Origin of the sequence: Rhizobium tumorigenes, from assembly GCF_003240565.2 — a bacterium.
Lineage (GTDB): Bacteria > Pseudomonadota > Alphaproteobacteria > Rhizobiales > Rhizobiaceae > Rhizobium > Rhizobium tumorigenes.
On sequence record NZ_CP117255.1, the window covers coordinates 395,135 to 452,524 of the forward strand.

52 protein-coding genes (2 of these 52 only partly in view) are annotated in these 57,390 nt (G+C 61.3%); 33 read left to right on the forward strand and 19 right to left on the reverse strand.

What is annotated here, in order from left to right:
• The 4 genes in view from PR017_RS01945 to PR017_RS01960 are tightly spaced (at most 6 nt apart) and all read right to left on the reverse strand, a layout consistent with a single transcriptional unit that may run on beyond the window.
• Positions 1–180: the 5' end (the start) of an SMP-30/gluconolactonase/LRE family protein gene (locus tag PR017_RS01945; protein ID WP_111217615.1), read on the reverse strand. 708 nt of this gene lie to the left of the window's left edge; 180 of the gene's 888 nt are visible here — the first part of the coding sequence; its start codon is at positions 178–180; its stop codon lies beyond the left edge, outside the window.
• Between the two features lie 6 nt (positions 181–186).
• Positions 187–819, reverse strand: coding sequence for a 2-dehydro-3-deoxy-6-phosphogalactonate aldolase (locus tag PR017_RS01950; RefSeq protein WP_111217617.1), 633 nt, complete (start codon positions 817–819; stop codon positions 187–189).
• Positions 816–1,745, reverse strand: coding sequence for a 2-dehydro-3-deoxygalactonokinase (locus tag PR017_RS01955; protein ID WP_111217619.1), 930 nt, complete (start codon positions 1,743–1,745; stop codon positions 816–818). Before PR017_RS01955 ends, PR017_RS01950 begins: the two co-directional genes overlap by 4 nt.
• Positions 1,745–2,533, reverse strand: coding sequence for an SDR family NAD(P)-dependent oxidoreductase (locus PR017_RS01960; RefSeq protein ID WP_111217621.1), 789 nt, complete (start codon positions 2,531–2,533; stop codon positions 1,745–1,747). Before PR017_RS01960 ends, PR017_RS01955 begins: the two co-directional genes overlap by 1 nt.
• A gap of 110 nt (positions 2,534–2,643) precedes the next feature.
• Here PR017_RS01960 and PR017_RS01965 point away from each other — a divergent pair, with 110 nt between their 5' ends.
• The 11 genes from PR017_RS01965 to PR017_RS02015 all read left to right on the forward strand — a co-directional run bounded on the left by PR017_RS01965 (position 2,644) and on the right by PR017_RS02015 (position 13,407).
• Positions 2,644–3,441 (forward strand): IclR family transcriptional regulator, encoded by a 798-nt coding sequence (locus PR017_RS01965; protein ID WP_206423126.1) that lies wholly within the window; start codon positions 2,644–2,646, stop codon positions 3,439–3,441.
• A gap of 206 nt (positions 3,442–3,647) precedes the next feature.
• A complete protein-coding gene (locus PR017_RS01970) occupies positions 3,648–4,382 on the forward strand; it encodes a helix-turn-helix transcriptional regulator (RefSeq protein ID WP_111217623.1) in 735 nt (244 codons plus the stop codon).
• A gap of 378 nt (positions 4,383–4,760) precedes the next feature.
• The gene (locus PR017_RS01975; protein ID WP_111217909.1) at positions 4,761–5,933 is read left to right on the forward strand and encodes an Mrp/NBP35 family ATP-binding protein; all 1,173 of its coding nucleotides are present in this window, start codon (positions 4,761–4,763) and stop codon (positions 5,931–5,933) included.
• A gap of 411 nt (positions 5,934–6,344) precedes the next feature.
• A complete protein-coding gene (locus tag PR017_RS01980; protein ID WP_111217625.1) occupies positions 6,345–7,322 on the forward strand; it encodes a magnesium transporter CorA family protein in 978 nt (325 codons plus the stop codon).
• 17 nt (positions 7,323–7,339) lie between these two features.
• The gene (locus tag PR017_RS01985; protein ID WP_111217627.1) at positions 7,340–9,241 is read left to right on the forward strand and encodes a potassium transporter Kup; all 1,902 of its coding nucleotides are present in this window, start codon (positions 7,340–7,342) and stop codon (positions 9,239–9,241) included.
• A gap of 93 nt (positions 9,242–9,334) precedes the next feature.
• A complete protein-coding gene (locus PR017_RS01990; RefSeq protein WP_111217629.1) occupies positions 9,335–10,516 on the forward strand; it encodes a cell wall hydrolase in 1,182 nt (393 codons plus the stop codon).
• Between the two features lie 265 nt (positions 10,517–10,781).
• Entirely contained in the window at positions 10,782–11,126 is a 345-nt protein-coding gene (locus PR017_RS01995; RefSeq protein ID WP_111217632.1) for an AtpZ/AtpI family protein, read from the forward strand.
• Positions 11,127–11,206: 80 nt separating this feature from the next.
• Entirely contained in the window at positions 11,207–11,959 is a 753-nt protein-coding gene (locus PR017_RS02000; protein WP_111217911.1) for a F0F1 ATP synthase subunit A, read from the forward strand.
• Between the two features lie 68 nt (positions 11,960–12,027).
• The gene (locus PR017_RS02005; protein WP_111217634.1) at positions 12,028–12,255 is read left to right on the forward strand and encodes a F0F1 ATP synthase subunit C; all 228 of its coding nucleotides are present in this window, start codon (positions 12,028–12,030) and stop codon (positions 12,253–12,255) included.
• A 75-nt stretch (positions 12,256–12,330) separates the two neighbouring features.
• A complete protein-coding gene (locus PR017_RS02010; protein WP_111217636.1) occupies positions 12,331–12,912 on the forward strand; it encodes a F0F1 ATP synthase subunit B in 582 nt (193 codons plus the stop codon).
• A 3-nt stretch (positions 12,913–12,915) separates the two neighbouring features.
• Entirely contained in the window at positions 12,916–13,407 is a 492-nt protein-coding gene (locus PR017_RS02015) for a F0F1 ATP synthase subunit B (RefSeq protein ID WP_111217638.1), read from the forward strand.
• 52 nt (positions 13,408–13,459) lie between these two features.
• Here PR017_RS02015 and PR017_RS02020 read toward each other — a convergent pair whose 3' ends face one another.
• Together PR017_RS02020 and PR017_RS02025 are read right to left on the reverse strand one after the other, a co-directional pair.
• Positions 13,460–14,134: a ribonuclease HII gene (locus PR017_RS02020; protein WP_111217640.1), complete on the reverse strand. Its 675-nt coding sequence runs from the start codon at positions 14,132–14,134 to the stop codon at positions 13,460–13,462.
• Between the two features lie 113 nt (positions 14,135–14,247).
• Complete coding sequence (locus tag PR017_RS02025) at positions 14,248–15,405, reverse strand: PA0069 family radical SAM protein (protein WP_111217913.1); 1,158 nt, start codon at positions 15,403–15,405, stop codon at positions 14,248–14,250.
• A gap of 143 nt (positions 15,406–15,548) precedes the next feature.
• Here PR017_RS02025 and PR017_RS02030 point away from each other — a divergent pair, with 143 nt between their 5' ends.
• Positions 15,549–16,070 carry a glycosyltransferase family 2 protein gene (locus PR017_RS02030; RefSeq protein ID WP_111217915.1) on the forward strand — a complete coding sequence of 174 codons (522 nt, stop codon included), beginning with the start codon at positions 15,549–15,551 and terminating at the stop codon, positions 16,068–16,070.
• Between the two features lie 17 nt (positions 16,071–16,087).
• Here PR017_RS02030 and moaB read toward each other — a convergent pair whose 3' ends face one another.
• The 4 genes from moaB to PR017_RS02050 all read right to left on the reverse strand — a co-directional run bounded on the left by moaB (position 16,088) and on the right by PR017_RS02050 (position 20,525).
• Positions 16,088–16,642 (reverse strand): molybdenum cofactor biosynthesis protein B, encoded by a 555-nt coding sequence (moaB, locus tag PR017_RS02035; protein ID WP_111217642.1) that lies wholly within the window; start codon positions 16,640–16,642, stop codon positions 16,088–16,090.
• Entirely contained in the window at positions 16,639–17,547 is a 909-nt protein-coding gene (locus PR017_RS02040) for a 4-(cytidine 5'-diphospho)-2-C-methyl-D-erythritol kinase (RefSeq protein ID WP_111217644.1), read from the reverse strand. The genes moaB and PR017_RS02040 overlap by 4 nt, the downstream gene beginning before the upstream one ends.
• A gap of 6 nt (positions 17,548–17,553) precedes the next feature.
• Positions 17,554–19,389: a tetratricopeptide repeat protein gene (locus PR017_RS02045; protein WP_111217646.1), complete on the reverse strand. Its 1,836-nt coding sequence runs from the start codon at positions 19,387–19,389 to the stop codon at positions 17,554–17,556.
• A gap of 119 nt (positions 19,390–19,508) precedes the next feature.
• Positions 19,509–20,525: a polyprenyl synthetase family protein gene (locus tag PR017_RS02050; protein ID WP_111217648.1), complete on the reverse strand. Its 1,017-nt coding sequence runs from the start codon at positions 20,523–20,525 to the stop codon at positions 19,509–19,511.
• Positions 20,526–20,633: 108 nt separating this feature from the next.
• Here PR017_RS02050 and PR017_RS02055 point away from each other — a divergent pair, with 108 nt between their 5' ends.
• Positions 20,634–20,864, forward strand: a complete 231-nt coding sequence (locus PR017_RS02055; RefSeq protein WP_111217650.1) for a putative signal transducing protein — start codon at positions 20,634–20,636, stop codon at positions 20,862–20,864.
• A complete protein-coding gene (locus PR017_RS02060; RefSeq protein WP_111217652.1) occupies positions 20,861–21,634 on the forward strand; it encodes a tRNA1(Val) (adenine(37)-N6)-methyltransferase in 774 nt (257 codons plus the stop codon). The genes PR017_RS02055 and PR017_RS02060 overlap by 4 nt, the downstream gene beginning before the upstream one ends.
• 66 nt (positions 21,635–21,700) lie before the next feature.
• On the opposite strand, the gene PR017_RS02065 is transcribed toward PR017_RS02060, so the two are convergent.
• Positions 21,701–23,038, reverse strand: coding sequence for an Nramp family divalent metal transporter (locus tag PR017_RS02065; protein WP_111217654.1), 1,338 nt, complete (start codon positions 23,036–23,038; stop codon positions 21,701–21,703).
• 456 nt (positions 23,039–23,494) lie between these two features.
• Here PR017_RS02065 and PR017_RS02070 point away from each other — a divergent pair, with 456 nt between their 5' ends.
• The 12 genes from PR017_RS02070 to glyS all read left to right on the forward strand — a co-directional run bounded on the left by PR017_RS02070 (position 23,495) and on the right by glyS (position 36,151).
• On the forward strand, positions 23,495–24,106 hold the full coding sequence (locus PR017_RS02070) for a P-loop NTPase family protein (RefSeq protein WP_133255555.1): 612 nt from the start codon (positions 23,495–23,497) through the stop codon (positions 24,104–24,106).
• A gap of 303 nt (positions 24,107–24,409) precedes the next feature.
• Positions 24,410–26,215: a DUF3857 domain-containing protein gene (locus PR017_RS02075; RefSeq protein WP_161959296.1), complete on the forward strand. Its 1,806-nt coding sequence runs from the start codon at positions 24,410–24,412 to the stop codon at positions 26,213–26,215.
• A gap of 210 nt (positions 26,216–26,425) precedes the next feature.
• The gene (locus PR017_RS02080; RefSeq protein WP_111217660.1) at positions 26,426–27,289 is read left to right on the forward strand and encodes a S49 family peptidase; all 864 of its coding nucleotides are present in this window, start codon (positions 26,426–26,428) and stop codon (positions 27,287–27,289) included.
• Positions 27,290–27,307: 18 nt separating this feature from the next.
• Positions 27,308–27,499: a hypothetical protein gene (locus tag PR017_RS02085; RefSeq protein ID WP_111217662.1), complete on the forward strand. Its 192-nt coding sequence runs from the start codon at positions 27,308–27,310 to the stop codon at positions 27,497–27,499.
• 63 nt (positions 27,500–27,562) lie between these two features.
• A complete protein-coding gene (locus PR017_RS02090) occupies positions 27,563–27,793 on the forward strand; it encodes an AbrB/MazE/SpoVT family DNA-binding domain-containing protein (RefSeq protein WP_111217664.1) in 231 nt (76 codons plus the stop codon).
• Positions 27,790–28,197: a PIN domain-containing protein gene (locus tag PR017_RS02095; RefSeq protein ID WP_111217666.1), complete on the forward strand. Its 408-nt coding sequence runs from the start codon at positions 27,790–27,792 to the stop codon at positions 28,195–28,197. The genes PR017_RS02090 and PR017_RS02095 overlap by 4 nt, the downstream gene beginning before the upstream one ends.
• An 88-nt stretch (positions 28,198–28,285) precedes the next feature.
• On the forward strand, positions 28,286–29,245 hold the full coding sequence (locus PR017_RS02100; RefSeq protein WP_111217917.1) for a glycine--tRNA ligase subunit alpha: 960 nt from the start codon (positions 28,286–28,288) through the stop codon (positions 29,243–29,245).
• A 94-nt stretch (positions 29,246–29,339) separates the two neighbouring features.
• Positions 29,340–29,891 (forward strand): LemA family protein, encoded by a 552-nt coding sequence (locus tag PR017_RS02105; protein WP_111217668.1) that lies wholly within the window; start codon positions 29,340–29,342, stop codon positions 29,889–29,891.
• A 96-nt stretch (positions 29,892–29,987) separates the two neighbouring features.
• Complete coding sequence (locus tag PR017_RS02110; protein ID WP_111217670.1) at positions 29,988–31,262, forward strand: 3-phosphoshikimate 1-carboxyvinyltransferase; 1,275 nt, start codon at positions 29,988–29,990, stop codon at positions 31,260–31,262.
• Positions 31,263–31,310: 48 nt separating this feature from the next.
• Complete coding sequence (locus PR017_RS02115; protein ID WP_240538888.1) at positions 31,311–33,245, forward strand: DUF2207 domain-containing protein; 1,935 nt, start codon at positions 31,311–31,313, stop codon at positions 33,243–33,245.
• A gap of 214 nt (positions 33,246–33,459) precedes the next feature.
• Complete coding sequence (locus PR017_RS02120; RefSeq protein ID WP_111217674.1) at positions 33,460–33,915, forward strand: endonuclease domain-containing protein; 456 nt, start codon at positions 33,460–33,462, stop codon at positions 33,913–33,915.
• Between the two features lies 1 nt (position 33,916).
• Positions 33,917–36,151 (forward strand): glycine--tRNA ligase subunit beta, encoded by a 2,235-nt coding sequence (glyS, locus tag PR017_RS02125; protein WP_111217676.1) that lies wholly within the window; start codon positions 33,917–33,919, stop codon positions 36,149–36,151.
• A gap of 56 nt (positions 36,152–36,207) precedes the next feature.
• Here the strand turns inward: glyS and PR017_RS02130 are convergent, their stop codons facing one another.
• The 4 genes from PR017_RS02130 to purD all read right to left on the reverse strand — a co-directional run bounded on the left by PR017_RS02130 (position 36,208) and on the right by purD (position 40,991).
• Positions 36,208–36,789, reverse strand: coding sequence for a histidine phosphatase family protein (locus PR017_RS02130; protein WP_111217678.1), 582 nt, complete (start codon positions 36,787–36,789; stop codon positions 36,208–36,210).
• A 169-nt stretch (positions 36,790–36,958) separates the two neighbouring features.
• Positions 36,959–38,776, reverse strand: coding sequence for a methyl-accepting chemotaxis protein (locus tag PR017_RS02135; protein ID WP_111217680.1), 1,818 nt, complete (start codon positions 38,774–38,776; stop codon positions 36,959–36,961).
• A 381-nt stretch (positions 38,777–39,157) separates the two neighbouring features.
• Entirely contained in the window at positions 39,158–39,604 is a 447-nt protein-coding gene (locus tag PR017_RS02140) for a plant virulence effector HPE1-like domain-containing protein (RefSeq protein WP_240538889.1), read from the reverse strand.
• A gap of 115 nt (positions 39,605–39,719) precedes the next feature.
• Positions 39,720–40,991, reverse strand: coding sequence for a phosphoribosylamine--glycine ligase (gene purD / locus PR017_RS02145; RefSeq protein WP_111217921.1), 1,272 nt, complete (start codon positions 40,989–40,991; stop codon positions 39,720–39,722).
• A 160-nt stretch (positions 40,992–41,151) separates the two neighbouring features.
• Between purD and PR017_RS02150 the strand changes: the two genes are divergently transcribed.
• From PR017_RS02150 to ubiA, 4 genes are all read left to right on the forward strand, one after another.
• Entirely contained in the window at positions 41,152–43,464 is a 2,313-nt protein-coding gene (locus tag PR017_RS02150; protein WP_111217681.1) for a Tex family protein, read from the forward strand.
• A 141-nt stretch (positions 43,465–43,605) separates the two neighbouring features.
• Positions 43,606–44,865, forward strand: coding sequence for a cyclopropane fatty acid synthase (locus PR017_RS02155; protein WP_111217683.1), 1,260 nt, complete (start codon positions 43,606–43,608; stop codon positions 44,863–44,865).
• A 178-nt stretch (positions 44,866–45,043) separates the two neighbouring features.
• Entirely contained in the window at positions 45,044–45,805 is a 762-nt protein-coding gene (locus tag PR017_RS02160; RefSeq protein ID WP_423228399.1) for a MipA/OmpV family protein, read from the forward strand.
• A 125-nt stretch (positions 45,806–45,930) separates the two neighbouring features.
• Complete coding sequence (gene ubiA / locus PR017_RS02165; protein WP_111217688.1) at positions 45,931–46,893, forward strand: 4-hydroxybenzoate octaprenyltransferase; 963 nt, start codon at positions 45,931–45,933, stop codon at positions 46,891–46,893.
• 51 nt (positions 46,894–46,944) lie between these two features.
• Here ubiA and PR017_RS02170 read toward each other — a convergent pair whose 3' ends face one another.
• The gene (locus tag PR017_RS02170; RefSeq protein WP_111217689.1) at positions 46,945–47,511 is read right to left on the reverse strand and encodes a DUF6101 family protein; all 567 of its coding nucleotides are present in this window, start codon (positions 47,509–47,511) and stop codon (positions 46,945–46,947) included.
• A 319-nt stretch (positions 47,512–47,830) separates the two neighbouring features.
• Between PR017_RS02170 and PR017_RS02175 the strand changes: the two genes are divergently transcribed.
• Together PR017_RS02175 and PR017_RS02180 are read left to right on the forward strand one after the other, a co-directional pair.
• Complete coding sequence (locus PR017_RS02175; protein WP_111217691.1) at positions 47,831–50,407, forward strand: DUF1217 domain-containing protein; 2,577 nt, start codon at positions 47,831–47,833, stop codon at positions 50,405–50,407.
• A 516-nt stretch (positions 50,408–50,923) separates the two neighbouring features.
• Positions 50,924–53,389 carry a DNA translocase FtsK gene (locus PR017_RS02180; protein WP_240538894.1) on the forward strand — a complete coding sequence of 822 codons (2,466 nt, stop codon included), beginning with the start codon at positions 50,924–50,926 and terminating at the stop codon, positions 53,387–53,389.
• 34 nt (positions 53,390–53,423) lie between these two features.
• Here the strand turns inward: PR017_RS02180 and PR017_RS02185 are convergent, their stop codons facing one another.
• Together PR017_RS02185 and PR017_RS02190 are read right to left on the reverse strand one after the other, a co-directional pair.
• The gene (locus PR017_RS02185; protein WP_111217695.1) at positions 53,424–54,848 is read right to left on the reverse strand and encodes an FAD-binding oxidoreductase; all 1,425 of its coding nucleotides are present in this window, start codon (positions 54,846–54,848) and stop codon (positions 53,424–53,426) included.
• 71 nt (positions 54,849–54,919) lie between these two features.
• Positions 54,920–55,894, reverse strand: a complete 975-nt coding sequence (locus PR017_RS02190) for an L-threonylcarbamoyladenylate synthase (RefSeq protein ID WP_111217697.1) — start codon at positions 55,892–55,894, stop codon at positions 54,920–54,922.
• A gap of 238 nt (positions 55,895–56,132) precedes the next feature.
• On the opposite strand from PR017_RS02190, the gene PR017_RS02195 reads away from it, so the two are divergent.
• Complete coding sequence (locus PR017_RS02195) at positions 56,133–56,453, forward strand: hypothetical protein (RefSeq protein ID WP_111217699.1); 321 nt, start codon at positions 56,133–56,135, stop codon at positions 56,451–56,453.
• 19 nt (positions 56,454–56,472) lie between these two features.
• Here PR017_RS02195 and pip read toward each other — a convergent pair whose 3' ends face one another.
• Positions 56,473–57,390, reverse strand: partial view of a prolyl aminopeptidase gene (gene pip / locus PR017_RS02200; protein WP_111217701.1) — the 3' portion only. Its footprint extends 36 nt past the window's final position; only the last 918 of its 954 coding nucleotides appear in the window; its start codon lies off the right edge, out of view — the gene reads right to left on this strand; it ends in the stop codon at positions 56,473–56,475.

The window sequence follows — 57,390 nt, forward strand, 5'->3', positions numbered from 1 at the left end:
CATCATCGGCAGCTCGTGGACTGTCTTACGGTTGCTGGCGAGCTGCAACTCATGCAGCTCTTTTCCGAGAATGTTGAACCACCACACCGTATCGGTCGCCGGATCGTAGGTCGGGCCTTCGCCAAGCACCGATGCGGTGTCGCAGAGGATGTTGCCCTGGAATTCGTGAATGTCCGTCATGTGCCGTCACGCTCCCACTGCTGCATCATAGGCTGAGATGGTAACGCGCGCCCGCTCGGCAACATCGGCGGCGGTCATTCCGGGCTTGTAGAGGCTGGTGCCGAGACCGAAGGCAAGGATGCCAACCTTTGTGTAGTCCGCAAAATTCTGGTCGGACACGCCACCGACGGCAGCAATCGTCAGTTCCGGTGGCAGGATGGCGCGGATGCCGGTGATGCCGGAAGCGCCGAGCACGCCGGCCGGGAAGAATTTGAGGCCGGTAGCACCGGCGCGGGCAGCCGACAGGGCTTCCGTTGCGGTGAAGCAGCCGGGCATGGTCACCATGCCGAGGTCGCGACCACGGCTGATGACGGCAGGTTCGACATTTGGCGTCACCAGCAGCTTGCCGCCGACAGCATCGAGCCTGTCGACGTTCTCGACATCCAGCACGGTGCCGGCGCCGATGAGGCAATCGGCCGGTGCCATCTTGGCGGCCATTTCGATGGAGCGAAACGCGCCCGGCGAATTCAGCGGAATTTCGATGGCCGTCATGCCGGCTTCGATCAGCGCGCCGACGATGGCTTGCGTCTCCTCCGGCTTGATGCCGCGCAGGATGGCGATCAGCGGACGTTTCATCGGCGGGAAGGGGATACGGGTCATACGGCTGTTCTCTCATCGTTTGGCCAGATTGCCTTGGCGGCAGCGGAAAGCCCGCGGCGGACGGCGGCATCGGCGTCGATTGTCTGATAGGATATAGATAAGGATTTGAAAGCAGTTTCATAGAGCGATTGCAGGCCGCCCGAGGCGACCAATGTGATTGTCGCACCGTCGCCGGCCGAGGACAGGGCGCCGGCGATCTCGGCGCCGATCAGCGTTCCGGAAATCCAGGCCTTGGCGCCGGCAGGCGAAAGTCCGTGCAGCAGCTGCCCGGAGCGGGCGCCGAACAGAAGGCTTGTCGCCATCGTCGGCTGCCTGAAAATCGCGCCCACCGCAGCCTCGAACGCTGCGGTATCGGGTTCACCGGCACCGGCTATAGCCTGCGCCAGAATGCTGTGCTTGCTGATGACGTCGAACAGTTCGCCGGTCATGAAGGTCGAGAAGCCGGAAACCGTACCATCGATCACGCGGACCCATTTCGAATGGGTACCGGGCATGCAGACAATTTGCTCGCCGCGACTTTCGCCGGAGAGGGCTCCCAGCAATTGCGTCTCTTCGCCGCGAATGACGTCGGGCGCATCCCGCGAGCGCTGGGCGAGGCCCGGAAGAATGCGGATGTCGCGGTCCTGTCCGGGCACGGACACGGCGCCTGTGAGGATCGCCGAAAGCGAGGTCGGCGTATCGATATAGCCTGCCTCGACCCAGCCCTGACGGGCGCCGGCCATGCCGCAGATGATCACGGGCACGTCGGTTGGAACCGAGAGGCTATCGAGATGCGCCTGCAGGACGCCGGCAAAGCCGAGGCTTGCCGCCGTCGTCATGCCTTCGCCACTGCGTCGCTCGCCGAGAATGCTGCCATCCGTCCCGATCACCCACAGGCGAAAGCTGCTGGTGCCCCAATCGACAGCCACATAGGCTGGTCTTTCCATCAGAAAACGCCTCCGTCAACGATAATGGACTGCGCCGTGATGCCGGCGGCTAGGTCCGATGCAAGGAAAAGGCAGGGACCGACGAGGTCCTCTGCCGTGAGAACATGTTTAAGGCACTGGCGGTCGACCATTTGTGCGATGCTTTCGTCGGTCAGCCACAATTCCTTCTGCCGCTCGGTGACGATCATGCCGGGCAGGATCGCGTTGACCCGGATGTCCTCCGGCCCCAGCCGGCCAGCCATGCTTTTGGTCAGGCCGATGATGCCGGCTTTGGCAGTCGCGTAGACCGGTACGTCGGGCATGTTGAGCATGAAGGAGATCGACGAGAAATTGATAATCGCACCACCGCCACCCGCCCGCATCAGCGGCGCGACGGACTGTGACACGAAGAACATCTGCTTCAGGTTGATAGCCTGGCTGTCGTCCCAATCCGCCTCCGATACCGTATCGAACTGATGCCGACCGTCCCATCCGGCATTGTTGACCAGCACCCGGATCGCATCGAAATCGGATTCGATGGCGGCAAAGGTGCTCTTGATGGACGATACGTCGCGCAGGTCGGCATGGTAGTAGGAGACAGGATGGGTCGAGCTGTTCGAGATCCGAGCGGCCAGTGCCCGACTCGCCGTTTCGGCAATGTCGATAAAGGCAACTCGTGCGCCCTGTATTGCGAAACCTTCGACCAATGCTGCCCCGATGCCGGAGCCTCCGCCGGTAATGAGGACGGCCTTGTCCTTGAGATCGGCAATTTGCACAGACGGTGTCTTCAAAATATCCTCCTGTCGCATTGAATTCCATTATTCGGAACTCAATTTGACTATTCGGAATTATCCGACTAGCGTCCAGCTGTGTCAACCGGCGATGCATCCATTTCGTCGCCCTTCGTAAAGGCAAGAGCATGGCGGGGAGCGAGCGAGCGACGACAGCCGATACCGGCACGCTGGGCAAGGTCATGGCGTTGCTGGACATCATTGCCCTGTCGGACACGCCGATGCGCTTCACCGATATCCTCGAGATTTCCGGACAGCCGAGAGGCACGCTGCACCGGCAACTCGGCCATATGGTGCGCGAAGGCCTGCTGGAGGTGGACAGGGATGGGCGATATCGCCCGGGCCTGCGCCTTCTCACCTTCGCAGCCCGCAGCTGGGCCGGAAACGATATCAGGCGCATCGCCGAGCCGCATCTCGCTTTGCTCCACGACCAGACAGGCGAAACCGTCCACTTCGGCATTCTGCAGGATCTGCAGGTCATCTACCTCGACAAGGTCGAAGGCCGCCAGTCCGTGCGCATGTATTCGCATATCGGCAATGCCGCTCCGGCCTACTGCACCGGCGTCGGCAAGGCAGCGCTCTCGACGCTGGGCGATGCCGAGCTCCTTTCCCGGGCCGCGCGGATGGAATTCGTGGCTTTCACGCCGCGCACGCACCGGACGGAGGCGACGCTGCTCGCGGAGATCAGAGATATCCGGATGCGGGGCTACGCTCTGGACCGCGAAGAACATGAGGCTGGCATATGCTGTGTTGCCGCCGCTGTTCCGCCGATAGGCGCGCGGCCGCCGTCAGGGATTTCGGTTACGGGGCCGGCCTATCGTGTCACCGAAGATGCGTTGCGCCAATGGGCACCTCTGGTGCAGGCCGCAGCGATGTCGATCGCTGGTGATATCGATATTCGCCTCGGTCCGCGTGCCAAATTCTAGGCGATGGTATGTAGCGGCCACCGGCAACCGGGAATAGAACCGCGACTGGGGACAAAGACAGGGCGCTAACCTTTTACTTGAATTTGGTAGTTGAGTAATTGCCTCATCTTGGCCATGTTGAGCCGCCGCTTGCTGGCACCCGTTTCAGACGTGCCGGCTCGGGAAATCGTGATGTCGTTTCGATTTTGCGCACAGAAGATAGTACAATGGCACTCATGGATCAGGCGGTACTCGCCTCGCACGATTTCGTTTCTGAAATTGCGGGCTTGAAAACTCAGTTCGACGTCTTCAGATTCTTGAAGCGTGTCGCCGACGCCTATCGTTGCCGCACATTCATGGTCCTGAACCTGCCGCCGACCACCTCTTTCGCTTTACAAAGCAACACAGTCGTCACCAACTGGCCGCCGGAACTCCTGACGCTGTACGACCAGGAGCGTCTCCTGGTGAACAGCACGGTAATGCGGCACTTGCGCAATTCCACTTTGCCGTTTTGTTTCGACTCATCGAGCCCGGATATGGAGCGCGAAGATGGCAAGACGAAAACGATTGTCGGGCTGCTGGTGCGGTTTCGCATTCCGCGCGGCGCATATTTTCCGACGCACGATGCCTCCGGCCTTCGCGGTGCGGTTTCCTTTTCAGGCGACCGTGAAGCGTTCACACTCCACGAGATGCGCGATCTCAGCTACATCGCCATTCATGTCTTCGAGCAGCTCGGCACGATCCGCAATATCGATACGCGCCTGACGGATCCGCTGACCGACCGCGAGATCGGCTGTCTGACCTGGACGGCAGCCGGCAAGACGAGTGCCGAGATCGCCGAAATTCTCGGGCTGTCCGAGCACACGGTCAACCACTACCTCAACCGCACGACCAAGAAGCTCGACACCGTCAACCGCACCCAAGCGGTGGCGAAGGCCTTGCGCATAGGCATCATCAAGTGAAAGTATCTGCATAATAATTATGCAGAGATTTACTGGCCGCCTAAGAATAAGGCGTAACTCCAGATGAATTCTTCTTGCACTGTTCCGGTGCTTCGGCCTGCAGCGCTTGAAATCAATACTTTTTGTGTTTGATCCCCAACTGGCACACTTTCTGCATTCCTTCTTTCAGGTCCAGAGGGGACTGTTCATAACAGCGCCGGCCAACGGGCGCGGATGATACAGGCCGCTGTCGACAACGTGATGCTCCTCCCAGCACCGTTGGAGACAGCGGCCTTCGTATTTTCGAGATCTTGAAACTCTTGTAAAATCGGCACTGCCTCTTGGCAGATGCGCATGAAGGTCTATGACTGGATTGATAAAAGCAGGGAGTTTTGCCGCATGGCCGACGTTACGAAGGAACAGGTTCTCGAAACGTTGAAGACCGTTCACGGGCCAGACACCGTAGAGAACATTGTCGAACTCGGGATGGTCTCGGACATCTTCATCTCCGACGCAAAGGTCTATTTTTCCATTACCGTTCCGGCTGACCAGGCGACCGAGCTGGAGCCGCTGCGCCTTGCGGCGGAACGCGCAGTCAAGGAAATGCCCGGCGCCAAGGGCGCTCTGGTGACGCTGACTGCTGACAAGAAGGCCGGATCCGCACCCCCGAGGCCCACACCCCCAACGCCAGGCCCGGCAAACCCACACAGCCATGGCCATTCCCACGCGCAGCCGGCAAAGGCCGCAGCACCTCCGTCACGCGGCGCAAAGATCGGCGTACCCGGCATCGGAGCCATCATTGCTGTCGCATCGGGCAAGGGCGGCGTCGGCAAGTCGACCACGGCTGTCAATCTGGCGCTGGCGCTCCTCGCCAATGGTTTGCGCGTCGGCGTGCTCGATGCCGATATCTACGGTCCGTCCATGCCGAGGCTGCTGAAACTCTCCGGTCGTCCGCAGCAGATCGAAAACCGCATCATCGTGCCGATGGAGAACTACGGCCTTAAGGTCATGTCGATGGGCTTCCTGGTGGACGAGGAAACCGCAATGATCTGGCGCGGCCCTATGGTGCAGTCTGCCCTGATGCAGATGCTGCGCGAGGTCGCCTGGGGTGAACTCGACGTGCTCGTCGTCGACATGCCGCCCGGCACCGGCGACGCCCAGCTTACGATGGCCCAGCAGGTGCCGCTCGCCGGCGCCGTCATCGTCTCGACGCCGCAGGACCTTGCGCTGATCGATGCCCGCAAGGGCCTCAACATGTTCCGCAAGGTCGAAGTTCCTGTGCTCGGCATCGTCGAGAACATGAGCTATTTCATCGCCCCCGACACAGGCGCACGCTACGATATCTTCGGTCACGGCGGCGCCCGGCTGGAGGCAGAACGCATCGGCGTGCCGTTCCTCGGCGAGGTGCCGCTGACGATCAACATCCGCGAGACGTCCGATGCCGGTACACCCCTTGTGGTCTCCGAGCCGGACGGGGTGATTGCCGGCGTCTACCGTGACATCGCCACCAAGGTTTGGGCGCAGGTGACCGGCCAGCCTCTGCGCGCCGCGCCGGCAATCGTCTTCGAGTAGAACGCACGTGCGCACATGGTGCCGCCTTGTCTTGTCGGCACCCTGTGCTACCCATGCCGTCGCGCGGTTTCTGCGGTCAAAGCGCACGGGAAAAGGGGTTGGACTTGATTCTTTGTCCGCGATGCTGCATATGCGCCGCCGATGCGATGGTCGCCTGAGATGCCTTGTGGCAGCGGGCGGCTTGTTGGAAACTTCGGTTCGCGGCCACGCAAGGGAATTGCGCGCCCGCGAAATTGGTACTGCAACGCAGTGGAGCATGGATACGCCTTCCCGACAGGATCGGCAGAACGCGTCCCGGAGTTTTATGAAATTTTCAGAGATTTCGTCCCTCGGATCGCAGTCGTCGCGCATGCAGCGCCATGATGTTGGCTGTCTGCCGCGCCGTTTCCGGTCCATGGCAGGAGTAGGCCATTGATCACTGCCTACCGTTCCAACTGCAAATCGGTGCCGCGCGCCGATATCGTTGCCGCCAGCACCATCTCGGACTACATCGTCTGGATCGATCTGGTCGACCCGACCCGCGAGGAAGAAGACAAGCTCGAGGCGCTGCTCGGCATCCAGGTTCCGACCCGTGACGATCTGAAGGACATCGAGCCATCGAGCCGCCTCTACAACGAGAACGGTGCCGTCTTCCTGACCGCATCCCTGGTATGGAAAGCCGATTCCGAGCTGCCGAGCCTGACCGACGTCGGATTCATCCTCGTCGGCAACAGGCTGGTAACGATCCGCTATGCCAATCCGAAATCCTTTGCGCTGTTCATAGCAGCACTGCACCGGATCCCGGAAGACATGCGCAGCGGCGCAGCCTTGCTTGCCAAGCTGATGGAAACCATCGTCGATCGTACCGCCGAGATCCTCGAGCAGGCCGTGTCGCGGATCGATGTGCTGTCGACCCACGTGTTCGGCGACAAGGCGCGGAAAGTCCGTCGTCCTTCGAATTATCTCGAGGAAAAGCTGCGCGACGTCGCCGGCCACCACCGGCTGGTGAGCAAGTCGCGCGATAGCTTGATGTCGCTGTCGCGGCTTCTTACCTTCATGCATACGATCCCGGCCGTTCAGCAGGATCGCGAGACCAAGGATCTCTGTCGCAATGTTACGCGGGATGTCCAGTCTCTTTCGGAACATGCGTCTTTCATTGCCGGAAATATCACCTTCCTGCTGGATGCCTCGCTCGGGTTGATCAATATCGAGCAGAATTCCATCATCAAGATATTCTCGATTGCTTCCGTCGTGTTCCTGCCGCCGACGCTGGTTGCGTCTGTCTACGGCATGAATTTCGAACATATGCCCGAGTTGCACTCGACGTTCGGGTATCCTGCCTCCCTCGTGTTGATGGTGGTTTCGGCCGTCGTCCCGTTCTTCTTTTTTCGTTGGAAAGGCTGGCTCTGAGAGCCTAATGGTCCCGAATGTCTCACGAAATCGATCATTCTCCTGACAGGAAGATGAGCCCGCGCAAACTCTTCTACCTGACGCTCGGCTCCGTCGGCGTCGTCTATGGCGACATCGGCACAAGCCCGCTCTATGCCTTTCGCGAGGCACTGAAGCCGGTTGCGGCCGACGGCCTGACGCGGGGCGAGGTGATCAGCCTCGTGTCGCTGATGTTCTGGGCGCTCACCATCATCGTCACCTTCAAGTATGTCCTTTTCCTGCTGCGCGCCGATAACGACGGTGAAGGCGGTACGCTTTCGTTGCTGGCGCTGCTGCTGAAAACCGCCAATGGCCATACCGCCGTGCTGATGTTCCTGGGGCTGAGCGGCGCCGCGCTTTTCCTCGGCGATGCGATGATCACGCCGGCGCTGTCGGTTCTCTCGGCTGTCGAAGGCCTGAAGCTGGTAACACCGCACTTCGGGCCTTACGTGGTGCCGATTGCCGTCGCCATCCTGGCGCTGCTGTTTGCCATCCAGTCGCATGGCACCGGCGCCGTTGCCCGCTATTTCGGGCCGATTACCGCCGTCTGGTTCATCGTCATCGGCGTCGCCGGCCTGCTGCGTATTCCGGACGACTACGGCATCCTCAACGCCTTCAATCCCTGGTACGGCATCACCTTCCTGATGCACGAGGGCATTCTCGGCATCATCGTGCTCGGTGCGGTCTTCCTGACCGTCACCGGTGCGGAAGCGCTTTACGCCGATCTCGGCCACTTCGGTCGCCGACCCATCCAGTGGGCCTGGTTTGCGCTGGTCTTCCCGTCGCTGACGCTGAACTATCTCGGCCAGGGCGCCATGGTGCTGCGCGAGCCGCTCACCATGTCCGATCCGTTCTTCCTGATGTTCCCACACTGGGCGCTGCTACCGGTCGTATTCCTTGCCACCTGCGCCACGATCATCGCCAGCCAGGCGGTCATCACCGGAGCATTTTCGCTCACCCGCCAGGCGATCCATCTCGGCTTCCTGCCGCGCATGGAGATCCTCTTCACCTCGGAGACCAACACCGGCCAAATCTTCCTGCCGTCGGTCAACACGCTGCTGTTCTTTGGCGTGATCTTCCTCGTCTTGAGCTTCCAGACCTCCGATTCGCTATCGACCGCCTACGGGATTTCGGTGACGGGCGCGATGGTGGTGACTTCCGTCATGGCTTTCGAGTTCGTCCGCGTTCGCTGGAACTGGTCGCTGCCTCTGACCATCGTCGTGCTGATGCCGCTGTTCCTGCTCGAGATGGTCTTTCTCGGCGCCAACCTGCTGAAGATCCACGACGGCGGCTACATCCCGGTCATGATCGCCACCGCCTTCACGGTCGTCATGTGGACATGGCGACGCGGCACGGCGATCCTGATGGAAAAGACCCGTCACACGGATATTCCGCTGCCGTCGTTCGTCAGTTCCATCGAGCGCAAGAGCGACCACTCGCCGGCTTCCGTTCCGGGCACCGCCATCTTCCTGACCAGCGACCCCGAATCCGCGCCCGCAGCACTGCTCCACAATCTGAAACACAACCATGTCCTGCACGAAAAGAACGTCATCCTGACCATCCGCACCGTCAACAAGCCAAGGGTCGCCAACAGCGACCGCTACACGGTGCAAAAGGTCTCAGAGCGGTTTTCACGTGTCGAGCTACGTTTCGGATTCATGGAATCGCAGAACGTCTCGCAGGCACTGGCCGCCTTGCGTAAATCCGGATTGAAGTTCGACATCATGTCGACCTCTTTCTATCTCGGACGCCGCAAGCTCGTGCCGGATGCAAAATCAGGCATGCCGCACTGGCAGGACCGCCTGTTTATCGCGCTGGCTAACGCCGCGACCGACCCGTCCGACTATTTCCGCCTGCCGGCCAACCGCGTCGTCGAACTAGGCTCGCACGTCATCATCTGATCGGCGAGGGTTTCGGCAGAATTAACCATCCATCAAGGTTAATCGGACATTATCTGCTAATGTTCCCGTCGGTGATGGAGTGGGTTGCGTCGCATGAGTTCGTACCAGGCCAAGCCTCGCCGGCAACCCAGAAACTGGCTTTCGCCCGCAGTCTTCGGCTGCTGTGCCTGGCTGATTTTTCCCTCCGTATCAGCGCAGGCCGACATTGCCGGGCTGCTCTCCGGCTCGGACGATTCGGGCAGCAACTGGCGCATGGTGCTGACCACCTCGCCTGCAGGCTCCATCCATCAGGCGGAACTTGCCTTCGCCAATGCCGACGAGAGCGGCATCGAGGGTGGCGGCATGCTGTTGCCGGATGGCCGGCGCATCGCTTTCCAGTCCAAGGAGAAGGGCAGCGACCCGCGCCCAGACGAAGAGCGCGTCCGCCGCCGTGACAAGAAGGGCAGGGTGACGGACGTCGTTCCCATGTCGCCGCCGAAAGATTTCACCGCAGGCTCCATCCTGCAGCGCACGACGCTGCTGTTCCACCCGGAACTCGACGTCCCCACCTCCGGTACCGGCGAGCAGACGGCCTTCATCAAGGACGAGATCGGCGATGCCGGCGTGCAGACAGCCTTCCTGTTTTCCAAGCAGGAGCCCCTGACGGCCGATGGCGGTGTCCCGCCCATTCTCGCAAGCCTCGTCACCACTCCTGTCGCCGACAGTCTGGCGCTTGGCTATGCCGAGCCCGGGCCCGACTATGCCACCGTCTCGCCCTTCGACAGCATCCTGAGTAAGCAACCTGCCGACAGCGGCCGTTTCGTGCCACAGATCGGCGCCAAGGACCATCTCTGGGCGGCAAGCGTGTTGCCTGCAGCCGTATTTTCACCGGACGAACAGCAGTGCCTTGCGACGGGCATCTATTTCGAGGCCCGCGGCGAATCGGTGAAGGGGCAGGCGGCCGTGGCGCAGGTCATTCTCAACCGTGTCCGCAACCCGGCCTATCCGAAAACCATCTGCGGCGTAGTCTACCAGAACGAGGACTGGACCAACGCCTGCCAGTTTTCCTTCGCCTGCGACAAGGTCAAGGACCGCGTCAATTCACCCGTTCATTGGCAGATCGCCCGCCAGGTGGCGATGGCGGTGACGGCCGGCAAGATCTGGCTCCCGGAAGTCGGCTCCGCCACCCAATATCATGCAGTCTACGTTAAGCCGCGCTGGGCGGCCGAGATGGTCAAGGTCGGCCGCATCGGCATGCATCTCTTCTATCGGACCTATGGCGGCGGCTGGAGCTGATCGCCCAACCTCCGGACGCGACGCTCGCAGCAGCGGGTGCGACTTTCTGTCGTGATTTCGCAAAGCTCCCTTCAAGCGCATATAAGTCGATGATTTGCCTGCCTTTATTAATGGCGGGACATGTGCTTTCTACGTCTTGACTATGCTTTTCCATAAAACTATGTTCGCCCGAGTTCAAAACGGGCCGAAAGGTGTCTAAGCCTCCAGTTCGTTCTTAGGTTATCGGGGTAGGGTAGCGTTAAGGAACGGCAGCAGGGAGGGCGCCATGGTGGGGGATCAGGACGAAGGTCTTGAAAAGCGTAGGGCGCAATTGGGAGCCGAACTGGCAAGCAAACGCGCTGCGACGGGGGAAGCCGAACGGGGGGAAGCTCGGGCTCAGGCCAGCCGCAAAGGCTATGCTCAAGCACTGAAACTCTCCAGCGAATTCGTTTCTGCCATCATTGTCGGCGCACTCATCGGCTACTTCTTGGACCGTCTGGCTGGCACCGGACCGTGGGGCATGATTATTTTCCTGCTCCTCGGGTTTTGTGCTGGTGTGCTGAATGTCTTGCGTATGGCCGGGAAGGTATCCACCCCAACGGTCGGCGATAGCAAGTCGGACAGGAAATAGGCAACAAGACTGCGCATCAGCGCATGTCTTCGAAGCATGGATATCCGCTGCTGAGGCGGGCAAGTGAGAGAGAACGCGCGGTGGCCAACGGTCCGATTCATCAATTCCAGATCAATAAGATCGTTCCGATCGAAATTGGCGGGCTGGATTTCTCCTTTACTAATTCATCCCTATTCATGGTCGCATCGGTCGTTCTGGCCGGCGGATTTCTCTATTTCGCAACGGCGTCGCGCAGCCTGATCCCGGGCCGCGCCCAGTCTGTCGCCGAAATGTCCTACGAATTCATCGCCAATATCCTGCGTGAAGGTGCTGGCTCTGCCGGTATGAAATTCTTCCCGCTGGTCTTCACTCTCTTCATGTTCGTGCTGACCGCTAACCTGCTTGGCATGTTCCCCTATTTCTACACCGTAACAAGTCAGATTATCGTGACCTTCGCCTTGTCGATGCTGGTGATCGGCATCGTCGTGGTCTACGGTTTCTTCAAGCACGGCCTCGGCTTTCTGAAATTGTTCCTGCCGCAGGGCGTTCCCGCTGTGCTGCTGCCGCTGGTCATCTCGATCGAAGTTATCTCGTTCCTGGCCCGGCCGATCAGCCTTTCCGTCCGTCTGTTTGCCAACATGCTGGCAGGTCACATCACGCTCAAGGTGTTCGCAGGCTTCGTTGCCTCGCTCGGAGCCCTTGGCGCGCTCGGCATCGGTGGTGCCATCCTGCCTCTCATTATGACCGTCGCTCTGACGGCCCTCGAATTTCTCGTGGCATTCCTGCAGGCCTACGTATTTGCAGTGCTGACATGCATGTATCTGAACGATGCGCTGCATCCGGACGGCCACTGAGAAGTAAAGTCGTTGGTGCCGCGTGCACCAGTCAAAGCCAAAACCTATCAATCTAAGGAGTTTCTAACATGGACGCAGAAGCAGCAAAGTTCATCGGCGCCGGTATCGCTTGCATCGGCATGGGTGGCGCAGGCATCGGCCTCGGCACGATTTTCGGCAACTACCTGTCGGGCGCTCTTCGCAACCCGTCGGCTGCCGATGGCCAGTTCGGCCGTCTGATCTTCGGTTTCGCCGTTACGGAAGCTTTGGGCATCTTCTCGCTGCTCGTTGCTCTCCTCCTCCTCTTCGCCGTTTGATTTGTACGGTTTGATGGATCACGGCTTGCGGGAAGCGAGCCGTGATTCTTCGTATTTGCACCACTGGAGGTGAGCATGTTTGTGACTCCGGCTTATGCTGAAGAAGCCGCGCCGGCACCCGGCGAAGTGCACACGGAAACGGGTGTGGCCCCAGGCCATCACGCGTCTTTCCCGCCCTTTGACCCCAAGACATTTCCGTCTGCGCTGCTTTGGCTGGTGATTACATTCGCCATCTTCTACATCGTCATGCAGAAAGTCCTCGTGCCGCGCGTTGGCGGGATCCTCGAGAGCCGGCATGCCCGGATCGCGCAGGATGTCGAAGAAGCCGCACGCCTGAAGGCCGAAGCCGACGCCGCTGTCGCGACCTATGAGCGCGAGCTGGCCGAAGCCCGTTCCAAGTCAAATGCTATCGGTGCAGCAGCCCGCGCCGAAGCAAAGGCAAAGGCGGAAGCCGAGCGCCGTGCCATCGAGGCAAGCCTGGCCGAAAAGATCAAGACCGCCGAAGCACGGATTGCCGAAATCAAGGCGAAGGCATTTGCCGACGTCGGTGCTGTTGCCGAAGAGGCTGCGTCCTCCGTGGTCGAGCAACTGATCGGCGTACCGGCTTCGCAGTCAGAGGTTGCCGCTGCTGTCGCCAACGTCAAGCAGGAGGCATAAGCCATGGAATTCCATCTGGACGAAACATTCTTCGCCCTCGTTGGCCTGCTGCTGTTCATCGCCCTCATCGTCTACATGAAGGTTCCCGGCATGATGGCGAAGTCGCTCGACGAGCGCGCCGACCAGATCCGCAACGATCTGTCGGAAGCCAAGCGTCTGCGCGAGGAGGCCCAGCATCTGCTGGCCGAGTACCAGCGCAAGCGCAAGGAAGCAGAAGTCGAGGCGGCCAATATCGTTGCCTCTGCCGCTCGCGAGGCCGAGTTGCTGACAGCCGAAGCCAAGAAGAAGACGGAAGAATTCGTCGAGCGCCGCACGGCAATTTCCGAGCAGAAGATCAAGCAGGCAGAGCTCGACGCCATCAAGGAAGTTCGCGCTGCCGCTGTCGACTTGGCAATCGCCGCAGCGCAGACCGTCATCGCCAGCAAGGCGGACGCCGGTGTCCAGGCAAAGCTCTTCCAGGCAGCCCTTGGCGACGTCAAGGCAAGCTTGAACTAAGGCTTCAATAGATCAATTTGAAAGGCCGGGCATCGTCCCGGCCTTTTTGCATTTAGGGGGTTTCGTTGGCGAGGGCGTCCTTGCGCATCGGCCGGAAGCTCATGCGGTGCAAAGGGCAGGGGCCGACCAGCTCGATGCTGCTGCGATGAACGGCGGTGGCGTAGCCGGCATGTGCCGCAAAGCCATAGGCCGGAAACACCATGCCGGCCCTGACCATCATCCGGTCGCGCGTTACCTTGGCAAGGATCGAAGCCGCGGCGATCGACAGCGATCGTCGGTCGCCCTTGACCACAGCCCTGCCGGAACAGGGGAGGCCGGGTGGCACGTCGAGCCCGTCGACGAGTACGAAGCCTGCCGGGATCGCAAGCCCGCAGACAGCCCTCCGCATGGCATCGAGGCTCGCCTTGCGAATATCGGTCGCGTCGATGCGCCCGGCGCTGGACGATGCGATTGAGATCGTCGATGTCGCAATGATGAACTCGAACAGCTCTTCCCGTCTGGCAGTCGACAATTGCTTGGAATCGTTCAGGCCATCGGGAATATTATCGGGATCGAGGATGACGGCTGCGGCAACGACAGGCCCGGCGAGGGGCCCTCGGCCTGCCTCGTCCGTGCCGGCAACCGGCCAGTGGCCTGCCTTGCGCGCCGAGTGCTCCAGCGTGAAATCCGGGACGAGCGGCAGGTCTTCGAAGAGCTGGGGAGAATCGGGTGGCGTGCGACGTGTCATGCGGCTGACCCTCGCACGCCAACCCGATTTCCTGCAAGTCCCCCGGCATTGGGGCGGCCAAGCCGGGGGATATCCTTTGGACAGTCAGGGCAACCGTCCGCAGGAATGGGTTTTCAGAGCAGCGACAGTTGAACGCCACTGCCATCCGGGGGAACGAACAGATCGGTGCGCAGTCGAATGCTGCGGCGCGTAAGGCCGAGCCTCTTGGTCGCCATCTCGAACCGACGGCTGATCTGCCAGGCGTAGGGTCCGGCACCTTTCATCCGCTTGCCAAAATCCGCATCGTAATCCTTGCCGCCGCGCATCTCGCGAACCAGCGACATCACATGCCGGTACCGGTCCGGGTAATTCTGCAGCAACCAGTCGCGAAACAGCGGACTGACTTCGAGCGGCAGGCGCAGCATTACGTAGCCGGCCTCCTCGGCGCCCGCAGCCTTGGCCGAATCCAGGATCTTTTCGAGTTCATGGTCGTTGAGTGCCGGGATCATTGGCGCCAGCATGACCGACGTCGGGATGCCCGCTGCGGAAAGCATCCGGACCGCCTCCAGTCTGCGTGCCGGCGTCGAAGCGCGGGGCTCCATCGTGCGCGCAAGCTTGCGGTCGAGCGTGGTGACCGACAGCGAGACCCGCACGAGGTTCTTTGCAGCGAGTTCGGCAAGGATATCGAGGTCGCGCAGCACCATGGCCGATTTGGTGACGATGGACACCGGATGGTTGGCACGATTCAGCACCTCCAGGATCTGGCGCATGATCCGCCATTCCTTCTCGATCGGCTGATAAGGATCGGTGTTGGTGCCGATGGCAATGACTTTCGGCTCATAGCCGGGTTTGGCCAGTTCTCTTTCCAGCAGCTTCGGCGCGTCCGGCTTGGCAAACAGCTTGGCCTCGAAATCCAGCCCGGCAGACAGCCCCATATAGGCGTGCGTCGGGCGCGCAAAACAGTAGATGCAGCCATGCTCGCAGCCACGATAGGGATTGATGGAGCGATCGAAGGGAATGTCCGGCGACGAATTGCGGGTGATCGCCGTCCGGGCTTTCTCGATCTGCACCTCGGTCCTGAAGGGCGGCAGGTCTTCCAGCGATTGCCAGCCGTCGTCGATGCTCTCGCGGCTCGATGGTTCGAAGCGGCCACCGGGATTGAGCCCCGCGCCGCGCCCACGCCGGCGGTCGATGTCGATCCGCAGACCGGACGAAACGACCAGTGCATCAGCCATATCTGCCGTGTTGGCAGGCGAGAATGCGGCCTGCCCTGCAAGGGACTGTTGGTTCATCGGTGGCTCCAGCGGCAGGGGATGCCCGTGCATCCCGATGTCTAACCTTGATTAAATTCCTATCGCAGCAATGAGAACAATGCAAGAACAAAATGCGGAAAACTGCGCTGGCATTCGATTATGCACCGCACTATAAACGAGCGATGTTGACAGTCATAATCGAATGCCGGGACCAGGAACCCGAATTGGCGCAGACGCTTGCGTCCCTCGTCGCGGGTGCGATCGAGGGGCTTGTCTGTGACGTCGTGGTCCTTGACCATGGCTCAAGCGATGGCACCGAGCGCGTCGCCGATGCCGCCGGCTGCCGCTATCATACCGAATGGGATCTCGGCGAGATCCTGCGCTCCGCACGCGGCGAGTGGCTGCTGCTGGTGGAACCCGGCGCGCGCCCGCAGGCCGGCTGGATAGACGAGATCGGCGAGTATATGGCGCTGAACACGTTGCCTGCCCGCTTCACCGCTTCGCGTGGATACAGGCGGCCGTTGCTGCAGCGTATCGGCCGGGCGGTGTCGCCGCTGGAGTTCGGCTTCCTCATTTCAAAGGCTCAGGCCGTGGCCGCTGCCAGAAGCGGCATGACGCTGGCAGAACTTGCCAGGGGCCAAAAGCCCGGAAAGCTGTCGAGCGAGATCATCCCGTCCTGGGTGGCGGCGCGCTCCGTGCGCTGATCGCGCGGCCTCTTTGATCACACGGATTGCCCGCCGCGCTTGAGGTGCTCGTCGAGGCGAGGCATGATCTCGATGAAATTGCAGGGCATGTGACGGTAGTCGAGCTGTGCCTTCAGGATGCCATCCCAGGCATCCTTGCAGGCGCCGGGCGATCCCGGCAGTACGAAGATGAAAGTGGCATTGGCCAGCCCCGCCGTCGCCCGCGACTGGATCGTCGATGTGCCGATCTTGTCGTATGAGATGCGATGGAAGACCGCCGAAAAACCCTCCATGCGCTTTTCGAACAGCGGCTCCAGCGCATCCGGCGTCACGTCGCGGCCGGTAAAGCCGGTGCCGCCGGTGGTGATCACCACATCGACGGCGGGGTCCTTGGTCCAGGCTTCCACGGTAGCGCGGATCTGTGCGATATCGTCGGGCACGATGGCGCGGGCGGCCAACCGATGGCCGGCGTCTGCGATGCGCCCCACCAGAGTGTCACCGGATTTGTCGTCTTCTGTTGTGCGGGTGTCGGAGACGGTGAGCACGGCAATGCCGACTGGCACGAAAGGCCGCTGTTGCGTAGAGCCTGTCATCGGAAATCTCCTGCGGTTGTCTGCGTTGCCTGAAAATACCAGTCCGGCCTGTGGCTGTGAAGCGAAGCGGCTGCAGCCTTGGCTGCATCCAGATCGTCGAACAGGGCAAAACAGCTGGCACCAGAGCCGGACATTCTGACGAGCCTGGGTCGTTGCCCGGCCATCAATGCCGATAGCTCGCCGATCTCGGGGCAAAGTGCACGCGCCGGCGGCTCCAGATCGTTGCGGAGGCTGTCGATCACGGAAAGCCACTCGTTGCTACTCTGCAGTTGCCGGTGTTCGAAACCGAACGGTGAATTGTTCTTCTCAGTCAACCGGCGAAAAACCGCCGGTGTCGATACCCCGACCAGAGGGTTGCCGATCAGCAAGCCAAAGGACGGGAAGTCCGGCAGCACGTCGATCTCCTCGCCGATGCCACGGGCGATCAGCGGCCGGCTCGTCAGACACATCGGCACGTCAGCCCCGAGTTGCAGCGCAAGAGCCTTCAGCTTATCCGGCGTGAGCGTGACATTCCAAAGCCGCATCAGCCCGCGCAAGGCCGCAGCGGCATCGGCCGAGCCGCCGCCTATGCCGGAGGCGATGGGCAAGCTTTTCTCGAGATGAATGAGCACGGGCGGTGCACTGCCGCCAGAGGCCTGCCGCAGGAGATCGCGCGCCTTGGTGACCAGATTGCCGGTGGATTGCTCTTGCGGGCCGAGCGAAGCGCCGAACCGTCCGGATATCTCGAACCTGTCCGCATCGGCGGCGCTGAACCCCAGCCGGTCGCCATGATCGGCAAAAGTCACCAGCATGTCGAGCAGATGGTAACCGTCGTCCCGAAGCCCCGTCACATGCAGGGCAAGGTTGATTTTCGCTGGCGCCTCTTCCGTGAGGTCGAAGGCGCCCGCGTCAAACATCGATGGCATCGGTCGTCAGGATTTCTTGTCGACTGGCGGAGTCTCCACCGGGACTGCTGCCGGCGGCTTGGATTTTTCCGCAGCCTTGGGATCGTCAAGCGGCGGCAGGCCGTTGGTGATCTTGTCCTTCAGACGCGGCAGGTCGGCCTCTTCCGGCTTGTAGGTAATCGCCCGGTTCCACTGGTACACGGCCTCGAGACGACGGCCGACGCGCCAATAGGCATCGCCGAGATGGTCGTTGACGGTGACATCGCCGGCTTCCAGCTGCACGGCGCGTTCCAGTTCCTTGACCGCATCGTCGAAGCGGTTGAGGCGGAAATAGGCCCAGCCGAGCGAATCAACGATGTAGCCGTCGTCTGGCCGCGCATCGACAGCCTTCTTGATCATCGCTAGCCCCTCGTCGAGGTTGCGGTTCATGTCGACCCAGGAATAGCCGAGATAGTTGAGCACCTGCGGTTGGTCGGGGTTTAGCTCGAGCGCCTTCTTGAAGTTCGGCTCGGCAATGTCCCACTTCTTCAGGCGCTCATAGGCGATAGCGCGCTGGTAGAAGATGTTCCAGTCGGCTTTGGTCGGCACTGGGCCGATGATCTCGACCGCCTTGTCGTAGTTGTCGGCCATCGCCTGGTAGTTCTTGGCCTGCGACAGCACGTTGCCATAGGCAAGGTAGCTGCGGATATCCTTCGGATCGGACTCGATCAGCGACTTCAGGTGCTTGAGCGCATCTTCGGACTTGCCGCCCTGTGCCAGCGCCAGCCCGAGTTGCAGTTCAGAGATGCGGGCCATGGGCGATCCCGGCGGCACCTGCTTGTAGAAGGCGATGGCGCGGTCCATCTGGTCCTGCTTTTCAGCGATGCCACCGAGCAGAACCAGCGTGTCCGAGCTCTTCGGGTCCAGCGCATTCGCCGTCTCGAGATACAGCGACACCACGTCTTCCGCGCCATCGCGGTTCAGCGCGGCGGCAACCGAGAACAGCACGGATGCGGCCCCCTGCGAAGCGTTGGTCACGGCCTGTTCCGGCGTTTCACCCTTGCCGATGCTGTCGCGCAGCGCGTTCAGCGGCGCGAAATTGCTGATCAGGCTGTCGCCGACGGAGATGGCGTCGAGAGCCTTCTGCTTGTTGCCTTCCTTGGCTTCGAGCGAGGCAAGCGCCATGACGGCGCGCATGTAGGTGTCCGGTGCCGTCGCGCCGCCGTCCTTGTCGAGCACGGCGCTGTTCAGGTGCGTGCGTGCCGATTTCGTATCGCCGATAACAATGGCGATGGTGCCGGCCTGGTAGTTCTTGAAGATGTCGAACCAGTTCGGGCCCTGCATCTTGTCGACCATCGCCAGCGCTTCCCGCCCCCGTCCGGCGCCGACCTGCGCCCAGGCGGCAAGCAGCCCGTTCATCATCCGGTCGAGGTCGTTCGGGCCGGTGTATTTGAGGATAGCCTGGGCTGCGCTGTAATCGTGGCGGCGCATGGCGTCCATGCCGCGCACGATTGTGGTGATCCGCTCGACCGTCTGGTCGGACTTCAGTTCGTTGGCATATTTGACCCCTTCTTCGATGTTGCCGTTGAGCAGCAGCGAAATCATCAGGCGCTGGCGGATTTCCGGGTTACCCGGTTCGATCATCAGCGCCTTCTTGTAGAGCGCAATGGCGTTGATGTAGTCGTGGTCGACATCGGCCGTGCGGGCGGCAAGAAAAGCGCCGGAAAAAGTATCGACGCGGTCCGGCTCGAACGTCACCGTTTCGCTCGCATCCACTGCCTTCTTGGACGCATCCTCGGCGTGCAGCACGTTGATCGCAGTCACCGAAATGAACGCGGCGAGAGCTGCGCTCGAAAGCAAACGAGTGGCAAGTGTTTGCCGCATTAGAGAACCTTTCCTGGAGGGCAACCGGAAGCCGGTCGCGCCATGCAATCTTTCAGCACTGATTCACAACAGGATGGCTTTTTTGAAGCGGCCCCGCAAGAAATACAGCGCGTCGCCCGTCAGTTAACGCGCTCGATGCAGAAGTCGATGACTTCCATCAGGGCCGATTTCCAAGGGCTGTCTGGTAATGGTGCCAGGGCATCCCGGGCAATCGTGCCGTAGTGAACGGCCCGTCCGATGGTGTCGTTGAGGGCGCCGTACTTGGTGATCAGACCCATGGCCTTTTCGAGATTGGCGTCGCTGCTGTTGCCGTTCTCGATGGCGTCGCGCCAGAAGGCACGCTCTTCCTCGGTGCCACGGCGATAGGCGAGGATGACCGGCAGGGTGATCTTGCCTTCGCGAAAATCGTCGCCGACATTCTTGCCGAGATCGACGGCCTTGCCGCCGTAGTCGAGCACATCGTCAACCAGCTGGAAGGCGAGACCCAGGTTGGTGCCGTAGGATTTCAACGCGTTACGGCCGGATTTGCCGCCATTGGCAACGATCGGCCCGACTTCCGCAGCCGCTGCAAAAAGCGCCGCCGTCTTGGCGCGGATGACCGAGAGATAGTCGTCCTCGGTGGTCTCCATGTTCTTGGCGACGGAAAGCTGCAGGACTTCGCCCTCGGCAATAACACAGGCCGCCGTCGACAGCACGTCAAGCGCTTCCAGCGATCCGACATCCACCATCATGCGAAATGCCTGGCCGAGCAGGAAGTCGCCGACCAGCACGCTCGCCTGGTTGCCCCAGATCATGCGGGCCGTGGAGCGGCCACGGCGCAAATCGCTCTCGTCGACCACGTCGTCATGCAGCAGCGTTGCCGTATGCATAAACTCGACAGAGGTCGCCAGCTTGACGTGGTTTTCGCCCTTGTAGCCAAACAGCGCTGCAGAGGCGAGCGTCAGCATCGGCCGCAAGCGCTTGCCGCCGGAGGAAATCAGATGCTCCGCGACCTCCGGGATCATCTGCACATCGGATCCAGCCTTGGAAAGGATCAACTGGTTGACACGCTCCATATCTGCCTTGGTCAGGTCGACCAGCGGCTTGACGGAGGCCAGTCTGTTTTTGCTTTCTTCAAGCGGTATCACGACGCCCAACGTCCCGAACTCCTGTTCATTTTGTGAAAACGACAATAAGAAGGGGCAGGGGACGCGGCAAGGGGCGAATTGTCCGGTCGCGCAAAATTGACAGGAAACGTCAGGTTCATGCACGAATTGATACGCACCAACGATCCCGTCACGCTTTCATTCGCCGAAAGCCTGATGAAGGATGCGGGTATCCGCTGCATGATTGCCGATGAGGCGATGAGCATTCTCGAAGGCTCGCTCGGCATGCTGCCGCGTCGCTTCCTGGTCGACGGGGAGCGCGCCATCGAGGCCCGCCGCATCCTGATAGACGCCGGCCTTGGCGACGAGTTGCGCGCCGAGCTGCGATGAGCGAACCCGGCGAAACCATCGACGCTTTTCATCGCGGCGCGTTCCATATCGTCCAGCCGAAGGGCCGGGGACATCGCGCCGGCATGGATGCCATGCTGCTGGCCTCACTCGTCGACGACAACCGCGCCATCAGGGTTGCCGATCTCGGCGCCGGTGCCGGCGCTGCCGGTTTTGCCGTCGCGTCACGCCTCGAGCGTGCCAAGGTCACGCTATTCGAACGGTCTCCGGAAATGGTCGCCTTTGCCGAAAAGGGCCTCGCGCTGTCTGAAAACAGCCATTTTTCCGGCCGGATATCCGTCGTCAGCGCCGATGTCACGCTGACAGGCAAGCAACGCAATGATGTGGGCCTGACCGACAACAGTTTTGACCACGTCATCATGAACCCGCCCTTCAACGACGGCAGCGACCGGCTGACGCCCGACCCCCTCAGGGCGGAGGCCCATGCCATGACGGAAGGTCTCTTCGAGATCTGGCTGCGCACAGCCAGCGCCATCCTGGTCCCGGGTGGCCAGCTTTCGCTGATTGCCCGTCCGGAATCGATGGGCGAGATCATCGTTGCCTGCGGCCGGCGCTTCGGCGGGATCGAGATCACCGCCATCCACCCCCGCAACAACGAAAGTGCTGTGCGGATCCTGGTGACCGCGATCAAGGGATCGAGGGCCCGCCTGGCTTTGCGCTTCCCCCTCGTCATGCACGAAGAAGGCGGCAACCAGTTCATGCCCTTCGTCGACGATCTCAACAACGGACGTATTGCCTATCGTCGACGGTAACGGATCTATCTCTTTGTTTTCAAGCATTTCCGGATGCAAAGTTGCCAAGCGCTTTTGCTGGAGTTGCTAGAAGAAAATGTCCGCCAGTAACTTGACGTTCAGAAGGGCAATGGCGAAGGCAATCAGGTAGGCAATCGCGCTCAGCCAGCGCGGTGCGACCAGTGCACCCATCTTCGCCTTGTCGGCGGTAAACATCACCAGCGGGAATACGGCGAAGGAAAGCTGCAGGCTGAGCACCACCTGGGTCAGGATCAACAGTTCCGAGGTGCCCTTGTCGCCGAACCAGATGGTGACGATGGAGGCCGGGATGATGGCCAGACCGCGCGTCACCGCCCGGCGGATCCACGGCTTAAGCCTGATCTGCAGAAAGCCTTCCATGACGATCTGGCCTGCCAGCGTCGCGGTCACCGTCGAATTGATGCCGCAGCAGAGAAGCGCAATGCCGAACAGGGTCGGCGCAATCGCCATGCCCAGCAGCGGTGCCAGCAGCGAGCTCGCATCGCCGAGTTCGACCACGTCCGTCTTGCCGTGGGCATGAAAGGCGGCAGCGGCGAGGATCAGGATCGCAGCGTTGATTAGCAGCGCAAAGGTCAGCGCCACCGTCGAGTCGATCGTCGCGAAAGTCAGCGCCTCGCGCTTCTCCGGCAGGGTCTTGCCGTATTTGCGGGTCTGGACGATGCCGGAATGCAGATAAAGATTATGCGGCATGACGGTCGCCCCGAGGATGCCAAGCGCGAGGTACAACATTTCCGGATTGCGGACGATTTCTGTCGTCGGCAGGAAGCCGCGGATGACGCCGCCCCAATCAGGATCGGCAAGGGCGATCTGGAAGGCGAAGCAGCAGGCGATGACGCCAAGCAGGGTAATGATCAGTGCCTCGATCCAGCGGAAACCGAGCCGCTGCAGATAGAGAATGAGAAACACGTCGAGCGCCGTCAGCAGCACGCCCAGTTCCAGCGGCATGCCGAAGATCAGGTTGAGCCCGATGGCGGTACCGATGACTTCAGCGATATCGGTGGCGATGATGGCGATTTCGGCGAGTGCCCAGAGCGGCACGGCGACATAGCGCGGGAATGCATCGCGACAGGCCTGCGCCAGGTCGCGGCCGCTGGCGATGGCGAGCCGGGCGCACAGAGCCTGCAGCACGATGGCCATAAGGTTGGACAGAAGCGCCACCGAGAGAAGCGCATAACCGAATTTCGAGCCGCCGGCGAGCGACGTCGCCCAGTTGCCGGGGTCCATGTAGCCGACCGCCACCAGATAGCCCGGCCCGGCAAACGCCATCATCCGTCGCAGCTTCGAACCGCTTTTCTGGGTGTCCACCGAACCATGCACGTCGGCAAGGCTGAGATCGAGGCTGTCCTGCCGCCAGCCGGCATCGGTTTTCGGTTTGATCGCGTCCATGGTGTCCTCCTCTATCCTGCTGCAATGCAAGACTAGTTGTTTAGAATGATAATGCAAGTCATTCGCAACAAGAAATTTGTGTGACAGGAATTTTGCGGTGTCGGGGCGATTTGCGGCAACTGAACGATGTGATGATGTCGCTGAACGTGTTGGGGGGGGGGTAGAGCGCGCATTGCCTTCGATCAGCGCCGTGCCGTGATGCGATACCGCCGGATTACCGTGCTGCGAGACCATAAATCGTGGCTATATTCAGCTATGGGCAACATGTTTATATTTATTGTTAACAACTTAGCCGTCATATATTCGTCATCAAACGGTCATGAAGACGCGTCCTTGACCCCTGCGCCCCATGTTCGCGAGGGTTGGCCGGGAAGGGGATCTTTGGCAATCATCTGCTTTGCAAATAGTCGGTCGAAAATCGGAGGGCGCGCTGCCGCTGCCGTAGCGAGCGAGCTATTGAACGAAGGGTTTGGTGCCGCACTTTACGACTGCCTAGAACGGTTTGCTCTGGAAACCCACCTGCAATTTCCGCGCGACACATCCGTGCGAAATCCGGTTTGCGGAAGGCAGTTCATCGAGGAGACCAGAGCCCTCGCCCGAACCCATGAACATCTTGTCATCGACCTCTCCGGTGCCGGGGACCAGATCGCCGCGATCGCCTTTGCCATGGCGGATCTTGTGCTCATTCCCTTCCTCCCCCATCAGCCGGACGCCGCTCCGTTCGTAAGGACAATCGAGCTCCTCGACATACTGTCCTCCCACCGCTCGCAGCCTCTGCGCCGGGCAGTTTTCCTCGCCAGCCACGATACTATCAGTCCACGCGTGCATTTGGAGATTTCCGGCCAACTGATCCGCCGCGGCCTCGCAACATTCCCAGTGTCCTTCCAAGACCCGCCACAGCAAGTCGTGGCAACCGGCAAAGTGCGATGCATCGATCACACCGAAGTCGCTGCCGAGAACGCCGCATCCTTCCCCAAAGCCGACATCGCACGCTTCACCCAATACGCCCTCAACGCAGCTCTCCACCCAAAGCACTCCACCATCACCCGCGCATTGGCGGCCAGCTGATAAGGCTGGGGCCGCGTAAAAGTTAAGGATCAATCGCTTAAGTCCGGACCGCGCTACCTACTTCGCCACGGGAGTAGGAGGCACGTGCGCTACCTTCAGCGTGATTTCATTTTCGCCTAATATCGGTGTGATGCTTGTGGCATGCCGCCTGCCCACTCATCGTCCACGAAGGTGATTGCAATGAAAAACGATTTGCCTTCCCGGTCGTCGCGCTCATGCATCCTGGCAAATCTTGCCGTTCAAACGCTTCTGTGCGCAGCGAGTATTCTAGTCCTCGCTCCAGAAAGCCATGCTGACCAACCCATGGAAAGGGTTGAAAGCATTCATTACGAAGTTGCACCGGATTATACCTACAAGTTCACGATGGTCATCGACGACTTCGTGCAAAAGCAAGCGCAGATCAAGGATCTGTCGCAGTTTGCAATGGCATATGATCCTGCCAGAACGTCGTTTCATTTTATAAAAGGGTGGGTCGATGGACCCGACGGCGTTCGTCACGAACCGGCACCGGATGCCATATTCACCCGTCCCAGTACTGCTTCGCGCGACGCGCCGGGCTTCGTCTCCTCGGTGACGACGACGATCGTCATGCCAGCTGTGACTACCGGCAGCCATGTCCACTACGAGATCGAGGAGGTCATCTCGAAACCCTCCCTGATGGGCTTCAATCCGTGGGCGTGGCTTGATCCGTTCGAAAATGCCAGCGAACACGTCGTGATCGACATCCCTAACACTCTGCCGCTTACCGTCGCCGGACAGGGCGGCTTCGAGGTCACAGATACAACCACGAACGGCATGCGCCACATCGTTGCGGATGCCAGCGTGAGAAACGTTTCGGCCGGCGACAGAGAACAGCACATGGCAGCTCTTCTGGAGTTCGAGCCGCTGTTTTTAGGTGCATCGCTGCACGGTTATGAGGACGTTGGCGACATCTATTATCGCTTGAACAGGAACAAGCCTGCCGTCACGCCGGAGATCGACGCGCTCGCAAAGCAGATCGTCGGAGACCGCAAGGGGGTCGATGCGGCCCGCGCGATTTATGACTGGTGCGCCAAAAACATCCGCTATCTCGCGGTCTACATGAGCGTCGACGACGGGTGGGAATCGCATGACGCGTCAACGGTGTTGAAAAATAGATATGGCGACTGCAAAGACCACGTCACCTTGATGCAGGCACTTCTTTCGGCAGCAGGCATCCGCTCCGAGGCCGCTCTCATCGACTGGAGCGACCGTGCAAATCCCCTGCCGCTGCCGTCGCCCAATGAGATCAATCATACAATCATCTATCTTCCCGACTTCGACATCTTCGGCAATCCAACGAGTTCCTTCACGCCGTTCGGCGTTCTCGATCAGGGGCTGAGCGGCAAGATCGCGATTGTCGCTGGCGAACAGTCCGAAGTGCGCCGCACGCCCGAAATGAAGCCAGAGACCGCGCAATTCGTCACCACGGGCTCCATCCATATTGGCGGCGACGGGACCGTCGTCGGACAGGCGACCGCGACGATGTCGCCGAGCATCGAGGAAGCGCTCCGCTCTTCCCTGCAGAACCCCGACGAGAATAATCGCCGTATCGACAGAAAGCTCCGCAACACGCCCGAAGGCGGCTTCGGCCGCCTTGCAACGAGCGGGCCCTATGACCTGGATCATCCTTTCAAGTTGACCATGAACTGGCATAGTCCGCACGGCATCGATACAACGGCCGGTGCCTTCGTGTTGCCGGCACCGCCCTCGTTCGATCCGATCGATGGACCGCGGTCGTTTCTCGACCGGAAGGGAAGGCGGTTGACGCCGATGGCGGTGCCCGTGCGCGATCTCACCTGGAGTTTCAGCGTTGATGTGCCGCCGGATTTGACAATTTCCAATGCACCCAAGGGCGTTGATGTCAGCAACGACGCCGGCTCCTACAAAGCGGTCTATGAGCGCCGGGACAATTGCCTCGTGGTTCATCGCCAGCTGGTCCTGAAGAAGCGGGAGCTGGAACCTGCCGCCTACGACGACCTGGAGCGCCTCGTCTCCGCAGCTCAGAACGACTTCACAGCGATCGTAACGACAGCGACGGCGGGTGTGTCGTCTGACGTCAGCGCGGATGGTGGCAATTGCCATCCATGACCTGAAGATCAGCTTAGCTCCGATCGTCCCAGCCCGCCGGTCGCAGCACAGATTTGTGCAGTCGGCGACCTTGTCGATATCTGCGGCAGAGGACGTCGACAGCGCCGTGCGCCGTGGGCTTCGGCCTCTTTCCTTTCGTCAGCCATTGCGTTTGCCGTTTCAATCCATACATGCTTGTGACTTGAACGGGACCAAAACAAGGGTTTGACGATGGCTGGACTGCTGAGACGACTGCTGCCGAAGCGATTTCGCAAGGAGGGGACGGTCATCCCCGTTGTTCGCCTCAGCGGCACGATCATGGCAGGTGGCAGCCCGTTCCGGCCAGCCCTTAATCTGGCCAGTGTCGGCCACGCTCTCGACAAGGCGTTTTCGATGAAGGCATCACCTGCGGTTGCCATCGTCATCAACTCGCCGGGTGGCTCGCCCGTCCAGTCGCGCATGGTCTACAATCGCATCCGCGACCTCGCGGTCGAGAAGAAGAAGAAGGTGCTCGTGTTCGTCGAGGATGTGGCTGCTTCCGGCGGCTACATGATTGCGCTCGCCGGCGACGAGATCATCGCCGACCCGACCTCGATTGTCGGATCTATCGGCGTTGTCTCCGGCGGCTTCGGTTTTCCCGAACTGCTGAAGAAGATCGGCGTCGAGCGGCGTGTCTACACCGCCGGCAGCAACAAGGTGATCCTCGATCCTTTCCAGCCGGAAAAGGAAAAGGACATCGACTATCTCAAGAGCCTGCAGCTCGAGATCCACACGATTTTCATCGATATGGTCCGCGAGCGCCGCGCCGGCCTGATCAAGGCGGACGATGATACGATCTTCTCCGGCCTGTTCTGGACGGGAACGCGGGGACTGGAGCTCGGCCTCATCGACGGCCTCGGCGAAATGCGACAGGAGCTGAAGAAGCGCTATGGCGAAAAGACGAAAATCGAGCTCGTCTCGTCGTCGCGCGGCCTGTTCGGAAGAAAGGCGCCAAGCATCGCCTTGCCGGGTCTCGACACCATTGCCGCAAGCCTTGTATCCGGGCTTGCGGAAGCCGCAGAAGAAAAGGCATTATGGGGCCGATACGGATTATAACAACGGAACAGCCCCGGCATGGCGCAGCTCATTTTCATCATCGTTATCGGCAGCGTCTGCTGGCTGATCTACAAGCGCTTCATCAACGCGGCGCAGCGGCTGCAACAGAAGTCGCAGCGCCAGGAGCGAGAGCGCAGCACCGGCGCCATGGGTACGCTCGTCAAGGATCCCTTGACGGGCGAATACCGGCTGAAGAGGGACGAGGAATAGCGGGGCGATTGTTCCAGTTATCGCGTCATGATATACATTCAGCAAGTATATAGGGAGGATCCGATGCAAGTTGCAAAATGGGGAAACAGCCTTGCCATTCGTATTCCTTCGTCTGTCGTCGATGCCCTCGATCTAAAGGAGGGTGACGACATTTCGGTGAGCATAAGCAATGATTGCGCCGTCGAAATCGAGCGTGACGATCGACGGCTCAAGGCACTCGAAAGGATCAAATCCTTCGGCGTCAAGCTGCCGGTAGATTGGAAATTCGATCGTAACGACGCGAACGCGCGGTGACCACCGCCGCTACCAACTTCCTCGACACAAACATTCTGATCTATGCGATTTCGGACGATAGACGCGCCATTCAGGCGCAGGCCCTTCTTGACCTCCCTTTTGTGGTCAGTGGCCAGACGCTCAACGAGTTCGCCAACGTAGCACGCAAGAAGCTTTCCATGTCCTGGCAGGACACCAGCACTGCAATCGAAGCCATTGTCTCGATTTCGACGCTCGTTGTTCCAGTCGACGAGAAGGTCACGCTCGCCGCCCTCAAACTCGCTCCGCTCTACAATCTCTCATTTTACGACGCGGCCATGATAGCTGCTGCGCTGCAGGCTGGCTGCAAGCAATATTATTCCGAAGATATGCAGCATGGCCTGGTTGTCGAAAAGCATCTGACGATCGTCAATCCGTTTCACTAGAGGTCATCTCGACCACGTGCAAACATCTTGACCCCTGTCCCCTCCCATGGCACCTGTCGCGCTTCTTACCGCAATTCGGATCACCATCATGACGGCTGCAGCCATTCCCGATCACATGAACCCGAAGCGCTCGTTCCAGGCGCTGATCCTGACGTTGCATGCCTATTGGGCCGACAAGGGCTGCGCGGTGCTGCAGCCCTACGACATGGAAGTCGGCGCCGGCACCTTCCATCCTGCGACGACCCTGCGCGCGCTCGGTCCGAAGCCCTGGAAGGCAGCCTATGTGCAGCCGTCGCGCCGACCGTCAGATGGCCGATACGGCGAAAATCCCAATCGCCTGCAGCACTATTACCAGTACCAGGTGATCCTGAAGCCCAACCCGCCGAACCTGCAGGAATTGTATCTCGGCTCGCTGGCCGCCATCGGCCTCGATCCGCTGCTGCATGACATCCGCTTCGTCGAGGACGATTGGGAAAGCCCGACGCTGGGCGCCTGGGGTCTCGGCTGGGAGTGCTGGTGCGATGGCATGGAGGTTTCGCAGTTCACCTATTTCCAGCAGATCTGCGGCATCGAATGCGCGCCCGTGGCGGGCGAGTTGACCTACGGTCTCGAGCGGCTGGCCATGTATGTGCAGGGCGTCGATAACGTCTACGACCTCAACTTCAACGGCCGCGAGGGCGACGAGAAGATTTCCTACGGCCAGGTCTTCCTGCAGGCCGAGCAGGAGTATTCGCGCCACAATTTCGAGTTCGCCAACACCGAGATGCTGCATCGTCACTTCATCGACGCAGAGAAGGAGTGCCTGGCGCTTCTGGCATCAGGCGCGCCGGGCGAGGGCAATAACCATGTCCTGCACAAATGCGTCTTCCCGGCCTATGACCAGTGCATTAAGGCCAGCCATGTGTTCAACCTTCTGGATGCGCGCGGCGTGATCTCGGTCACCGAGCGCCAGAGCTACATCCTGCGTGTCAGGACGCTCGCCAAGGCTTGCGGCGAGGCCTTCCTGCTGACTGATGCTGGGGGGGCCAACGTCATGCAGGCGGCCTGAACCGCTTGTATATCGACCCTGAAATGACGCATGACATCGGCGCCGGGAACGCATAGGGTCCGGTGCACTTCTCTGTCGTTCTGGGGGCTTGACGATGTACATTATTCTGGGCGTGGCTGTGCTTGCCGCGATCTACGTGATCTTTGTCTACAACGGTCTGGTGCGTGCCCGGCAGGTGGCCGAAGAAGCTTGGTCCGGCATCGACGTGCAGCTGAAGCGCCGCGCCGACCTGATCCCCAACCTGATCGAAACCGTCAAGGGCTACGCCACCCACGAAAAATCGACGCTGGAGGAGGTGGTCTCCCTGCGTAACCAGGCGCAGGCTGTGCCATCAGGCGATGTCGCTGCTCGCGGTGTCGCCGAAGGGCTACTCGGGCAAGCTCTCGGCCGGGTCATGGCGCTGGCCGAAGCCTATCCGGACCTGAAGGCCAACCAGAATTTCTCCGAGCTGCAGGCCTCGCTGGAAACGATGGAAAGCGAGCTGCAGATGGCGCGCCGCTACTACAACGGTGCTGCCCGTGACCTGAACGTCAAGGTCGAGAGCTTTCCGAACAATCTCGTTGCCGGCCCATTCGGTTTTGCCAAGCGTCCTTATTTCGAGGTCACCAATGAAGCCGATCGCGCCGTTCCATCCGTGAAATTCTAGATCTTTCCCCTTTCGGAATGGTTTTGCGACGGATATGCAGGCGATAGAACCTGTTGCCGGGTTACCGGTTTCGTTGGCAGATGGAAGAGATTGACGATGGGCAGAGCAAAACTCACGATTATTCCGCCGGGCAAGCCGCTCACCGGTCGCGCCGTGCCGCCCGGATCTAAGTCCATTACCAATCGTGCGCTGCTGTTGGCCGGCCTCGCCAAGGGCACCAGCCGGCTGACCGGCGCGCTGAAAAGCGATGATACCCGCTACATGGCTGACGCACTGCGCGCCATGGGCGTCAGCGTCGAGGAACCGGATAGCACGACTTTCATAGTCACCGGCACGGGTGTGTGGTCTGCGCCGGAAAAGCCGCTGTTTCTCGGAAATGCAGGCACTGCGACGCGCTTCCTGACGGCGGCGGTGGCAAGCGTTGCTGGAACCGTCGTCGTCGATGGCGACCAGCATATGCGTAAACGGCCTATAGGGCCGCTGGTCACCGCATTGAAATCGCTCGGCATCGACGTTGAAGCTCCGACAGGATGTCCACCTGTGACAGTGCGTGGCAACGGCCATTTCGGTTCTGGCCGGGTGGAGATCGATGCCGGCCTTTCCAGCCAATATGTCTCGGCATTGTTGATGGCTGCACCGCTGGCATCGCCGGGATCAAACCAGCCCGTCACCGTAACTCTTGCCGGCGCGGACATTGGCGCGCGCGGTTATGTGGACCTGACTCTTGATGCCATGCAGGCTTACGGGGCGAAGGTTGAGCAGCGCGACGGCGTCTCCTGGACCATTCAACCGACCGGCTACACGGCAACTGATTTCCACATCGAGCCGGACGCTTCGGCCGCCACCTATCTCTGGGGTGCCGAGGTGCTCAGCGGCGGGGCCATCGACATCGGTACGCCGGCAGACGCGTTTACACAGCCGGATGCCAAGGCGTATGCGGTGATCTCGGCCTTTCCGCATATGCCTGACGTCATCGACGGATCGCAGATGCAGGACGCTATCCCCACCATCGCCGTGCTGGCCGCTTTCAACGAGACGCCGGTGCGCTTCGTCGGCATCGCCAACCTGCGCGTCAAGGAATGCGATCGCATCCGCGCCCTGTCGACCGGCCTGAACGCCATCCGCGAAGGGCTGGCGACGGAGGAGGGCGACGACCTGATCGTTGCTGCCGATCCGAGCCTCGCCGGACAGCGTCTGGAAGCTGAAATCGATACCTTTGCCGATCACCGCATTGCGATGAGCTTTGCGCTGGCTGGCCTTGTTATCGAAGGGATTACCATTCTGGATCCCGATTGCGTTGCCAAGACATTCCCTGACTACTGGCAGGTACTGGCATCGCTGGGGGTGACTTATACGGACGACGCCAGCTAGCGAAACCGTTTCGCGGCGCGCGTTACACTGGGTTCGGGGGAACGCATCGTGATACGGAGTACCGCACGTCTTTGCCTGCTGTGTCTTGGGCTGCTTGTTGCCTGGGCTGCATCGGCGCAGGAGGTCATCACCGCCTTCCAGCAGGCCATCATCCTCGACAAGGACGCCTCGATGCAGGTGACCGAGACCATCGGCGTCAATGCCGAGGGCCGCGATATCCGCCATGGTATTTTCCGCGATTTCCCGCTGACGTCCCGGGATGCGACAGGCAGTACGGCGACCGTCGATTTGACGGTGCAATCGGTCAGCCGGGACGGTAGCCCTGAGCAATGGCGCAGCGAAAATATCGATGGCGGCGTTCGCATTTATATCGGGTCGGCTGACGCCAACGTCAGTCCCGGTCGGCACGAATATCAGCTGACATACAGCACCAAGCGGCAGATCCGCTATTTCGAGGACTACGACGAACTCTACTGGAACGTCACCGGTACCGGCTGGCTTTTCCCGATCCTGGAGGCGTCGGCAACGATCATGCTGCCCGAAGGTGTGAGGCCGCAGGGTCTCGATTTTGCCACCGGGCCGCTTGGATCAAAGGGTAGGAATGCCCGGGTCAACGAGGACGGCAGCGATGTCGTTTTCGAGACCACCCGGCCGTTGGCGCCAAAGGAAGGCCTGACGATAGCCATCAAGCTGGCAAAGGGCGCCGTCGATGCTCCGAGCGTCGACCAGCAGCGCGCCTGGTTCCTGCGCGACAACAGCGACCTGATCATCGCAGGTATCGGCCTGTTGCTGGTGCTGGCGTACTATGGACGCAACTGGGTCAAGGTTGGCCGCGACCCCGAACGCGGTGTCGTCGTACCCCGCTGGGATGCGCCTGAAGGGACCTCGCCAGCCTTGGTCAACTACATAGACAATCGCGGCTTTTCCTCCGGCGGCTGGACGGCGCTGTCCTCCGCCGCGCTCAATCTCGCCGTCAACGGCTACGTCGTGCTGGAAGATCTCGACAGCAGCATCGTCATCCGCCGCACGGCCAAAACTGCAGCCGGCAAGCTCGATGCCGGCGAGCAGACGTTGCTGAACGCGATCGGCGGCAAGGACGACGCGCTGGTCATCGACAAGGCACACGGCGAAAAGGTCCAGGCAACCGGCGAGGCGTTCCGCGACGCGATCGAGAAGGAACACCGGAACGCTTACTACAAGAGCAACGCGCTCTACACGTTCGGTGGCATCCTGCTGTCGCTGGTGGTGTTCGTCTGCATCGTCGTATTCGGCCGGCTGCACCAAAATGCAATGCCGCTGATCATCGTTCCCGGCATGCTGTCGGTTTTCGGCGTCGCGGTCGCCGCCTTCATTGGAAGGTCGTTCCGTCCCAGTGCAGGCACGGTGCGCAAGGTCTTCGCGGTACTGGCCGTTGCCTTCATCGCCTTTGTCGCCGTCTCTGTCGTCGCCATCCTCTTCGCTGCGCAGACCTCGTCGCCCGCCATCGTCGGCGACCTGCCGCTGACGGTCGCGATCATCGGCATCTTCGCTGCCAATTGCGTCTTCTTCTTCCTGATGGGCGCGCCGACTGCCCTGGGCGCCAGGGTGATGGATGGCATCGCCGGGCTCCGGCAGTACCTGACGCTCGCCGAAAAGGACCGGATGAACATGCAGGGCGCTCCGACCATGTCGCCGAAGCATTTCGAAACCCTGCTGCCCTACGCGGTGGCGCTCGGCGTCGAAAAGCCCTGGACGAAAAGCTTCGAGAGCTGGTTTGCCGCAGCTGCTGTCGGCGGTGTCGCCTATGCGCCGGGCTGGTACGGCGGAAGCTTCGGTGCCGATAGCTTCTCAGACCGCATCGGCGGCTTCTCCTCATCGATGGCCTCGACCATAGCCTCGACGATCCCGGCTCCCGTCTCCACCTCCGACAGCGCCTTCTCCAGCAGCAGTGGCGGCAGCTCATCCGGCGGAGGCGGAGGCGGTGGAGGCGGGGGCGGGTGGTAGTTGAGGTATCCACGGTAAGTGGGGGTATTTACCTCCCCCTTGAGGGGGAGGTCGCGGCGAAGCCGCGGGTGGGGGTGATGGTTGTTGAAACCAGGGGCCATACCCGTTTGTGAGGCGGATCACCCCGCCCCGTCGCTTCGCGCCGACCCTCCCCCTCAAGGGGAGGGTGTGCCATTTGCAAGCTCGCCGTGCAGCGCGTCAAAGGGAGCCAAGCATGCCAAAAAAGCCTTCACAGCTGAGCCGTTTTAAGGTGGTCAACAGCCGTCGGCTCCGCGTCGATGCCACGGATGCGGAGGTAAAGTTATGGCGCCATCTCTGGCGCATTCCCATTGAGGGTACGCATTTCAGACGGCAGGTCCCTATCGGTAAGTACTTCGCGGATTTTGCCTGTCATCAGATCGGTCTGATCATCGAGCTGGACGGCAGCCAGCATGCTGAAGCCGCCGCCGGGCGATACGATCTCGAACGGACGAGCTTCCTCGAAAGCCAGGGTTATCAAGTTATCCGATTTTGGAATGCCGATGTCCTCTCCGAGCTTGACGCGGTCCTCGACACCATATTTGCCATTGTGCAGCAGCGACAAATTTTGCTAGCAGAAGCCGACCGTTTTCACCCCACCCCGGCACTGAGTGCCGACCCTCCACCTCTCGGGGAGGGTGAGGAATATTGACATGCCCGATCTCCTGCTTGAACTTCGCTCCGAGGAAATTCCAGCCCGCATGCAGCGCAAGGCCGCGGGAGACCTGAAGAAGCTTGTCACCGACGCACTGGTCGAGGCGGGCCTGTCCTACGAGGGTGCGCGGGAATACTGGACGCCGCGGCGCCTGACGCTCGATATTCGCGGACTGACCGCCCGTTCCGCCGATGTCCGCGAGGAGCGCAAGGGGCCGCGTCGCGATGCCAACGCCCAGGCGATCGAAGGCTTCCTGCGCGCCGCAGGGCTGTCGTCCATCGACGAAGCGCAGATACAGAGCGATCCCAAGAAGGGCGAATTCTACGTCGCAATCATCGCCAGGCCCGGCCGCGCTGCCGAGGACATCATTGCCGATGTCATGCCCGGTATCATCCGCAATTTCCCCTGGTCGAACACGATGCGCTGGGGTGCTGCTTCAGCAAAGCCCGGCTCGCTGCGCTGGGTCCGCCCGCTGCAGTCGATCGTCTGTACCTTCGGCACCGAACACGAAGGCACTGTCGTCATCCCGTTCGATATCGACGGTATCGTCGCGTCCGACGTCACCTATGGCCACCGTTTCCACGCGCCCGCAGCGATCACGGTCAAGCGTTTCGACGACTATGTTGCCGGCCTCGAGAGAGCCAAGGTCATCCTCGACGCCGAGCGCCGCAAGGAAATCATCGCCGCCGATGCCGCAAACCTGGCCTTTGCCAGCGGACTGGAACTGGTCGACGATCCAGCCCTGCTCGAGGAGGTTTCCGGCCTCGTCGAATGGCCGCAGGTGCTGATGGGCGAGTTCGAGGCGGATTACCTGACGATCCCCTCCGAAATCATCCGCCTGACGATCAAGACCAACCAAAAGTGCTTCGTCACTCGTCCCCAGGGCAGCGAGACACTTTCCAACAAGTTCGTTTTGATCGCCAATATCGAGGCCAGCGACGGTGGGGCGGAAATCATCCACGGCAACGGTAAGGTCGTGCGCGCGCGCCTATCCGACGCGCTACACTTCTGGAAGCGCGACCAGAGCGATCTTCCCGACCTCGACACGCTGCAGGCGTCGGCCGCAAAATTCAATCTCGACCTCGGCAAGCCGCTCGACCAGCGCATGGCCAAGCTCGATGCCCTCAACGTCACCTTCCATGCCAAGCTCGGAAGCCAGGGCGAGCGCGTCGCGCGCATCCGCCGCCTCGCTGCAGCACTGGCAGCGGTAACCGGTGCCGAGGCAGGTCTCGTAGACCGCGCCGTCGTGCTGGCGAAGGCCGACCTGCGCACCGAAGCCGTTGGCGAATTTCCGGAGTTGCAGGGGCTGATGGGCCGGAAATATGCGGCTCTCCAGGGCGAGGACCCATCCGTTGCTGCTGCCATCGAAGATCACTGGAAGCCGAACGGCCCGTCTGACCGGTTGCCGGAGGACAAGGTCGGACTGACAGTGGCGCTTGCCGACAAGCTCGACACGCTCGTAGGGTTCTGGGCGATCGACGAGAAGCCGACTGGCTCCAAGGACCCCTATGCGCTGCGCCGCGCAGCGCTCGGCGTGGTGCGTATCGTGCTCGAACAGCGCATCCGCCTGCCGATCATGCGTTATCTCAGCGACCACATGGCGATAGTCGATGAATCCGTCGAAATGGCTGGCCTCCGCCAGCAGATGCAGGAGCATCCGGACGGACTGATGAAGTTCGGCCACGCGAACGGCGAGCAGATGCTGGAGCGCGAGCGCGACCTGCTATCTTTCTTCCATGACCGGCTGAAAGTCTATCTGCGCGATCAGGGCGCCCGCTACGATCTGATCGATGCGGTCCTGACACCAGAGACGGACGACCTGCTGATGGTGGCCCGCCGCGTCGAGGCCCTGACCTTCTTCATCACCTCCGAAGACGGCAAGAACCTGCTTGCCGGCACCAAGCGTGCAACCCAGCTGCTTGCGGCCGAGGAGAAGAAGGGTACCGCCGTGGCCGATGCCGTGACCCCGGCTTTGTTAACGCTCGCTGCCGAGAAGGATCTGTTTGCGGCCGTCGCCAAGGCTTCCGGGGAGGCGTCTTCCGCTATCGCCACGGAGGACTTCCGCTCGGCGATGACGGCCTTGTCGACGCTGCGCTTGCCGGTTGATCGGTTCTTCACGGATGTGCTGGTCAACGACGACGACGTTGCCGTGCGCGCCAATCGCCTGGCGCTGCTCCGCCTGATCCGCGAAGCCACCGGCACAGTTGCCGATTTCTCCAAGATCTCCGGCTAAGCGTAAGGCTAAAAATTGGGCGGCCCCCGGTGGGCCGCCGATCCGTACACAAGAATTTACGTCTGGTTCCAGCGGCGGATGACCGGTTCCCCGAGGTCGTGCTCGTACCCGAGCACGCTGATGCTCGCCGTGTCGAGAACAAGCAGCGCGCCGCCTTCTGGCGGCAGGCCGATCCAGCGGGCGCTGAGCACGCGCAGGAAATGGGCGCTGGAAAAGATCAGCACGCGGTCGTTTCGAGCCCTCAGTGCGGCAATGATGCTGTCTGCGCGCGCACCGACATCGGCGGCAGCTTCGCCTTCAGGGGCGCCATCGCGAAACAGATGCCAGTCCGGACTTGTCTTCAGGATGTCCCTCGTCGTCACCCCTTCATAGGCACCGTAATCCCATTCCGCCAGGTCCGCCTTGATCTCCCGCCGGTCGCCAAAACCGGCGAGGGCGCAAGTGTTTGAAGCGCGCATGGACGGGCTCGACCAGACGGCGTCGAAATGCTGGCCCTGCAGCCGGTCGGCCAGTTTCACGGCCGCCGCTTCGCCTGCGGCCGTCAGCGGAATGTCGGACCGGCCCGTATGCTGGCCGGAAAGGCTCCACGCCGTCTCGCCGTGCCGCACCAGGGTGATTTCAGGCCATGCACTGCTCATGTCGCTACCTTTCGCTCATCTGCGGCTGTCGCATCCGATAACCCCATATCGCGGCGGCGGTGCTGCCAAGTCAACTGCCGATGACGTGATGTGCGCGACAGGTCCACCGCAAGGAAAAACCGCCGGATCGCTCCGGCGGTTGTGGAAAGATTGTCGCTTTTTCCGGGCGTCAGGCGGCGCGGCGGGCCTGCTGCATCGTGGGGCGGCCATCGCCGATGCGGAAGCCGCGGATCAGGTCGAGCAGCTCCTCGGTGTCGCTGGCCAGCGTTTCGGCCGAAGCCGTGGTCTCTTCCGCCATGGCTGCGTTCTGCTGGGTGGCGGCGTCGAGCTGGTTCATGGCGGTGGAAATGGAGCGCAGCGTCGTGTCCTGTTCGGAGGCGCTGTGGGCGATCTTCGAGACAATCTCGTTGGCCGCCTTGATCTGTCCGGAGATGCGCTTCAGCGCCTCGCCGGCGTCGCCGACCAGGCGGACGCCGTGCTCGACCTGCGTCGAGGATCGGGCGATCTGCTCCTTGATTTCCTTGGCGGCGGCCGCTGAGCGTTGCGCCAGTTCGCGGACCTCTTGTGCGACAACGGCAAAGCCCTTGCCGGCCTCACCGGCGCGGGCAGCCTCGACACCGGCATTGAGCGCCAGAAGGTTCGTCTGGAAGGCGATCTCGTCGATGACTCCGATGATCTTGCCGATTTCCGTGGACGACTGTTCGATGCCGCTCATGGCGCCGATCGCCTGTGCCACGACGCCATCGCTGCGAGAAGCTTCGATGCTGATGGTGTCGACGCGCTTGCTGGCCTCATGGGCGCCTTCCGCAGTCTGGCGGACGGCAACGGTCAACTCATCGAGAGCTGCCGATGTTTCCTCGAGGCTGGCGGCCTGGCGTTCCGTGCGTTGCGACAATTCGTTGGAGGCGCGTCGGATCTCTTCTTTCGAGACGCCGATGTCGTTGCCCTTGGAGTTGACGCGGCTCATCGCCGCTTCGAGATGCGACAGGGCTTCGTTGAAGTTGTTGCGCAGTCCGGCATAGCTGGCGCCGAGGTCGCCGCAGCGGATGGTCAAGTCGCCCTTCGCCAGTTGTTCGAGCGATTCGCCGATGGTCGCAACAACGCGGGCCTGTAAGTCGGCCTGGTCCTGCTGATGGCGAGCGTTCTCCTGGCGCTCGGCACTGATCTGTCGTTCCTGGGCAGCCTGCAGCTCGGCCAGCGTGTGCCGCTCGCGAATCTTCTGCTGCAGCGATTGTGTCGCTTTCGCCATCATGCCGACTTCGTTGTGAAGGCCGGTGTGCGGGATCGCAAGGGTAACGTCCTCGTCCGCGACGGCATTCAGTGCGCCGCGTACATCGGCCAGTGGCCCGGAGATGCTGCGAATGACATAGAGTGCGGCAGCAATAGCGACTACGAAGACCGCAAGGCCGACCAGCAGCGTTTCAAGGATCGTCGCCCTTACCTGCGCTTCCAGGTCGTCCATGTAGACGCCGGTCGCGAGCGTGATGTGCCATGGCATAAAGACCTTGGCATAGGCGCTCTTGCGGAAGAATGCATCGGCGGGCTGTTGCGGCTTGGGGCCGTAGAAATCGACGACACCACCACCGGCATTGCCGACCTTGACCAGTTCGTCGCGGTACATGTTGCCCTTCGGATCGGGCTTGCCCTTGTTGCTAAGCCCAAGCTTTGAGGTGTCGTAGTGAATTTTCATGACGACATTGTCGTCATAGCCGAAGAGGTATCCGTCCGGTTCGAACCGCACGCGAGAAAGCAGCTCGAATGCCTGCGCCTGCGCCTGCTCGTGTGTCAGCGTGCCGGCCTTTTCGCGATCGTAATATTGCTGGAGAATTGACAGCCCGGACTCGACCTGCGTGCGCAGCAGTGCATAGCGCTCGTGGTAGATGGCTGCCGCAGAACTTTGGATTTGATAATAGGTGACGCCAGCAAAGGCGATCATCAGGCCGGTAACCAGCATCATCAGCTGGGTCGAAATTCGCAGGTTCTTCATCAGGCCTCGCAACGGAATAGGTTCGATTATCCCGGTGCGGTATCCTACCGCTTGATCTTGCGCCGTCGATCATGACGCATCTGTTGCTGCTAATTTGACATGCTGCTTCCGGTACGGCGAAGTTGCATCGCGTTCACCTAACAATGCTTTAAAGCTGTCAATATTTAGGGCTCCTATCGGCTTTAATAGAGATGATTGTCACCGTAACGGCGCATCCGAGAGTTTTCAGCCCCCAATGCTGCGAGAAACGGCGGTGAGAGCGAATATCTCTCGGCATCTGCGAAAATAAAAATGCGCCCCTGCTTCTCTTCAGGGACGCATCTTTCTGCCTTTCGGCGCACCCCTATCGACTGGAGTTCGATAGGGAGGGGAATAAACGGCCTACTGAAGGCGCAACTGGAAATCCGAGGTGTCGAGAGGCTTGGCCAGTGGCGTGGCTGCGGCGATCGCTGCCGTCATCGCACTGCGATCGATGCCGTCAGGCGATACCCCGGCTGCGGCCAGTGCTTCCGGCGACGCCTTGCTGATGAATACGACCGGCGATCCGCCCAGCCAGGCTTCGGTGCGGACGACCTTTTGCTCGCCGTTGATCTGGCGCACCACGGTCGTCTGCGTGCCTACGGGGAGTTCGGGAACCACATAGCTTTTCTTGGCGACCTCCTGCTTGATCGGCGCGCAATCGACGCAGACCTTAGCCTGGATGCTGTCGCCGCTGGTGCGCGTCGTGCCGTCGAGCGTCAGGAACGACGATGCCATCGCGGAGCTGCCGATCAGCATGGCCGAACTGCCGATCAAAACGAATGCTGCAATCAGGATCGTGGGACGCATGAAACTCTCCATCGGATACTGGGAAGAGATTAGCGCGCCTTTGTTTCCATCCGGTCAGAGGAATCGGTAAAACTTTATCGGAAACGCGGATTTGGGGCAGGAAAGGGTCGTCCGATCAGGCCTTTTCGCGCTCGATTGCCCGCCAGCCGATATCGGCGCGGCTGAAGCCGTTGTCCCAGACCACCTGCTCTGCAAGCGAATAGGCGCGCTTCTGAGCCTCGCCGACGCTGCTGCCCAATGCCGTCACCCCGAGCACCCGGCCTCCGGTCGCCACTAGCACACCGTCCTTCAAAGCTGTCCCGGCATGAAACACCTTCGCACTGTCGCTGTCTGCGGGCAGGGAGGCAATGACGGAGTTCTTCTCATAGGCGCCGGGATACCCCTTCGAGGCCATGACGACGGTCAACGCCGCATCGTCGCTCCATTCGGCGGTCACCTTGTCGAGCGTGCCGTTGGCGCAGGCGAGCAGCAGCGGCAGAAGATCGCTTTTCAGCCGCATCATCAGCACCTGGCATTCCGGATCGCCGAAGCGGACATTGTACTCGATCAGTTCCGGCCCCTTTGCGGTGATCATCAGGCCGGCAAAAAATACGCCGGAAAACGGCATTCCGCTTGTCGCCATTCCGCGCATCGTCGGCTCGATGATCTCCTTCATCGTGCGCTCGATCAGCTCGGTCGTCATGACGGCGGCGGGCGAATAGGCGCCCATGCCGCCGGTGTTCGGGCCGGTATCGCCATCGCCGACGCGCTTGTGGTCCTGGGCGGTGGCGAGCGCCAGTGCATGGGTGCCATCGCAAAGGCAGAAGAAGCTGGCTTCCTCGCCATCGAGAAAGGCCTCGACCACGACTTCCGCCCCAGCCGACCCAAAGGCACCGTCGAAACAGTCGTCAACGGCCGCAATCGCCTCGTCGAGGGTCATGGCGACGGTGACGCCCTTGCCGGCTGCGAGACCATCGGCCTTGACGACGATAGGCGCGCCCTCGGCGAGAATATAGGCCTTCGCCTTGCCGGCATCGTCGAAGCGCTGGTAGGCGCCCGTCGGAATGTTGTAGCGGGCGCAGATGTCCTTGGTGAAACCCTTGGAACCCTCGAGCTGGGCGGCGGCGGCAGAGGGGCCGAAGACGGCGATGCCGGCCTGGCGCAAGCGGTCGGCAAGACCGGCGACCAGCGGCGCCTCAGGGCCTACGACGACAAAATCGATGGCTTCCGACAGGCAGAAGGCGGCAACGGCGTCGTTGTCTTCGGTATCGACGGCAACGAGCGTGGCATGCTCGGCGATGCCGGGATTGCCGGGCGAGGCGTAAAGCTTGGTCAGCAGCGGCGATTGCGCCAGCTTCCAGGCGAGCGCATGCTCGCGTCCGCCCGATCCGATCAACAGAACTTTCATCGCCTGCCCCTTTGTTGCCAGAGCTTGGCGGTTAAGCAGCCCTGCCGCAAAGGTCAAGCGGCAATTCCTGTGGAGTCCACCGGAAGCACTGACTGAGATCATTGCCTTGCCGCTTTCTCGGACTATGGTCGCGCCAATCAGACGCAACGCAGAGATCCCCATGGCCGCAGATATCCGCTCCATCGCAGCAATCATTTCCGCCGAGATCAATGCCCGGCCTGAGCAGGTGGTTTCGGCGGTCGGCCTTCTCGACGAGGGCTCAACGGTGCCGTTCATCGCCCGCTACCGCAAGGAAGTGACCGGCGGGCTTGACGACGGGCAGTTGCGGACGCTGGCCGAGCGTCTGGTCTACCTGCGCGAGCTCGAAGCGCGCCGCGCCTCGATCAGCGACAGCATCACCGGCCAGGGCAAGATGACCGACGACCTGCAGCGCAAGATCGCAGGCGTGACCACGAAGGCCGAGCTCGAGGATCTCTACCTGCCGTTCAAGCAGAAGCGCCGCACCCGCGCCGAGATCGCCCGCGAGCGCGGTCTAGGGCCATTGGCGGAGGCAATCCTGAAAGATCGCAGCCGTGAACCCGCGCAGCTTGCCGAAGGCTATGTCGCCAACGAGGTGACCGATGTGAAGATGGCGCTCGAGGGTGCCCGCGACATCATTGCCGAGGGCATCGCCGAAAACGCCGACCTTTTGAAAACCCTGCGTGCGCACATGCGCCAGAATGCCCAGCTGCGCGCCAAGGTCGTCGATGGCAAGCAGGAGGCCGGCGCGAAGTTTTCCGACTATTTCGATCACACCGAGCGCTGGGCAACGGCTCCCGGCCATCGGGCGCTCGCCATGCTGCGCGGCTGGAACGAGGAGATGCTGACGCTGACGATCGAGATCGACGCCGATCTTGCGTCACCCTTCAAGCCGGTCGAGCGGATGATCGCCACGGCCTACGAGATTGGCGCCCAGAAGCCCGGCGACCGCTGGCTGATGGAGGTCGCCAGCTGGACCTGGCGCGTCAAGCTGTCGATGTCGCTGTCGCTCGACCTGATGCGCGAACTGCGCGAGCGGGCCGAGCAGGAGGCGATGCACGTCTTTGCTCGCAATCTCAAGGACCTGCTGCTGGCAGCCCCCGCCGGCGCTCGCGCCACTATGGGTCTCGACCCCGGCATCCGCACGGGCGTCAAGGTCGCCGTCGTCGACGCCACCGGCAAGCTGCTCGACACCGCCACCGTCTATCCGTTCCAGCCGCGCAACGATGTGCGCGGCACCCAGGCGACGCTTGCGGCCCTCATCGTCAAGCACAAGGTCGAGCTGATCTCTATCGGCAACGGCACCGGCAGCCGGGAAACCGAAAAGCTGGTCAGCGACATGCTGCTCGAATTGCCCGGCGCCAAGCCCACCAAGGTCATCGTTTCCGAAGCCGGCGCCTCGATCTATTCGGCATCGGAAGCGGCAGCCCTGGAGTTCCCGAACCTCGACGTGACGTTGCGCGGCGCAGTATCGATTGCCCGGCGGCTGCAGGATCCGCTGGCCGAACTGGTCAAGATCGAGCCGAAATCGATCGGTGTCGGCCAGTACCAGCACGATGTCGACCAGCAGAAGCTGTCGCGCTCGCTGGATGCCGTCGTCGAGGATGCAGTGAATGCCGTCGGTGTCGATCTCAACACGGCCTCGGCGCCGCTGCTTGCCCGCGTTTCAGGCCTTGGTGCGGCCATTGCCGAATCCATCGTCCGCCACCGCGACGAGGCCGGACGTTTCGAAACCCGGCGCGATCTCCTGAAGGTCGCGCGGCTTGGGCCCCGGGCTTTCGAGCAATGTGCCGGCTTCCTGCGCATCACCGGCGGCAAGGAGCCGCTCGATGCTTCCTCTGTGCATCCAGAAGCCTATGGCGTCGCCAAGAAGATCGTTGCCGCCTGCGGTCGCGACCTGCGCACGCTGATGGGCGATAGCGCCGCGCTGAAGGCGGTCGATCCGCGTGCCTTCGTCGATGAGCGCTTCGGCCTGCCGACCGTACGCGACATCTTGGCCGAGCTCGAAAAACCCGGCCGTGACCCGCGCCCGAGTTTCAAGACGGCAGCCTTTGCCGAGGGTGTCAACGAAATCAGCGACCTCAAGCCGGGCATGATGCTGGAGGGCACCGTTACCAACGTCGCGGCCTTCGGCGCCTTCGTCGATATCGGCGTACACCAAGACGGTCTGGTCCACGTATCGCAGCTGGCGGACCGTTTCGTAAAGGATCCTCATGAGGTGGTGAAGGCCGGCGACGTCGTGAAAGTCCGCGTCGTCGACATCGATGCCAAGCGCAAGCGCATCGCCCTCAGCATGCGCAAGGACGCCGGCGATGACGCCGCGCCACCGGCCCGCGAAAACCGCAGCGGTCCCGAAACACGGGTGATGCCGGCAAAGCAGCAGGGCAATCGCCCGGCACCGCAGGCTCAGGGCAGCTTCGGTGCGGCGCTCGCCGATGCGCTCAAGCGAAAATAGTCACTTAGCTTATATATTTGCAAGAATGTCACACTCCGGCAATGTTCGTGCCGGAGTGCCTGTACCGCCGTTCGTAAGCTTGCCAGACTATCTTGAGGGGATAATGTTTCCTGATTGTCTGTCATATGATTGCGAGGCGTCATGGCGTCGTCACTTCTTGCTCTAGTCACCAAAATTATCCGCAAAGGCTCTCTTCAGATCACGCTCTCCAACGGCGAGACGCATCTGCTCGGCGATGGCACCGGGCAGACCGTCGCGGTGCGCAGTGCGGACCGCGAGGCGGAAGACGCCATCGCCACAGATCCTACGCTGAAGCTCGGCGAAATGTTCATGGAAGGCCGGTTCATCCTCGAACAGGGCGACATCTACGATTTCCTGTCGCTGGTGAAGCTCAACACCACGGACGAGTTGTTCGATCTCAAGATCGCCATGAAGCTGATCGGCCGCATTGCCTGGCAGCAGCTGAAGAGCCGCCTTCCGGTCAACCGCAGCAAGCACAATGTTGCCCACCACTACGATCTCTCGGCCAAGCTTTTCGACCTCTTCCTCGACGAGGACTGGCAGTATTCCTGCGCCTATTTCGAGCCGCCGGGTATCGGTCTCGACGAAGCCCAGCTCGCCAAGAAGCGCCATATTGCCGCCAAGCTACGGCTCGAGCCTGGCCAGTCCGTGCTCGAGATCGGCTCTGGCTGGGGTGGAATGGGCATGTATCTGGCGGAATCGACGGAGAATGTCGATTTCACCGGCATCACACTCAGCGAGGAGCAGTTGAAGGTGTCGCGGGCGCGGGCTGCAAAGCGCGGCCTGTCCGACCGGGTGCGTTTCGAACTGCAGGATTATCGATACCTCAGCGGACGCAAGTTCGACCGGATCGTCTCGGTGGGCATGTTCGAGCATGTCGGGATCGGCAATTACCGCAAGTTCTTCAGCAAGGTCTCCGAGTTGCTCGCCGACGACGGGGTAATGGTGCTGCATTCCATTGGCCGCCCAAGGCCGAGCTTCTCCACCAACGCCTTCATCGAGAGATACATCTTTCCCGGCGGCTATATTCCGTCCCTGGCCGAGACGACGCCGGCTCTGGAAAAGGCCAACCTGCTGGTCAAGGACGTCGAAATCCTGCCGATGCATTACGCCTACACGCTGCGTCACTGGCGAGAGCGTTTCATCGCCCGCAAGGCGGAGGCCGTGGCCCTCTATGACGAGAAATTCTTCCGGATGTGGGAATTCTACCTCGCAGGCTCGGAGATGGCCTTCCGCTGGGAGCAGCTTTTCATCTTCCAGATCCAGATCGCCAAGGACCAGTTCGCCGTTCCCGACAACCGGAACTACATTGCCGAAAACGAAGCCAGGCTGAAGGAATTCGAAGCCCGTCGTGCACCACTGGAGAAGGTTGTGTTCTGATCCTCGCGTCTTTGCCATGACGGTCTGCGAGCGGACAGTGTCGTCGCTTGGTTAAGCAAGTGGTAATGCGATCCGGATAAGTTTAGGCATTCCGGGCTCTTGCCTTTTGTGTTGCGTACTAGGATTTCCCATGGCCAAGACCTCGCGTCTGCTGATTTCGTTTGGATTTTTTGCGACAATGGCCGGAGCCGCTACGGCTGGCGACGGTCGTGCCTGGTGGTCTGGCGATTGGTATGTCAGCGTCGGCGCTGCCGGCTTCGTCGGTCCCAAGTTCGAGGGCGCCAAGCACAACAAACTCCAGTTCTCGCCATTGATTTCGCTCGGGAAGCAGGGGCCGGCGCCGCGATTCTCCTCGCGCAACGACAATCCTGCCTTTGCGCTGCTCGATACCGGGACATTTCGGGCCGGCATCGTCGGCAAGTTCGTACCGAGCCGGGATTCGAGCGACGGGCGTGAACTGCGCGGGCTGAAGGATGTCAAATGGGGCGCAGAGGCAGGTGGCTTCGTCGAGGTCTACCCGACCGACTGGATCCGCGCCCGTGCCGAAGTGCGCCAGGGTATCCGCGCCCATAACGGCATCGTTGCCGATGTGGCGGTGGACGCCTTCACCGACATTGCTCCCGATCTGCGGCTTTCCGGTGGACCGAGGGCAACCTTCGCGACGGCGAACTATTTCGATACCTATTACGGCGTCGACGGCAAGGAATCGGCGGCCAGCGGCCTCGATCGCTACAATCCCGGCGGCGGCCTCAAATCCGTCGGTGTCGGCGGTGCGCTGACCTGGCAGGCAACCAAGAATTTGAGCACCAGCTCCTTCGTGGAATATCAGCGGCTGAAGGGTCCTGCAGCCGACAGCAGTCTGGTGCGTGAACGCGGCGACAAAAACCAGCTCGTCATCGGCCTGTCCGCCACCTACCGCTTCGGCTTCACGCTGAACTGATAAGGCGCTCGTCGGAAGAGTTCGGCGAAAGCGCTTGGCGGTTTTGCGTCTGGAAGTGCGTGAGAGCAGATAGGTCGAACATTTTCGCATTTCCGTGAAACGCTGAAATGTTCTAGACATTCCGCATGAGCAACAGCCACGATTTCCGCGACCGAGTCGCCGACGCGCCATCCGATAATTTCGTCTACAAGGCCCTGCCGCCGTGGCTGTGGCCCTATGCCCAGCTGGCACGCTGGGACCGGCCGATCGGCTGGCAGCTGCTGCTATGGCCGTGCTTCTGGTCGGTGACTTTGGCCGCCAATGCCGCCCTGACGCTGGGCGAGTTCGTCGGTCCGCTGCTGTTCTACCATCTCATCCTCTATTTCATCGGCGCGGTGGCGATGCGCGGTGCCGGCTGCACGTTCAACGATCTCATCGATCACGATATCGATGCTTCCGTGGCGCGCACCCGCTCGCGGCCTTTGCCGTCAGGCCGTGTTAGCCGCAAGCAGGCAAAGATATTCATTGCATTGCAGGCTCTCGTCGGACTGTTCGTTCTTTTGCAGTTCAACTGGTTCTGCGTAGGCCTCGGCTTGCTGTCGCTGGGACTGGTGGCGGTGTACCCCTTTGCCAAGCGCTTTACCGACTGGCCGCAGTTCTTCCTCGGGCTTGCCTTTTCCTGGGGTGCGCTGATGGGCTGGGCCGGCATCTTCGGTAGCCTGTCGCTGCCGCCGATCCTGCTCTACATCGCCGCTATTCTCTGGACCATCGGCTACGACACCATCTACGCCCATCAGGACAAGGAGGACGACGAACTGATCGGCGTCCGCTCGACGGCGCGGCTGTTCGGCGAAAAGACGAAGATATGGCTCGTGGGCCTCTATGGCGCGGCAGTGGTGCTGATGTTCCTTGCCTTCGCGCTGGCCGGCGCCGGTCCCATCGCATTTCTCGGCCTTGTCATCGCCGGCGGCATGTTCGCCTACCAGATCGTCGTCCTCGATATCGAAGACGCGCCGCAGTGCCTGATCCTGTTCCGCTCGAACGGCAGGGTCGGCGCCATCATCTTTGCCGGCTTGCTGTTGTCCATGGCGCTTTCCACCCCCGGATGAAACGCAAAACCCGGCGCAGGCGCCGGGTTTCAGGGGAGGGGGACTTGATCCTCAGTCGCGGGCGATGATCTCGCGACCAGCGATCTTGAGAGTGACGCCCATCTTGCCCGATATGCGACGAACCAGGAAACGGGGGCGTCTGTCGGCAAAGAACGAATGGCGGCGGCGCGGCTGCGTTTCGTTGGTACGCACACCGCCGAGATGATCTTCGAGCAGGCGAGCGACGCCATCCGCTTCGACCATCATCATCGGAATATTGAAGGCTTCGGACCAGGTGCGCCAGTCGGCAGCGATGTCGCTGAGATCATGGGCGACGAGCAGCGGGATGCAGAGATCCGGATCGTCATGGTGCAGTTCGAGCGTCACGGTCACTTCGCCGTCGCCATGGTCGATGGCCCGGGCAGCAACGCCCTTGAAGGCGCGCTTCGGCAGGGCAATCGACAGGGGCAATCCGCTCGATGGCAGAACCTTGCGCAGCACGGCGCCGCGGGAGTCGATGGTGATCGTCACGTCGCCGGTAGCACCGCGCATGGCGTAGCTGACATGCTGCGGAAAGCGGTTTGGATCGAGCCGCAGTGTCGTTCCGGCCCAGACAGGCTTCAGGACGGTATTGGTCATCGTTTTCTACCCTTGTCTTATCATGAGAGCCGGTTTTCCGGTCTTCTTGACGGAGAACTTTCGCCCTCTCGATGACCTGAGACTAGGCGCGCCCCCTTCCAGACAGCTTAAAAATTGCGGTTAAGAAAAGTTTGCGTCGTCAAATGGTTAGCAAAAACGAAGCCGCCAGGGTTTCCATAATATGAATATGTGCCGATGCGCGTCGTGCCACTCCGGCGCAGCGTCGTGGCGGCCGATGTAAAGTCCCGGGTAAGGTTTGGGGTCGATAATCGGCAAGATTCGAAAACGGTCTCGAGTGTAGACTTCAAGGTGCGCGCAGATGACATCGACCTATCTGAGCTACACGCTCGATACCAAGAACATGACGTCGACCCTTGCGCGCGTTGCCTCCCAGCCGACGACGAAGCGGGAGGTCGACTACTACAATGCCAATATCGGCAAGGTCAAAACCGTCGACGACCTGATGGACAACTACCAGCTCTACAGCTACGCCATGAAGTCGTACGGGCTGGAGGACTTCACCTACGCCAAGGCGTTCATGAAGCAGGTACTGACCAGCAACCTCAGTGACAGCAGCAGCTTTGCCAATCGCCTGAACGACCCGAAATACAAGGCGATTGCAGCGGCATTCAATTTTGGCGCTTCGACCACGACGACGGCGCAGTCGAGCGATACCCTGACGACGATGTTCGGCTCGACATCGACATCGACTTCGTCCGACACGACGGATGCGGCCATCGGCCTCTACCAGCAATCCTTCACGGACGAAGAAACATCGGCAAAGACTGCCAGCGACGCCTATGACGCGGCTATAGGCTCGGTCAAGAATGTCGATGACTTCCTCAGCGATACCGATCTCAGGGACTATGTGCTGAAAGGCTACGGCATCGACCCGACCAATATTTCGAACAGCTTCCTGAAGTCGATGCTGACCAGCGACGTGTCGGATCCGAACAGCTTCGTCAACGTCAACGGCAGCGCCGCCGACAAGGCGATGGCGGCGCAATTCAGCTTCAATGCCGACGGATCGATCGCCACCACCACGCCGGATGCGGACAAGAGTTACTACGAAGCCAATATCGGCACAGTTACATCGGTGGATCAGCTGGTGTCAGATCCACGGCTGTTCGATTACGTCAAGACGGCCTACGGCATCGATCCGTCGCTCACGGGTGCGAAGTTCGTGGCCTCCGTAAAGGACCCCGGCACCGCTTCGGATAATGGCCTGACCAGCGTGCTCACCGAGTTCAATTTCGGCAGCGACGGCACTGTCGCGACTGGCGCGTCTGCCCAGACCGCCGACCAGATCAGCACCACATCGACAAACTACGCCACCAACTATACCAGCAAGATACAGACGATCAGCCAGAAGGCTGCCGTCATGGAAGCCTACAACAACACCGTCCCGTCATTCGTCACCTCCGTCGCTGCAGCTGACGACGCTGCCTATTACAAGGCGCATATCGGCTCTGTGACGTCGGTCGAGGACCTGACTTCGGATATGCGGCTATTCGACTACGTCAAGATCGCCTACAACCTGCAGTCGCTGGATGCTCAGGCGTCGGACAACACGCTCAAATACGACCTCGAGACATCGGTGGAAGACCCCACCTACGCCAAGCTCGTCGGCTTTTCGGGCGTGGTCGCCCAGTTCAACTTCCAGTCCGACGGGACGGTGGCCTCCGGCACCGTGGCGCAAACCTCCACGCAACTCGCTGCAGCGACCACGGCGTTTTCAGCCAACTACCAGTCGGAGCAGACCACGGCCGAGGCGGATGCCGTGGCAAACTACGAGACCCGCATCGCCAAGGTCAAGAATATCAATGAGTTCTTTGCCAGCAATGCGACGGCTGACTCCAGCGCCACCAACGATAACCTGCCGGAACTCTACCAGATGGCGCTGCGCTCCTACGGGATCGGCGAAAACGAGATTTCCAAGGCGCAGATGAAGAAGATCATGGAGAGCGATCCCTATGATCCGAAAAGCTATGTCAACACGCTGAAGGACGATCGCTTCGTCAAGCTCGCCAAGGCTTTCAATTTCGACAGCGCCGGCACGATCAAGGCGCAGGTAACGGCGCTCTCGACGACGCAGGTCAACAGCTACATCTCCGAATATTCAACCGAGAAGCGTCGCGGATTGACGGGTTCGGCACTGACGGCGGCAACAGCCGCCGTCAAGAAGGATGCCACCTACTTCACCACCAACATCGCCAAGGTGACGAGCGTTTCAGACCTTCTGGCCGACCCGAAGCTGACCGACTTCATCCTCAAGGCCAGCGGTATCGATCCGAAGAAGGTGACAACAGACACGCTGAAAAAGGCCTTCGCATCGGACCCCGACAATTCGAAAAGCTTCGTCAACACCACCGCCGGTGCCCAGTTCAAGGACATAGTCGAAGCTTTCAACTTCGGCATCAACGGCACCATGGTCGATACCAAGCTCGGCAGCGCCCAGAACAAGGGCGCGCTCGACGCCACCAACGAACTCTACCTGCACCAGACCTTGGAATCGCAGGAAGGCGACAACAACCCAGGCACACGCCTTGCCCTCTATTTCCAGCGCCAGGCACCGAATATCAATTCGGTCTACGACATCATGTCCGACACGGCGCTCTATTCGGTCATCACCACCACCTTCAGCCTGCCGAGCGCGATTTCGTCGATGAACGTCGACGACCAGGCGACGCTGCTGAAGAAATTCGTCAACGTCGACGATCTTCGCGATCCGACGAAACTGAACAAGCTGCTGGAGCGCTTCTCGGTCGAATACGATCTGCAGAACAACACCGGCAGCACCTCCTCGTCGGCACTGTCGATCCTCCAGGGGTCCTCGAAGTCTATCGGCATCAGCGCTGATACGCTGCTCTCCATCGCCCAGCTTTCGACTTCCTGATCGCAACGGAACGCCCGCGCCGACCGCGCATGCCGCAGTCGCCGGCGCCTGCCTTGGCGCCCATGGCGGCTAAAATATTTATCTGTGCCAGCCAGCCAAAAAGCCCGCAAAACATGGGTTTTTGCATCCAGCCCTTCAAAGTGCCGCCAATTCGGAAGGAACTTATTAACCGTCCCTGGCCTATTCGATTGGGGTAGCTATCGGCCAATCAATGACTGGATTGCAGGTCTTATGCGTTTTTCCAAAACCAACTTTTCCAACGGCGAAACGGATTTCCAGCGGGACGTCCATGCCGACGCCGAACGTGCCGAAGCGGAACTGCGGGAAGCCCAGCAGATCGCCGAGCGCCGGGCCTACCTGGAGCAGAAGCTGATCCAGGCGCGCGAAGCCAAGCGCCGATCCGAGATCGCCCACCAGCAGCGCGCCGACCAGCTGAAGGCGGCGCAATTGCGCCAGCCACAGGCAACGCCGGTCGCTGCTCCGGATGCAGGCCTTTCCCCGACCGGCCGCACCAACATGCCGCTGGTGCCACCACTGGTGCCGGCCGATGCCGTGCAGGATTGGCAGACCGCCTTTTCGCTGGCACCGAATGTCCGTTTTACTCGGACACCCGAAAGTCTGATCAGCCGCAAGAAATCGCCGGACTCGGACGCTAACGAGACGGAGCAGACCATCCAACAGACCGCAGTCAAACAATCCGCCATCAGCCCCGAGGCTCCAGCCACGTCGCAAGCTGCCGAGGCGGCATCAACGAGCGCACAAACGCCGCGCCACATCGAGACGCCGCGCCCTGCAGCGCCGATGCCATGGAACAACCGGCTCGTCGAGGATATCTTCACGCCGGCATCCACGCCTGTTCCGCCGCTGACCGCCTGGCAGCGCCAGCCCGTCGCCGTCGTGCCCCAGGCGCAGCTGGCCTCGCATCTGGCCAACCTGTCCGACTTCGCCTTCTGGGACGTTATGCCCTTCGACGGCGAACTCGCTCCACCCGTAGCAGCAACGGCACCGGCCTTCATTGCGCCGCCCATGTCCGCTCCACCAACGGAGACGACGCAACAATCCGCAACATCGCTTTACCGCATCATCGACTGGCAGCCCTCCGGGCGCGTAGCTGCACCGGCGCCGGTCGTGCCGGTGCCGCAGGCTGCAGTCGTCCAGCCGAACGAAGTGGCCGAGCCCATCGTCCTGACACCGCTGGCGCCCGCAACCGTTGCCGCACCTCCGGTCGTCGCTGCCGTCGTTCTGCCCAAGCCAGCCGCAGTTGCAGCCCCGGCAAAGCAGGCCCCGGCCGCGCAGATCGTTGCTCCCGCCCCGAAGGCTGGCGTCGTCGACGCTGCGCCGAGCCGCCGCATCCCGGTCGCGACCCGCAGCGACCGCCCGGTCAGCCCCGCGCCGATGAAATGGCGCCCGGTTTCCATCAGCAGCGACGGTGAGTACGAACTGCCGCCGCGCGAACTGCTGCAGGAGCCGCCGGAACGCGTCGGCGTGATCATGACCCAGGAAGCCCTGGAGCAGAATGCGGGCCTTCTCGAAAACGTGCTGGAAGACTTCGGCGTCAAGGGCGAGATCATCCATGTCCGCCCCGGTCCGGTCGTCACCCTCTATGAGTTCGAGCCGGCCCCCGGCGTCAAATCCTCGCGCGTCATCGGCCTTGCCGACGATATCGCCCGCTCGATGTCGGCGCTGTCGGCCCGTGTCGCGGTCGTTCCCGGCCGCAATGTCATCGGCATCGAACTGCCGAATGCAACGCGCGAAACCGTCTACTTCCGCGAGATGATCGAATCAGAAGATTTTGCCCAGAGCAGCTTCAAGCTGGCGCTCGGCCTCGGCAAGACCATTGGCGGCGAACCCGTTATCGCCGAGCTCGCCAAGATGCCGCATCTGCTGGTTGCCGGCACCACCGGCTCCGGCAAGTCCGTCGCCATCAACACGATGATCCTGTCGCTGCTCTACCGCATGACGCCGGAAGAATGCCGCCTGATCATGGTCGATCCGAAGATGCTCGAACTGTCGGTCTATGACGGCATTCCGCATCTGCTGACCCCTGTCGTCACCGATCCGAAGAAGGCCGTGCTGGCGCTGAAATGGGCCGTGCGCGAGATGGAGGATCGCTATCGCAAGATGTCGCGCCTCGGCGTCCGCAACATCGATGGCTACAACGCCCGCGTCGCCATCGCCCGCGAGAAGAACGAGACGATCCTCGTCACCGTCCAGACCGGTTTCGACCGGACGACGGGCGCACCGACCGAGGAGAGCCAAGAGCTCGATCTGGCCCGCATGCCCTACATCGTCGTGATCGTCGACGAGATGGCCGACCTGATGATGGTCGCCGGCAAGGAAATCGAAGGCGCCATCCAGCGTCTGGCGCAGATGGCCCGTGCCGCCGGCATCCACCTGATCATGGCGACACAGCGCCCGTCGGTCGATGTCATCACCGGCACCATCAAGGCCAACTTCCCCACCCGCATCTCCTTTCAGGTCACCTCGAAGATCGACAGTCGCACGATCCTCGGCGAGCAGGGTGCAGAGCAGCTGCTCGGCCAGGGCGACATGCTGCATATGCAGGGTGGCGGCCGCATCTCGCGCGTCCACGGTCCCTTCGTATCCGACGAGGAAGTCGAAAAGGTCGTGGCCCATCTGAAGATGCAGGGCCGTCCGGAATACCTGGATACGGTCACTGCCGGTGAAGAGGACGAGGAAGAGGAAGAAGACGGCGGCGCCGTGTTCGACAAGAGCGCGATGGGTTCCGAGGATAGCGACGATACCTACGAGCAGGCGATCAAGGTCGTCATGCGCGATAAGAAGTGCTCGACCTCCTACATCCAGCGTCGCCTCGGCATCGGCTACAACCGCGCCGCCTCGCTCGTCGAGCGCATGGAAAAGGAAGGCCTCGTCGGTCCCGCCAACCACGTCGGCAAGCGCGAGATCATCTCCGGCAACCGCAACGCCACGCCGATGCCGCCTGTTGACGACATGGACTGAGCAACAGGGGGCAGCGCGCCTTCGTCGCTGGCCCCTAGACCACCACGACCTTGCCAGGGTTCATGATCCCGGCAGGGTCGAAGCTTTTCTTGATCCGGCGCATCAGTTCCATCTCGATCTCCGGCCGGATCGATGCCAGCTCGTCCCGCTTCAGCTGGCCGATGCCGTGCTCCGCCGAGATTGAGCCCTCGTGCTTCATCACCAGCCCATGGACGATCTGGTTCATCTCCCGCCAGCGACCGATGAATTCCGCCTTGTCGGCGCCGACAGGCTGCGAGATGTTGTAGTGGATATTGCCGTCGCCCATGTGCCCGAAGGCGCAGATGCGGGCGCCCGGCATGGCCGCCATGACCGCTTGCTCCGCCTCGTGCATGAAAGCCGGTATTTGTGAGACCGGCACCGAGACGTCGTGCTTGATCGAGCCGCCCTCGGGCTTCTGGGCGCCGGACATGCTTTCGCGCATGTGCCACAAGGCCTTCTGCTGCGCTTGTGAGCTTGCGATCGTCGCATCCTGCACCAGCCCGGCCTCGAAACCCTGTTCCAGCAGCGCCGACATCATCCGCTCGGCCGTCTCCGCCGAATCCGAGGTGGAGATGTCGATCAGCACATACCACGGGTGGACGGTCTCCAGCGGATCGCGCACGCCGTCGATGTGGCGGGTGGTGAACTCGACGCCGATGCGCGGCATCAGCTCGAAGCCGGTCAGCGCCGGACCGCAAAGACCCGATGCATTCCTGAACAGCGACAGCGCATCCTCGACCGATCGTATGCCGGCAAAGGCGACCTGATGCCCCAGCGGCTGCGGAAAAAGTTTCAGCACCGCGCCTGTGATGATGCCGAGCGTGCCCTCGGCGCCGATGAACAGGTCGCGCAGGTCATAGCCGGTATTGTCCTTTTTCAGCCGCCGCAGCCCGTTCCAGATTTCGCCGGTCGGAAGCACGACTTCGAGGCCGAGGCAGAGTTGGCGCATGTTGCCATAGGCAAGCACGGCCGTGCCTCCGGCATTGGTGGCGAGATTGCCGCCGATCCGGCATGATCCTTCCGAACCCAGCGACAGCGGAAACAGCCGGCCATGCTCTTCCGCCACCTTCTGCACGTCGGCTAGGATGCAGCCGCCATCGACCACCATGATGCCAGCGACGGGATCGACCTCGCGAATGCGGTTCATCCGTTCCAGCGAGACGATCACATCGGCGCCGTTATCGCGCGGCGTCTGGCCGCCGACGAGGCCGGTATTGCCCGTCTGCGGCACGATCGCCGTTGCCGTTTCCGAAGCAAGCTTCAGGATGGCCGAGACCTCTTCGACCGAACCGGGCTTCAGCACCAGCGACGAGGCGCCATGATAGAGCCCGCGATTTTCGACGAGGCGTGGGGCGATGTCGGCCGCCTCGCGCAAGACATGGGCAGCGCCGACGATGGCGGCAAAGCGGTCGAGCAGGGCAGGAGAGGGAATGGCCATGCGTGCTGGTCCTTGTCTTGCAGTCGGAAACGTCTTGCAGTCGGAAACGTCTTGCAGTCGGAAACTCTGGTCTAGTCGCGGGGTGCCGCGGCGCGGCGCAGCCGGTCGTTGATCGCTTCGCCGAGACCGTCTTCCGGGATGGTGGTGAAAGCCATCCCGATAACGCCCGTGGCGTCGGCACGTTTCATGAAGTCGAAAAGATTGGCCGCAGCTTCGGTGAGATCGCCGGAGGGGCTGAGGTTGAAAATGACGGACGCTTCCTCCTCGCCAGCCACCGGCTTGCTTCCGAAACGGATCAGCGCTTCGCCGGCGGTGACTTCCGTGGCGTCCAGCCTGACCATTGCGTGCGGCGCATAGTGGGAGGCCATCATGCCGGGCGCCTCTATCGCCGGGCTAGCGCCTTCCTTGCGCGTCAGTGGAATGCCGGCCACGCGCTCTATATCTTCTGCCGCCAGGCCGCCCGGACGCAGCAACCGCATCCCGCCTTTATCGATCTTGACGATCGTCGATTCGACACCGACGTCGCAGGCGCCGCCATCGAGAATGAGCTCGATCTTGCGACCGAGATCGGCTTCGACATGGGCAGCGCTGGTGGCGCTGATACGGCCCGATGTGTTGGCACTCGGGGCCGCCAGCGGCCGGTCGAAGGCGCGGATAAGGTCGGCGGCAAAGCCATCGGGAACCCGGATGCCGACACTGTCGAGGCCCGCGGTCGCCAGCGCGTGGATGTTGCTTTCCGGTTTCAACGGCAGCACCAGCGTCAGCGGCCCCGGCCAGAACGCTTCGGCCAGCTTGCGCGAGATCGGGTCGAATACCGCGTGCCTCTCCGCCATGGCAAGATCGCTCATGTGGCAGATCAGCGGGTTGAAGCTCGGGCGCCCCTTGGTCTCGTAGATACGGGTGATCGCCACCGGATTGGTCGCATCGGCGGCAAGCCCATAGACGGTCTCGGTCGGCAACGCGACCGGAAACCCGTCGGCGAGCAAGGCCGACGCCCGAAAAATCGCGCCGTCCCTGTCGTGGAAGATGTCGATGATCTCTGCCATGCCCGACCCGTTTCCTGATCGATCTGTCCTTAGGCCTTTCCGGTGGTGGAGGGCAAGTGCCAAGAGGTCGCCGGGTCGTTCGAAGCGCCAAGGTCAGTCGGAGCCTGGAACCCTCGCCAACAGCCATCAAGCAAATTTGATAAGGTGAAGCCCATTGCCGCCTTGCTGGTCGCAGCAATGATCCTAGCATGGATTTCACTAAATGCTTGATCCCAGCCGCCTCAGAGGAAAAATCACAATGAACCAGCACACCGGCGATTTCGTCGTAACGGGCAATGCCGTCATCCGCAACGAGATCACCGGCGTTACCTACGTCAAGCCGGGCGGCAACCTGGTTTCACGCGGCAGGCTGTCAGGCGGACTGATCGTTGAAGCCGGCGGAAACGCCGTCATTTCCGGCGAGGTGGGTCGCAATCTGCTGAATGAGGGAAATCTGGTTCTCAACGGCCATGTCGCCGGAAAGCTCATTGGCAACGGCGCTGTTGTGATGCAATCCGGCGCCACCGTAGGTGGCAACGATCTTCCTCTCGAAAATGTCTCCCAAAGTTCAACGACCTAATCGAAGGCAATGAGCGGGCTCACCTGCTCGACGCAAAGCCATCCAGCGCGATCCGCATCTGACTTCTTGACTGTGGTCCGCCGTGGCCTTCCTGTTCGACAATGAGCAATCTGCTGTTTGGCCAAGCTTGATGCAGCCGCCATGCCGTTACGAGCGGTCCGCTAAAGTCTCGGCGACCGTGGATCAGAACGGCGGGGATATGCTGGATCGAGTCCATCCTTTCGAGAATAGTATCGCCGCCCCGCAGGAAGCCGTCATTGGCCCAGTAGTGGGTGACCAGGGTTGCAAAGTTTGCTGCACGTATTTCGTCGAAGCGCCGGGGATGCGGTGCCCAGTTCGGATCGAGCGAGATATGAGTGGACTCCCAGTCGTTCCAGCAGCGAGCGGCGGCCCTGTGATCGTCCTCGTCCGGAGAAGCAAGCCTGCGTGCATAGGCGTCGACGGGTCGCTCGGTTCCGGTGCGCCCCGAGGCTCGTTCGAACTGATCCCAGGCTTCCGGAAACAGGCACCCGACACCTTCGGTAATCCAGTCGACTTCTGCTCGGCTCGTCGTCGTGACTGCCATGAGAACAAGCTCGGAAACCCTGTCCGGATGCGACTGCGCATAGGCCAGAGCCAAGGTCGAACCCCAGGAGATCCCCGCGACCAGCCAGCGTTCCACCGCAAGATGGTGCCGCACCGCCTCGATGTCTCTTATCAAAGCCTGTGTGGTGTTTCCGGAGAGTTCCTTCAGATCGTCGATCGCCAGCGGTCGGCTGCGTCCGCATGCTCTTTGGTCGATACCGATAAGGCAGTATCCTGCGGGATTGAAGAGCTCCCGGTAGCTCCCCGAGCCGAGGCCGCTGCCGGGTCCGCCATGCAAATAGAGGGCGCATTTTCCGTCTGGGTTTCCCGATTTCTCCCAGTAAATCTCGGTCTTGTCGTCAACCTTCAGCAG

What these genes read in the sequence shown, in the direction of transcription:
- PR017_RS02155 (WP_111217683.1), top strand. Translation starts at nt 43,606, where the DNA reads ATGGCGTCGTCACTTCTTGCTCTAGTCACCAAAATTATCCGCAAAGGC.
- PR017_RS01985 (WP_111217627.1), top strand. Translation starts at nt 7,340, where the DNA reads ATGTCTCACGAAATCGATCATTCTCCTGACAGGAAGATGAGCCCGCGC.
- PR017_RS02085 (WP_111217662.1), top strand. Translation starts at nt 27,308, where the DNA reads ATGGCGCAGCTCATTTTCATCATCGTTATCGGCAGCGTCTGCTGGCTG.
- PR017_RS01955 (WP_111217619.1), bottom strand. Translation starts at nt 1,745, where the DNA reads ATGGAAAGACCAGCCTATGTGGCTGTCGATTGGGGCACCAGCAGCTTT.
- PR017_RS01965 (WP_206423126.1), top strand. Translation starts at nt 2,644, where the DNA reads ATGGCGGGGAGCGAGCGAGCGACGACAGCCGATACCGGCACGCTGGGC.
- PR017_RS01995 (WP_111217632.1), top strand. Translation starts at nt 10,782, where the DNA reads ATGGTGGGGGATCAGGACGAAGGTCTTGAAAAGCGTAGGGCGCAATTG.
- PR017_RS02170 (WP_111217689.1), bottom strand. Translation starts at nt 47,511, where the DNA reads ATGACCAATACCGTCCTGAAGCCTGTCTGGGCCGGAACGACACTGCGG.
- PR017_RS02150 (WP_111217681.1), top strand. Translation starts at nt 41,152, where the DNA reads ATGGCCGCAGATATCCGCTCCATCGCAGCAATCATTTCCGCCGAGATC.
- PR017_RS02130 (WP_111217678.1), bottom strand. Translation starts at nt 36,789, where the DNA reads ATGAGCAGTGCATGGCCTGAAATCACCCTGGTGCGGCACGGCGAGACG.
- PR017_RS02195 (WP_111217699.1), top strand. Translation starts at nt 56,133, where the DNA reads ATGAACCAGCACACCGGCGATTTCGTCGTAACGGGCAATGCCGTCATC.
- PR017_RS02190 (WP_111217697.1), bottom strand. Translation starts at nt 55,894, where the DNA reads ATGGCAGAGATCATCGACATCTTCCACGACAGGGACGGCGCGATTTTT.
- PR017_RS02045 (WP_111217646.1), bottom strand. Translation starts at nt 19,389, where the DNA reads ATGCGGCAAACACTTGCCACTCGTTTGCTTTCGAGCGCAGCTCTCGCC.
- PR017_RS02075 (WP_161959296.1), top strand. Translation starts at nt 24,410, where the DNA reads ATGGAAAGGGTTGAAAGCATTCATTACGAAGTTGCACCGGATTATACC.
- PR017_RS01990 (WP_111217629.1), top strand. Translation starts at nt 9,335, where the DNA reads ATGAGTTCGTACCAGGCCAAGCCTCGCCGGCAACCCAGAAACTGGCTT.
- PR017_RS01950 (WP_111217617.1), bottom strand. Translation starts at nt 819, where the DNA reads ATGACCCGTATCCCCTTCCCGCCGATGAAACGTCCGCTGATCGCCATC.
- PR017_RS02015 (WP_111217638.1), top strand. Translation starts at nt 12,916, where the DNA reads ATGGAATTCCATCTGGACGAAACATTCTTCGCCCTCGTTGGCCTGCTG.
- PR017_RS02005 (WP_111217634.1), top strand. Translation starts at nt 12,028, where the DNA reads ATGGACGCAGAAGCAGCAAAGTTCATCGGCGCCGGTATCGCTTGCATC.
- PR017_RS02020 (WP_111217640.1), bottom strand. Translation starts at nt 14,134, where the DNA reads ATGACACGTCGCACGCCACCCGATTCTCCCCAGCTCTTCGAAGACCTG.
- PR017_RS01970 (WP_111217623.1), top strand. Translation starts at nt 3,648, where the DNA reads ATGGCACTCATGGATCAGGCGGTACTCGCCTCGCACGATTTCGTTTCT.
- PR017_RS02080 (WP_111217660.1), top strand. Translation starts at nt 26,426, where the DNA reads ATGGCTGGACTGCTGAGACGACTGCTGCCGAAGCGATTTCGCAAGGAG.
- PR017_RS02175 (WP_111217691.1), top strand. Translation starts at nt 47,831, where the DNA reads ATGACATCGACCTATCTGAGCTACACGCTCGATACCAAGAACATGACG.
- PR017_RS02055 (WP_111217650.1), top strand. Translation starts at nt 20,634, where the DNA reads ATGCACGAATTGATACGCACCAACGATCCCGTCACGCTTTCATTCGCC.
- PR017_RS01975 (WP_111217909.1), top strand. Translation starts at nt 4,761, where the DNA reads ATGGCCGACGTTACGAAGGAACAGGTTCTCGAAACGTTGAAGACCGTT.
- PR017_RS02060 (WP_111217652.1), top strand. Translation starts at nt 20,861, where the DNA reads ATGAGCGAACCCGGCGAAACCATCGACGCTTTTCATCGCGGCGCGTTC.
- PR017_RS02010 (WP_111217636.1), top strand. Translation starts at nt 12,331, where the DNA reads ATGTTTGTGACTCCGGCTTATGCTGAAGAAGCCGCGCCGGCACCCGGC.
- PR017_RS02065 (WP_111217654.1), bottom strand. Translation starts at nt 23,038, where the DNA reads ATGGACGCGATCAAACCGAAAACCGATGCCGGCTGGCGGCAGGACAGC.
- purD (WP_111217921.1), bottom strand. Translation starts at nt 40,991, where the DNA reads ATGAAAGTTCTGTTGATCGGATCGGGCGGACGCGAGCATGCGCTCGCC.
- PR017_RS02180 (WP_240538894.1), top strand. Translation starts at nt 50,924, where the DNA reads ATGCCGCTGGTGCCACCACTGGTGCCGGCCGATGCCGTGCAGGATTGG.
- PR017_RS02140 (WP_240538889.1), bottom strand. Translation starts at nt 39,604, where the DNA reads ATGCGTCCCACGATCCTGATTGCAGCATTCGTTTTGATCGGCAGTTCG.
- PR017_RS02185 (WP_111217695.1), bottom strand. Translation starts at nt 54,848, where the DNA reads ATGGCCATTCCCTCTCCTGCCCTGCTCGACCGCTTTGCCGCCATCGTC.
- PR017_RS01960 (WP_111217621.1), bottom strand. Translation starts at nt 2,533, where the DNA reads ATGCGACAGGAGGATATTTTGAAGACACCGTCTGTGCAAATTGCCGAT.
- PR017_RS02105 (WP_111217668.1), top strand. Translation starts at nt 29,340, where the DNA reads ATGTACATTATTCTGGGCGTGGCTGTGCTTGCCGCGATCTACGTGATC.
- PR017_RS02100 (WP_111217917.1), top strand. Translation starts at nt 28,286, where the DNA reads ATGACGGCTGCAGCCATTCCCGATCACATGAACCCGAAGCGCTCGTTC.
- PR017_RS02090 (WP_111217664.1), top strand. Translation starts at nt 27,563, where the DNA reads ATGCAAGTTGCAAAATGGGGAAACAGCCTTGCCATTCGTATTCCTTCG.
- PR017_RS02025 (WP_111217913.1), bottom strand. Translation starts at nt 15,405, where the DNA reads ATGAACCAACAGTCCCTTGCAGGGCAGGCCGCATTCTCGCCTGCCAAC.
- moaB (WP_111217642.1), bottom strand. Translation starts at nt 16,642, where the DNA reads ATGACAGGCTCTACGCAACAGCGGCCTTTCGTGCCAGTCGGCATTGCC.
- PR017_RS02040 (WP_111217644.1), bottom strand. Translation starts at nt 17,547, where the DNA reads ATGCCATCGATGTTTGACGCGGGCGCCTTCGACCTCACGGAAGAGGCG.
- PR017_RS02030 (WP_111217915.1), top strand. Translation starts at nt 15,549, where the DNA reads ATGTTGACAGTCATAATCGAATGCCGGGACCAGGAACCCGAATTGGCG.
- ubiA (WP_111217688.1), top strand. Translation starts at nt 45,931, where the DNA reads ATGAGCAACAGCCACGATTTCCGCGACCGAGTCGCCGACGCGCCATCC.
- glyS (WP_111217676.1), top strand. Translation starts at nt 33,917, where the DNA reads ATGCCCGATCTCCTGCTTGAACTTCGCTCCGAGGAAATTCCAGCCCGC.
- PR017_RS02120 (WP_111217674.1), top strand. Translation starts at nt 33,460, where the DNA reads ATGCCAAAAAAGCCTTCACAGCTGAGCCGTTTTAAGGTGGTCAACAGC.
- PR017_RS02160 (WP_423228399.1), top strand. Translation starts at nt 45,044, where the DNA reads ATGGCCGGAGCCGCTACGGCTGGCGACGGTCGTGCCTGGTGGTCTGGC.
- PR017_RS02135 (WP_111217680.1), bottom strand. Translation starts at nt 38,776, where the DNA reads ATGAAGAACCTGCGAATTTCGACCCAGCTGATGATGCTGGTTACCGGC.
- PR017_RS02110 (WP_111217670.1), top strand. Translation starts at nt 29,988, where the DNA reads ATGGGCAGAGCAAAACTCACGATTATTCCGCCGGGCAAGCCGCTCACC.